At 49.7% G+C, this 57,671-nt stretch carries 44 protein-coding genes and 1 tRNA gene; 29 read left to right on the top strand and 16 right to left on the bottom strand.

Features of this window, described 5'->3' with window-relative positions; all coding sequences use genetic code 11:
• Window positions 1–50 precede the first annotated feature (50 nt).
• From rpoD to JW984_16830, 4 genes are all read right to left on the bottom strand, one after another.
• The gene (gene rpoD / locus JW984_16845; GenBank protein ID MBN1574866.1) at window positions 51–1,850 is read right to left on the bottom strand and encodes an RNA polymerase sigma factor RpoD; all 1,800 of its coding nucleotides are present in this window, start codon (window positions 1,848–1,850) and stop codon (window positions 51–53) included.
• Between the two features lie 4 nt (window positions 1,851–1,854).
• Entirely contained in the window at window positions 1,855–3,657 is a 1,803-nt protein-coding gene (locus JW984_16840) for a DNA primase (GenBank protein ID MBN1574865.1), read from the bottom strand.
• A gap of 563 nt (window positions 3,658–4,220) precedes the next feature.
• Window positions 4,221–6,599 carry an endonuclease MutS2 gene (locus JW984_16835; protein ID MBN1574864.1) on the bottom strand — a complete coding sequence of 793 codons (2,379 nt, stop codon included), beginning with the start codon at window positions 6,597–6,599 and terminating at the stop codon, window positions 4,221–4,223.
• 442 nt (window positions 6,600–7,041) lie between these two features.
• Window positions 7,042–7,491 (bottom strand): GatB/YqeY domain-containing protein, encoded by a 450-nt coding sequence (locus JW984_16830; GenBank protein ID MBN1574863.1) that lies wholly within the window; start codon window positions 7,489–7,491, stop codon window positions 7,042–7,044.
• Between the two features lie 347 nt (window positions 7,492–7,838).
• Here JW984_16830 and JW984_16825 point away from each other — a divergent pair, with 347 nt between their 5' ends.
• The 18 genes from JW984_16825 to JW984_16740 all read left to right on the top strand — a co-directional run bounded on the left by JW984_16825 (window position 7,839) and on the right by JW984_16740 (window position 26,117).
• On the top strand, window positions 7,839–8,807 hold the full coding sequence (locus tag JW984_16825) for a P1 family peptidase (GenBank protein ID MBN1574862.1): 969 nt from the start codon (window positions 7,839–7,841) through the stop codon (window positions 8,805–8,807).
• A 732-nt stretch (window positions 8,808–9,539) separates the two neighbouring features.
• Window positions 9,540–10,835, top strand: a complete 1,296-nt coding sequence (locus JW984_16820) for a DUF1015 domain-containing protein (GenBank protein MBN1574861.1) — start codon at window positions 9,540–9,542, stop codon at window positions 10,833–10,835.
• Window positions 10,836–10,878: 43 nt separating this feature from the next.
• On the top strand, window positions 10,879–11,766 hold the full coding sequence (locus JW984_16815) for a methyltransferase (GenBank protein ID MBN1574860.1): 888 nt from the start codon (window positions 10,879–10,881) through the stop codon (window positions 11,764–11,766).
• Between the two features lie 142 nt (window positions 11,767–11,908).
• On the top strand, window positions 11,909–13,327 hold the full coding sequence (gene rpoN / locus JW984_16810; protein ID MBN1574859.1) for an RNA polymerase factor sigma-54: 1,419 nt from the start codon (window positions 11,909–11,911) through the stop codon (window positions 13,325–13,327).
• Window positions 13,328–13,420: 93 nt separating this feature from the next.
• Complete coding sequence (gene raiA / locus JW984_16805; GenBank protein ID MBN1574858.1) at window positions 13,421–13,969, top strand: ribosome-associated translation inhibitor RaiA; 549 nt, start codon at window positions 13,421–13,423, stop codon at window positions 13,967–13,969.
• Between the two features lie 50 nt (window positions 13,970–14,019).
• On the top strand, window positions 14,020–14,478 hold the full coding sequence (locus JW984_16800) for a PTS sugar transporter subunit IIA (GenBank protein MBN1574857.1): 459 nt from the start codon (window positions 14,020–14,022) through the stop codon (window positions 14,476–14,478).
• A 252-nt stretch (window positions 14,479–14,730) separates the two neighbouring features.
• On the top strand, window positions 14,731–15,312 hold the full coding sequence (locus tag JW984_16795; GenBank protein ID MBN1574856.1) for a hypothetical protein: 582 nt from the start codon (window positions 14,731–14,733) through the stop codon (window positions 15,310–15,312).
• Window positions 15,305–16,180, top strand: a complete 876-nt coding sequence (rapZ, locus tag JW984_16790; GenBank protein MBN1574855.1) for an RNase adapter RapZ — start codon at window positions 15,305–15,307, stop codon at window positions 16,178–16,180. The genes JW984_16795 and rapZ overlap by 8 nt, the downstream gene beginning before the upstream one ends.
• A 20-nt stretch (window positions 16,181–16,200) precedes the next feature.
• Window positions 16,201–16,602 carry a PTS sugar transporter subunit IIA gene (locus JW984_16785; GenBank protein MBN1574854.1) on the top strand — a complete coding sequence of 134 codons (402 nt, stop codon included), beginning with the start codon at window positions 16,201–16,203 and terminating at the stop codon, window positions 16,600–16,602.
• A 2-nt stretch (window positions 16,603–16,604) separates the two neighbouring features.
• On the top strand, window positions 16,605–17,093 hold the full coding sequence (locus tag JW984_16780; GenBank protein MBN1574853.1) for a PTS sugar transporter subunit IIB: 489 nt from the start codon (window positions 16,605–16,607) through the stop codon (window positions 17,091–17,093).
• A 6-nt stretch (window positions 17,094–17,099) separates the two neighbouring features.
• Entirely contained in the window at window positions 17,100–17,825 is a 726-nt protein-coding gene (locus JW984_16775) for a PTS sugar transporter subunit IIC (protein ID MBN1574852.1), read from the top strand.
• 8 nt (window positions 17,826–17,833) lie between these two features.
• Complete coding sequence (locus JW984_16770) at window positions 17,834–18,580, top strand: PTS system mannose/fructose/sorbose family transporter subunit IID (protein ID MBN1574851.1); 747 nt, start codon at window positions 17,834–17,836, stop codon at window positions 18,578–18,580.
• An 82-nt stretch (window positions 18,581–18,662) separates the two neighbouring features.
• A complete protein-coding gene (locus JW984_16765; GenBank protein ID MBN1574850.1) occupies window positions 18,663–18,929 on the top strand; it encodes an HPr family phosphocarrier protein in 267 nt (88 codons plus the stop codon).
• Window position 18,930: 1 nt separating this feature from the next.
• Window positions 18,931–20,718: a phosphoenolpyruvate--protein phosphotransferase gene (ptsP, locus tag JW984_16760; GenBank protein MBN1574849.1), complete on the top strand. Its 1,788-nt coding sequence runs from the start codon at window positions 18,931–18,933 to the stop codon at window positions 20,716–20,718.
• 422 nt (window positions 20,719–21,140) lie between these two features.
• Window positions 21,141–22,310, top strand: coding sequence for a methionine adenosyltransferase (locus JW984_16755; protein MBN1574848.1), 1,170 nt, complete (start codon window positions 21,141–21,143; stop codon window positions 22,308–22,310).
• Between the two features lie 450 nt (window positions 22,311–22,760).
• Window positions 22,761–24,017, top strand: a complete 1,257-nt coding sequence (locus tag JW984_16750; protein ID MBN1574847.1) for an adenosylhomocysteinase — start codon at window positions 22,761–22,763, stop codon at window positions 24,015–24,017.
• Window positions 24,018–24,279: 262 nt separating this feature from the next.
• Entirely contained in the window at window positions 24,280–25,227 is a 948-nt protein-coding gene (locus tag JW984_16745) for a DMT family transporter (GenBank protein ID MBN1574846.1), read from the top strand.
• 80 nt (window positions 25,228–25,307) lie between these two features.
• Window positions 25,308–26,117, top strand: coding sequence for a methyltransferase domain-containing protein (locus JW984_16740; GenBank protein ID MBN1574845.1), 810 nt, complete (start codon window positions 25,308–25,310; stop codon window positions 26,115–26,117).
• 406 nt (window positions 26,118–26,523) lie between these two features.
• Here the strand turns inward: JW984_16740 and JW984_16735 are convergent, their stop codons facing one another.
• The 4 genes from JW984_16735 to JW984_16720 all read right to left on the bottom strand — a co-directional run bounded on the left by JW984_16735 (window position 26,524) and on the right by JW984_16720 (window position 32,100).
• Complete coding sequence (locus JW984_16735) at window positions 26,524–27,549, bottom strand: aldo/keto reductase (protein ID MBN1574844.1); 1,026 nt, start codon at window positions 27,547–27,549, stop codon at window positions 26,524–26,526.
• 228 nt (window positions 27,550–27,777) lie between these two features.
• Window positions 27,778–29,313: a B12-binding domain-containing radical SAM protein gene (locus JW984_16730; protein MBN1574843.1), complete on the bottom strand. Its 1,536-nt coding sequence runs from the start codon at window positions 29,311–29,313 to the stop codon at window positions 27,778–27,780.
• A 310-nt stretch (window positions 29,314–29,623) separates the two neighbouring features.
• Window positions 29,624–30,319 (bottom strand): PIG-L family deacetylase, encoded by a 696-nt coding sequence (locus tag JW984_16725; GenBank protein MBN1574842.1) that lies wholly within the window; start codon window positions 30,317–30,319, stop codon window positions 29,624–29,626.
• Between the two features lie 14 nt (window positions 30,320–30,333).
• A complete protein-coding gene (locus JW984_16720; GenBank protein MBN1574841.1) occupies window positions 30,334–32,100 on the bottom strand; it encodes a nodulation protein in 1,767 nt (588 codons plus the stop codon).
• Between the two features lie 257 nt (window positions 32,101–32,357).
• Here JW984_16720 and JW984_16715 point away from each other — a divergent pair, with 257 nt between their 5' ends.
• The 3 genes from JW984_16715 (at window position 32,358) to JW984_16705 (ending at window position 36,251) form a co-directional block, all read left to right on the top strand.
• Window positions 32,358–33,779, top strand: a complete 1,422-nt coding sequence (locus tag JW984_16715; GenBank protein MBN1574840.1) for a sulfatase — start codon at window positions 32,358–32,360, stop codon at window positions 33,777–33,779.
• 220 nt (window positions 33,780–33,999) lie between these two features.
• Window positions 34,000–34,263 carry a hypothetical protein gene (locus JW984_16710; GenBank protein ID MBN1574839.1) on the top strand — a complete coding sequence of 88 codons (264 nt, stop codon included), beginning with the start codon at window positions 34,000–34,002 and terminating at the stop codon, window positions 34,261–34,263.
• A 119-nt stretch (window positions 34,264–34,382) separates the two neighbouring features.
• The gene (locus JW984_16705) at window positions 34,383–36,251 is read left to right on the top strand and encodes an alkaline phosphatase family protein (GenBank protein MBN1574838.1); all 1,869 of its coding nucleotides are present in this window, start codon (window positions 34,383–34,385) and stop codon (window positions 36,249–36,251) included.
• An 817-nt stretch (window positions 36,252–37,068) separates the two neighbouring features.
• Here the strand turns inward: JW984_16705 and JW984_16700 are convergent.
• The 3 genes from JW984_16700 to JW984_16690 all read right to left on the bottom strand — a co-directional run bounded on the left by JW984_16700 (window position 37,069) and on the right by JW984_16690 (window position 40,189).
• Window positions 37,069–37,758, bottom strand: coding sequence for a hypothetical protein (locus JW984_16700; protein MBN1574837.1), 690 nt, complete (start codon window positions 37,756–37,758; stop codon window positions 37,069–37,071).
• 205 nt (window positions 37,759–37,963) lie between these two features.
• Window positions 37,964–38,281 (bottom strand): hypothetical protein, encoded by a 318-nt coding sequence (locus JW984_16695; GenBank protein ID MBN1574836.1) that lies wholly within the window; start codon window positions 38,279–38,281, stop codon window positions 37,964–37,966.
• 75 nt (window positions 38,282–38,356) lie between these two features.
• A complete protein-coding gene (locus JW984_16690; protein ID MBN1574835.1) occupies window positions 38,357–40,189 on the bottom strand; it encodes an FAD-binding protein in 1,833 nt (610 codons plus the stop codon).
• 328 nt (window positions 40,190–40,517) lie between these two features.
• On the opposite strand from JW984_16690, the gene JW984_16685 reads away from it, so the two are divergent.
• From JW984_16685 to JW984_16670, 4 genes are all read left to right on the top strand, one after another.
• Window positions 40,518–42,497 (top strand): hypothetical protein, encoded by a 1,980-nt coding sequence (locus tag JW984_16685; protein ID MBN1574834.1) that lies wholly within the window; start codon window positions 40,518–40,520, stop codon window positions 42,495–42,497.
• 188 nt (window positions 42,498–42,685) lie between these two features.
• A complete protein-coding gene (locus JW984_16680) occupies window positions 42,686–44,251 on the top strand; it encodes a hypothetical protein (GenBank protein MBN1574833.1) in 1,566 nt (521 codons plus the stop codon).
• A gap of 646 nt (window positions 44,252–44,897) precedes the next feature.
• The gene (locus JW984_16675) at window positions 44,898–45,230 is read left to right on the top strand and encodes a hypothetical protein (GenBank protein ID MBN1574832.1); all 333 of its coding nucleotides are present in this window, start codon (window positions 44,898–44,900) and stop codon (window positions 45,228–45,230) included.
• A 313-nt stretch (window positions 45,231–45,543) separates the two neighbouring features.
• A tRNA-Arg gene (locus JW984_16670) sits at window positions 45,544–45,621 on the top strand.
• Between the two features lie 82 nt (window positions 45,622–45,703).
• Here JW984_16670 and JW984_16665 read toward each other — a convergent pair.
• The 5 genes from JW984_16665 to JW984_16645 all read right to left on the bottom strand — a co-directional run bounded on the left by JW984_16665 (window position 45,704) and on the right by JW984_16645 (window position 49,615).
• Window positions 45,704–46,798, bottom strand: coding sequence for a site-specific integrase (locus JW984_16665; GenBank protein MBN1574831.1), 1,095 nt, complete (start codon window positions 46,796–46,798; stop codon window positions 45,704–45,706).
• A gap of 109 nt (window positions 46,799–46,907) precedes the next feature.
• Window positions 46,908–47,093 (bottom strand): helix-turn-helix domain-containing protein, encoded by a 186-nt coding sequence (locus JW984_16660; protein ID MBN1574830.1) that lies wholly within the window; start codon window positions 47,091–47,093, stop codon window positions 46,908–46,910.
• Between the two features lie 50 nt (window positions 47,094–47,143).
• Window positions 47,144–48,226 (bottom strand): site-specific integrase, encoded by a 1,083-nt coding sequence (locus JW984_16655; protein MBN1574829.1) that lies wholly within the window; start codon window positions 48,224–48,226, stop codon window positions 47,144–47,146.
• A complete protein-coding gene (locus tag JW984_16650) occupies window positions 48,204–48,731 on the bottom strand; it encodes a hypothetical protein (protein MBN1574828.1) in 528 nt (175 codons plus the stop codon). The genes JW984_16655 and JW984_16650 overlap by 23 nt, the downstream gene beginning before the upstream one ends.
• 188 nt (window positions 48,732–48,919) lie before the next feature.
• Window positions 48,920–49,615: a hypothetical protein gene (locus tag JW984_16645; protein ID MBN1574827.1), complete on the bottom strand. Its 696-nt coding sequence runs from the start codon at window positions 49,613–49,615 to the stop codon at window positions 48,920–48,922.
• Window positions 49,616–50,002: 387 nt separating this feature from the next.
• On the opposite strand from JW984_16645, the gene JW984_16640 reads away from it, so the two are divergent.
• The 4 genes from JW984_16640 to JW984_16625 are packed head-to-tail and all read left to right on the top strand — an operon-like array spanning window position 50,003 to window position 57,577.
• Window positions 50,003–52,525, top strand: a complete 2,523-nt coding sequence (locus tag JW984_16640) for a site-specific DNA-methyltransferase (protein ID MBN1574826.1) — start codon at window positions 50,003–50,005, stop codon at window positions 52,523–52,525.
• A gap of 14 nt (window positions 52,526–52,539) precedes the next feature.
• Complete coding sequence (locus JW984_16635; protein ID MBN1574825.1) at window positions 52,540–55,341, top strand: DEAD/DEAH box helicase family protein; 2,802 nt, start codon at window positions 52,540–52,542, stop codon at window positions 55,339–55,341.
• 11 nt (window positions 55,342–55,352) lie between these two features.
• Window positions 55,353–56,462 (top strand): hypothetical protein, encoded by a 1,110-nt coding sequence (locus tag JW984_16630; GenBank protein ID MBN1574824.1) that lies wholly within the window; start codon window positions 55,353–55,355, stop codon window positions 56,460–56,462.
• Entirely contained in the window at window positions 56,459–57,577 is a 1,119-nt protein-coding gene (locus JW984_16625; protein ID MBN1574823.1) for a hypothetical protein, read from the top strand. Before JW984_16630 ends, JW984_16625 begins: the two co-directional genes overlap by 4 nt.
• Window positions 57,578–57,671: the final 94 nt, after the last annotated feature.

The following is a 57,671-nucleotide window of genomic DNA, read 5'->3' as shown; positions in this document are numbered from 1 at the left end:
CGCACTCCCCACATCATCCTCTCGCTGCCTCATCGCCGTTGTATCCATAATTAACTGTCGACGAAGCTCTTGAGCTTTTTACTCCTCGAAGGGTGCCTTAGTTTTCTCAAGGCCTTTGCCTCGATCTGCCTTATCCTCTCTCTGGTCACGTCAAAGTCCTGACCCACCTCTTCGAGGGTGTGGTCAGATTTCTCGCCTATTCCGAAGCGTTTCTTGAGGACTTTTTCCTCTCTTGGTGTGAGGGTGGAGAGAACCTTTCTTGTCTGCTCCGAGAGGTTGACGTTGATGATGGCGTCCGACGGTGAGATGATCTTTTTATCCTCTATAAAGTCTCCGAGGTGGCTGTCCTCCTCTTCGCCTATGGGGGTCTCGAGGGAGATGGGCTCCTTGGCTATTTTCAGTACCTTCCTGACCTTTTCGAGGGGGAGCTCCATCTTCTCGGCTATCTCCTCGGGGGTGGGTTCCCGGCCCATCTCCTGAACGAGGTATCGGGAGGTTCTTATAAGCTTGTTTATCGTTTCTATCATGTGGACGGGGATGCGAATGGTCCTCGCCTGATCGGCTATGGCCCGTGTGATGGCCTGACGGATCCACCACGTGGCGTAGGTTGAAAACTTATATCCCCTCTGGTATTCGAACTTGTCCACGGCCTTCATGAGGCCCACGTTTCCCTCCTGGATCAGATCCAGAAACTGGAGGCCGCGGTTCGTGTATTTCTTGGCTATGCTGACGACGAGCCTGAGGTTTGCCTTGACAAGCTCGTTTTTTGCCTCCGACTCCACCACCTCGCCGCTTTCGATCCTCTTTATCGTGTCTCTGATCTGCCGGGAAGTCATCTCCGCTTCCTGTTCGATCCTTTTTATCTTTCGCTGAGAGTTCCTGAAGGTTTTCTTCATGAGATCGAGTTTTTCCATGGACACCTTCAGTATCTTTGCGGCCTCTTTTGTCTCGTCTTTGCCCTTATCGGATTCTTTAAAGATCTTTTTCAAATCCTTAACGGGTATCTTGGTCCTTTTCTCGATCTCCATTATCTCCGATTCGGCTTTTTCAATCCTTTCCATGTATCCCTTGAGCTTTGCGGCGAGTTTCTGAACAAACTTTTTGTCCATGTCCAGATCGTTGAATATATTGACCATTTTGCTCTGGGACCGCCTAATTCCACTTTTAAACTTTTCCCTGTTTTTTATGGAGATAATCTTCTTTTTATCCTTTTTTATCTTCTCGTCTATCGTCTTAAGCTTATTGACGGATGCGATGAATGAATCCCTTCTGTCCTTTTCGTCCTTCTTCGTGATCAAGTATTCATCGTTGAGCCCCCTGACGACGTCCTTTATCCTGACCTTATCCTTTAACATCTTTTCGGATAAGATAGCAACTTCCCGCAATGCCAGAGGCGTGTTCAGAACCGTTTCCCTTATGATGATGGCTCCCTGCTCGATCCTCTTTGCGATTTCAACTTCTCCTTCTCTGGTCAACAGCGAGATCGATCCCATTTCTCTGAGATACATCCTTACCGGATCGTTGGTTTTCCCGATATTGCCGGGCAGGAATTCAACATCGTCTTTTTCGGATTCGGCTTCGTTATCGTCATCTGTTTCATCGTCTATTTCGCCTGTTTCATCCCCGGAGAAGCTCATTTTCTCCATGCTGCTGAACTTTGAAGACTTGGGCGGATCGACGATGTCTATGTCCAATTCGCCGAAGATGCTCATGATATCATCAAGCTGATCGGGGTAGAGGCCCGAAGGTAGGATCTCGTTCACTTCATCGAAAGTAAGGTAACCCCTCTCCTTTCCCAAATTAATGAGCTGTTTTACCTCAACCTCATCAATTCCGGAGTTTTTAGCCATGAAATCACCTCTTCATATTCTTTTTAATATTTATAATTTCCTTTAGTACTTCCTGTCTGGTCTCATCCTCGTCAATCTCCATAGCCCTTCGTTTCATATCCTCGTATTTTATCTTAGATCCCTTTATATCGAGGCTTTTGATACAGTCCGTGATAATAGCAAGGGCCATATCTTCATCGTCGATTTCGTTATCCTCGACCACTGAAAGGTCGATCAGTTTTTGCCTTATCCCGTCATCGCCCACTCCCGAGATCAGGGATGCAACGTTTATCCCGTTCTCCGGGGATTCCATCTTCAGTATTTTATCGATAAGGCCCCTTAGGGTCTCATCGATAAAGAGGGCCAGGTATTTTTCTTTAAGGCCGGCCTCTCTTAAGAGATTCGGGTAGTTTACCGCCATCTTGAAGAGCCGAGATTCCACCTCCGGGGGTTTAAAGGCTTTTTTTGGCCCCGGTTTTTCCGCCGGGGTCTCTTCTTCGCGCCTCGATTGAACGGCGGCGTATCTCGTTTCCCTCTTTATTTTTTTGCTTATGCTCAGCCTCACCGACTCCTCGCCGACCTTGAGCCTCTCCGCGATCTTCCTGACGTAGAAGTCGATTTCCTGGGGGAGCTTTTTTATCGAGGCCACGTAAGCGGCCTCGTCCAGCGCTTCGGTTATCCCTTTTGCGGTGTTAAGGTCATGGCGGCGGTATATCCTGTCGAGGCAGAAGTCGAAGATGTCCTTTGAGTCCTCGATTACCTTTAAGAATTCCGCGCTCCCTCTCTTGCGGATGAAGGAGTCGGGGTCTTCTCCCTCGGGGAGGACCGCGGCCCTTGCGTACATCTTACCCTCGCCGAAGATGGGGAGGGTCCTCTCGGCCGCCTTTCCGCCCGCCTCGTCCGCGTCGAAGATGAGGACCGCCTCGTTGGCATACCTCTTGAGTATATTAAGGTGTTCCGGGGTCAGCGCCGTGCCGAGGGTCGCCGCAACGTTTTTGATCCCCGCCTGATAAAGGGAGATCGCGTCGAGGTAGCCCTCGACTATTATCGCGTGTCTGACCCTCCTGACCTCGTTCTTTGTGATGTTTAGCCCGTAGAGGATCTCCCCCTTGTGGTAGACCATTGTCTCCGGGGAGTTCAAATACTTGGGCTCGTCGTCTTCGATGGTCCTTCCGCCGAAGCCGGAGAGCCTTCCCCTGTGGTCTTTTATGGGGAAGATGATCCTCCCTCGAAACCGGTCGTAGGGGCCCTTATCTCCCATTATAGCGAGGCCGGCCTCCTCGATCTCCTTTTCTGTTATCCCTTTCTCTTTCAGGTGCTCGGTGAGACCTTCCCACCTTTTAGCGGCGAATCCAAGCGAGAAGTCCCGGGCCGTCCTTCCGTCTATTTCCCTTTCCTTGAAGTATTTGATTGCGTTTTTACCTGCGTCCCCTTTAAGGGTTTCAATGAAATATTTTTCCGCCTCCCTGTTTACAGCGTAAAGCTTTTCCCTCTTGTCGTCCTTCTTCTTGTCCATCTGGGTTGGGGCTACGGTTTCGACCATTACGCCGTAGCGGCTGCCCAGCTCCCTCACGGCCTCCGGAAAGGTCATCCCCTCCATCTCCATCAGGAAGGTCAGGGCCGTGCCCCCCTTTCCGCAGCCGAAGCATTTGAAGAGGCCCTTCTCGGGATTCACGGAGAAGGAGGCGGTCTTTTCCGAGTGAAAGGGACAGAGTCCCATGAAGTTTTTCCCCTTCTTCTTCAAGGGGACATATTTTTCCACTAACTCGAGAATGTCCGCTCTCTCGATCACCTCGCTGATAGTACTTTCGGGGATTTTTCCCGCCAAGGTTTTATCACCTCCGGCTGTGAATCACCACACTATTTTTATTTCACAATTTATTTTCAACGACGCCAAGATCGGCTTTAATGCCTAATCTATTTATAAAAACGATTCCACGACAAACCCCCTATTAAGCCCCGCCCTATCATAATCCCCGCCAGCCCCCCATCATTATTTCTACCGACTCCCAATTAATATCCCTGCCGTCCCTTAGAATATTGCCGTCCTCCAAAATATTGCCAGCCCACTCACAAATAAATACGGCCTATCCCCCCACAAATATTGCCGACCGCCCCTCCAAACTGCAATTATTCCCGCCGACTCCAGATCACTATTTCTAGCAGCCCTCCCATCATTATTTCTACCGACTCCCAATTAATACCTCTGCCGTCCCCAAAAATATTGCTGTCCCCCAGAATATTGCCAGCCCCCAAAATATTGTCAGCCCCCAGAATATTGCCAGCCTCATAAATGAATTCGGCTTACCCTCCGCATAAAAATTGCCGACCCCTCCCTTAAAATTGCCAGTCCCCCAAGATAAATCTGACCGACCCCTCCGGGAGTTGAGATTATCTAATCCCGACGGTGGTCACTCCCATATTTGTGCCCTCCGGTTTTATCTCCGTTACGTGGCGGTGGTCTTTCAGGTGCTCCCTGATACCCTTTTTTAGTCTGCCGGTTCCCCGGCCGTGGATGATGTCGAGCTCCTCGAATCCCCCCAGGACGGCGTTGTCGATCGCCTTGTCCACCACGTCTATCGCCTCGTCGACCCTGAGGCCGATGATATTTATCTCGGTCTTCGGGTCGGAGTAGATCTCCTGCATTACAACGCTTCCCTTTGGGACCACCGGGGTCTCCTTTTTAAGCTCGCTTATATCTATCCAGACCCTTCTTCCCCCCACCTCCACCTCGGCTTTCCCCTCGTCTCCCTCTTGGTGGTGCTGCATCTGTATCAATATCCCCTTTACGGCAAGCCCCTTTATGGATACGGTGTCTCCCGGGGAGGGCGTTTTCTCCGATTCCGCTTTTCCGTTTACTGCTCCCGGGTGATCGCTTACGGTTATTTCATCCAACAATCCCCGCTTTGCGGAGTAAAACTCTTCGTGGAGCTTCCCCTTTTTAATCATGCTGTTGTCCGCCGCGGCGAAGATCTCCTTGAAGCGCTCGTCGTATTTTTTCAGGGTTTCTTTGAGATCCTCCTTGAATGATTCGAGTATTGCGTCCCTCTTTTCGACCATCTTTGATATGAGGAGCTTGAATTTGGTTTCGAGATCGACAAAGCTTTTTCTTAGGTCGCTCAAGGCCCTCCTCTCCACCCTTATCTTTAGACGCTCGCTTTCGAGGTCCATTACGAGCTCGCTCAGACGCCTTCCCTCCTCGGTGAGGTTCGTCTTGGCGTTTTCTATCACCTCTTCCGGGAGGTTTAACGACCTTGCTACCATGAGGGCGTTGCTTCCGCCGGGGGCGCCGTAGTTCAGCTTGTAGAGGGGCCTGTTTGTGGATTCATCGAAAACAACCGAGACGTTGACGGCGTCATCCCGATTCAGGGCATAAGTCTTCAATATGTTTAGATGCGTTGTCACGAGAATGGTTGCATTTTTTTTACTTAAATAATCCAAGATTGCGATGGCCAAGGCACCCCCCTGTTCCGGGTCTGTTCCGGACATGATCTCATCGACGAGGACGAGGGAGCCGCTCTCCGCCTCGGAGAGGATATATTTAAGCCTAGTGACCTTTGCGGAGAAGGTGGAGAGGTTCCCCTCTATGTCCTGCTCGTCTCCGATGTCCGCAAAGACCTCCTTGAATGGCACCGCTCTGCTCCCCTCGGAGGCCGGAATTGGTATGCCGGTCTTGAACATCAGGGTTAATAATCCCAGGGTCTTCAGGGCCGCGGTCTTTCCCCCGGTGTTCGCGCCGGAGAGGACGACTATCCTCTTTTCCCCCCCTATCTCGATATCGATGGGGACGGCTTTGGGATTGTCGAATTTCAATGTTCTTCCCTCCCTGTCCGTTAGTGACAGGAGGGGGTGCACCGAGTTTATGAACGACAGGGAGCCGGAGTCGTCCACCTCCGGGGATATTCCGCCCATAGCGTCGGCCGCCGCCGCCCTTGCGATCAGCGTGTCCAGCTCGACAATGATGCCGTGGTTGCCTTTAACCGCGTCTCTCGAATCGTTTATTTTTGACGAGAGGAGCTTCAATATTCTCACCTCTTCGTCATTCTCCTTTCTTATCAGAAAGGAGAGCTCGTTGTTGATTTCCATCGTCTTTATCGGCTCGATGAAGAGGGTGGCGCCGCTGTTCGACCTGTCATGGATTATCCCGGACACCCGCCCCCTGAAGTCGGCCTTGACGGGCAGGACATAACGCCCGTTCCTCATCGTCACGATCGGCTCCTGAAGGGCGTTGTCGAGCGCGGACGATTCCATCATCGTCATGAGGAGGCGGTTTATGGCATCCCGCTTCTTTCTGATGTCTCCCCTGATATTGTAGAGGCGGTCGCTGGCGCCGTCCAATATCTCCCCCCGGGGACCGAGTGTCCGCTCGATGTCCTTCTCGATTTCGGGGAGGGGGACGATCGGATCTGTCAGGATCGCCGGGAGGGGGTACTTCTTCCTCAGGTTGTTGAGGAAGGACTTTGCCCTTCGGTGCGCCGTTATGTTAGAACCTATCTCCTTTATCTCATGGGGAGTCAGGTAAGTCCCCTCCACCCTTATCCTCTCGAAGAGGTGGGACACGTCGCTGATCCCGGCAAGGGGTATCCTCCCCTCTATGGAATTGAGCTCTCGAAGCTCCGATACGATCTCGTGGATGTGGACTATCTCCCCGGTATCCGTGAGGGGGTTAAGCCTGAGGCAAGCCTCCGTTCCGGGGAGGGTCAGCGCGAAATCGGATACTATCTCCAAAATCTTCGGGTATTCGAGGACCTTGAGGGTGCGATCGTCCATAGCCCCATAGTTACATAGTAATTTTTGGACAGAGCTTTTTGGTCTTAAAGCCGGGGAATCGCCCAAAATGCGATTTTCCCCCGCCATGTGACCGGAGTCTGTCCGGCTGTAAACCGTAAGTTATAATAGCTACTGAACGTTCTAATCTTTTACGGGCAAAGAAGTGACAACGAGTGGAGAACGTCAATGAGTGAAGCTGTTTTAATAATCTGCTAAATGAAAGCGGTTATTTCAATACCCTCGTCTCGAAGAAGGTCCCTTTTCATGTAACTACCCAACAAGGTAACGTTAAATTAATCAAGGAGGCAATCAAGGTGGCATCAAAAGTAATTTGCCGGGCTCCCCCCTTCGCTCGAAACAAAAGTATCTTATCCGGTATCTGCTATGACATTGGATGAAGCTTAAGAAGTCCGTTTTATGAAGCGGACTTTCGGTTTACCAATCAAAGCGAGGAGAGCGCCTCCTTGACCATCCTGCTTACCAGTTTGCCGTCTGCCCTTCCGGTGGTCTTAGGCATCAGGAGCTTCATCACGTTTCCCATATCCTTCGGCCCCGACGCCCCTGCCTCCGAGACGGCGGCATCGATCAACTCCTTGAGCTCCTCTTCGGAGAGCTCTTCCGGGAGGTACTCCTTTAGTATTTCGAGCTCCGCCTCCTCCTTGGCGACGAGGTCATCCCGTCCTGCCTTCTTATACTCCTCGATCGACTCCCTTCTCAATTTGGCCTGGGAGTTCACCGCCTGGAGGAGCTCCTGTTCGTCCAGCTCGTCTCTCTTTTCGACCTCCCTGTTTTTAATCGTACTCTTCAGCATCCGTATGACCGAGAGCCTTAGCGCATCTTTCGCCTTTTGCGCCGATTTCAGATCTGTTTCGAGTTTTTCTTTCAGGGACATGATATTTATCCTCTCCTTATCCTCTCCTCCTCGCCCATTTTTTTGCCGCCCATCTTTGTGTACACTTTGTGTACAATATTTTTCTATTCTTAACCGGATTTTTAATTCAAAAACTATAATTATATCCTTTTTTGGTGTATTGTCAACATTTTCTCGACATGAATTTAGAAAATTTTTTAAGTGGAAGCCTTAAGAGATTTGATTAAAACAAGGCTTTTTATCATCGATTTGAAAATCAAATAAAGACCTGCAGGATAACTTCCTTTGACTTGGAGGTGAAGATGTGATAATAGAATATTGTAAATAAAATATCTGTTTGAAGGGATACTTCTTAAAGGAATAATACTATGGGTCATATAACGCAAATCGATGGAATATCGATAGGGCATGTGACTGACCAAGAGCGCCACACGGGCATAACTGCCGTGATCTTTTCCCGCGAGATGGCGCTGGGGGTGGACGTGAGGGGCGGCGCCCCCGGAACCCGGGAGACCGACGTCTTTAATCCCTTGAACCTCGTCGAGACGGCGGACGCGGTGGTCCTCTGCGGCGGGAGCGCTTACGGCCTTACCGCCGCGTCGGGCGTCATGAAGTACCTCAAGGAGAAGGGGAGGGGGGTTGAGACGGGCTATGGCAAGGTCCCCATAGTCCCGGGGGCGGTCATCTTCGACCTGCCGGTGACCGGCGGATATGTCCCCCCGACGGAGGAGCTGGTCTCCTGGGGATACAGGGCGGCGGAGTCCGCTTCCAATAAAGAGACATCCGTGGGGAACGTGGGCGCGGGGGCGGGGGCCACCGTCGGAAAGATCTACGGCATGGATTACGCCGTGAAGTCGGGGATCGGGTCTGCCCTGGTCGAGGGGGCCGGCGGCCTAAAGGCGGGGGCGATCGCCGCGGTCAATCCACTCGGGGATGTCATCGACCCGAAGGATGGGAAGGTCGCGGCCGGGGTGAGATCCCCGGACAAAAAGGGCTTTGCCGACGCCAGGAAGCTTATAAAGGTAATCTCGTTCCCCTTCGCCCCCCCCATATCCTCGACCATCGTGGCCCTGGTGGCGGTAAACGGGAATTTCTCGAAGGTCGACATGAACCGCATAGCCAGGATGGCCCACGACGGAATAGCGAGGGTCGTCTATCCCTCCCACACGATGCTGGACGGGGATACAATCTTCGCCGTGGCCGCGGGGGACGATCTGGGATACGTGGACGTGACGGTGGCGGGGGCGCTGGCCGCCGAGGCGATGAGCCTGTCTATATTGGATGCGGTAAGGTCGGCCGTGACCATCGAGGGGTATCCCTCAATGGGTGACGTTTAAGGGGATATTGAAGAAACTTAAGACCGTGCCCGCACCTGTTTGCGTAGTGGGGGAAGATATATAAGTATCTTCAAATCTGTTTCAATAAAGAGGGAAAAAAGTAGTTTAAGCCCTCACGTCCTGGACTTCATCGATTTGATGATTCCGAACATGATGGCGATGTATACTATTAATATTGAACATATGACCCAAAAACACCAATTGAAAAACATGTCGAGCTCCTTTCCGGTAAATCCTTTTGACACTTTGCGCCCCGCCGGGGGTTGAGCGAGGTACAATAAGTATTTCGCTTACCGTTTCCTGCGGTTGAAGAAAGCTTGCATCGTTTTTTATATCATTGTCGTTTTTGTTCGCTTTTAAACGGGTGTTTTAAAGTATTTCAGTATGGGTTTTGATTAAAGAGTATTATGTAAACGGCCTTTTTAATTCATTTTTTATGGACTGTAAATCAAATCCAAATTTGGATTATTCTAATTTTCCCTAATTAACATGATATTATTTTGGCGTTTGAAAAATATGACCTATGTCACAAAAGGGTTTTTATCTCTTAAAAAAAAGACTTTACAAAAAAGCTCCGGGGGTTGTTGTTGACAATCCAGTGGATATTCAATAGAATTCAAAATCCATTCCGGTTGAAAAGCGATGGGGATGGTTGGAAAAAAAGTAAAAATATAAAATTATCGAGTTGAAAATGTTTGCTGTATGTTCAAGAATGGACGGGAGGTAAAATAGTTGGCAGTCATAAAACCATTTAGAGCGGTTCGATATAACAACACACTCCTGAAAAACGTGGAGGGCCTCGTGGCTCCGCCCTATGACGTGATCTCCGAGGAGATGAAGGAGCTTTTCTACGACCTCAGCCCCTACAATGTCGTGCGGCTGATTCTCGGGAAGGAATTCGCCGATGACAGCGATGATAACAATCAGTACACCAGGGCGAGAGATTTCATCTCCCTCTGGCTGAAGAAGGGGGTGCTGGTTCCTGACGAGGCGGATTCGATTTACGGTTACTCCCAGACGTTTACCGCCCCCAGCGGTGATTCGGTGACGAGGAGCGGCTTTGTGGCGCTGGTTCGACTCTCCCCCTGGGGGGAGGGGGGAATATTCCCCCACGAAAGGACCAATCCGAAGCCCAAATCGGATCGCCTTACACTAACGAAGACTACCGGCTTTTGGCTGAGCTTTATCTTTTCCCTCTACTCGGACGAGACGGGGGAGACGAGGGACCTTATCAAGAGGGTGTTTGATGACAGGGAGCTTGCAAGATTCAAGGACAAAGAAGGGATAGAGCACGTCTTGACCGTATGTCAGGATGAAGAGCTGCACGGATCGCTCGCCAAGGCGTTTGATGACAAAAAGATATTCGTGGCCGACGGTCACCACAGATACGAGACGGCGCTGGCCCTCAAGGACGAGATGGGATTGGAGGACAAAAAGATCGACACCCTCAACTACGCCATGATGTACTTCTGCCCCATGGAGGGGGAGGGTATAGTCATCCTGCCGAGCCACAGAGTGGTCACCCTTCCCGAAGAGTTCGATCCCGCGGGATTTGTTGAAAAAATCGGCCGCTATTTCAAGGTGGAGAAAGTATCGGGCGGGGGCGGAGGGGGTGAGGGTGTCTCGAAATTTCTCTCTTCGGTCGAGGGGATGGGGAAGGGGAGCTTCGGCTGCTCTCTTAATGGAGAAGAATATTACATCTTTACGCTTTTGGACAAAAGCTTGATAAGCGGGTTCTTCCCGTCTTCTATGAACGACCTGTTGAAAGATATCGACATGGCGATCCTGCGCAACGTTATGATCGAGGGGATAATGGGGATTTCTGATCCCGAGATAGTCTATACGAAGGACGGCGGCGAGGCGATAAGGATGGCCGCGGACGGGAGGAGGGCGGCCTTCTTGATCAATCCCACAGACATGGAGGATGTCAAGACCGTCTCCCTTGCGGGGGAGCGGATGCCCCAGAAGAGCACGTATTTCTATCCAAAGGTCTCCTCGGGGCTCCTCCTCTACAGGCTTTTTGATTAGTGCGGGTCGGGGGAATTGGCCCTTTTGTTTGAGGGCGGCGACGATGAGTATTGGAGCGGAAATTGAGGAGGAGAGGTTGGGGGGATTGGTTCTTGTATGTTTTGAAAAGGAGAAGGTGCGTATTATATCGGAAATTGGGGAGAGGGAGGGGGGGGAATTGGTTCTCGGACATTTTAGGGCGGCGACGATGAGTATTGGATTTGAAATCGGGGAGAGGGGCCGAAGCCCCCTTGTTGTGGATCAGCCGGAAGGGGGGTACCGGTATTCCATGGATCCTTTTTTGCTGGTGTCCTTTGTAAGGCTTAAGAGGGGGGAAAAGGTGATCGATTTCGGCTCCGGCGTCGGGGTCATAGGGATTGTCTTGGCCGCGCTTTATCCGGACGCCAATATTACGGGGATCGAGATTCAGAGGGAGCTTCACGAGGCGTCCCTCAGGAACATCGAGATTAACGACCTGCTTAACAGGGTAAACAGCCGCCTCGGCGATTTCAGGAGAATCGGAGACTATTTTCGGCCGTCGTCGTTTACCGCGGCCGTCTCCAATCCTCCCTATTACCGGGAGGACGACTGCAGGGTAAGCGGGAAAATGGGTGTGGCCGCCGCAAAGCACGGGATAACGGGCGGGATAAAAGAGATAATTGACGAATCTTCGCTTGTTTTGAAGGCGGGGGGGAGCCTGTCGATTATATATCCGGCGGAAAAATATCAATATCTCGAAACCCTCCTTAACGACGGGGGATTTTCAATAAAACGGGTCAGGTTTGTCAAATCAATGGAGCGTCTCGAGGCCAGGACCGTGATGTTGGAGGCTGTCCTCGGGGTGACGGCGCAAACGGAGGTGACGGCTCCCCTGGTTGTACACGATGAGGACGGCGGATATACCAATGAGGTGGGAAAAATCTTTACGAGGATAGGCATAGAGTCGCCTTAGGGTAGTCGGTTTTGCCAGTTTGACGCCGTGGCGTCGGCTTTCCAATTAACTGTTGACATTAAGTGGTTAAAGTGTTTTAATAAAGACAGCAAATTTTTTGACCTAAATGGTGAATGTATAAAACCAGGCTTTAGATTTTTCTATGGCTCAGGAACTGAAACAAGAGCTAAGGCTTGTACAGAAGCTGGTATTGACACCCCAGCTTCAACAGGCCATAAAACTTCTCCAGCTTACCAGATTGGAGCTTTTGGAGCATGTCAATCAGGAGCTGTGTGAAAATCCCGTCCTTGAAGAATATCAGGACGGGCAGGACGGTCGGGAAGGTGAAGGTGAAGACGTTGTTGACAGTCACAAGGAAGACCTGACCATAGACGCGATATTAAAGGGTGCGGGGGGAGACGATTCATGGGGAACCTATACTTCAACGTACTCGGGCTCTTTTGCCGATTCCGATGAAAAACAGCAGTTTATAGAGAACACATGCATCAAGAAGACCTCGCTTTTGGATCACCTGATGTGGCAGCTCAGGATGAACAACTTCAGCGAGGAAGAGATCAAGATCGGCACAATAATAGCCGGCAACCTTAACGATGACGGATACCTTACCTTATCGATCGAAGAGGTGTCGGAGAGGGGGGAATGCGAGCCGTCATTCGCGGAGGATATTCTCAAGAGGATTCAGATGTTCGATCCCGTCGGTGTGGCCTCCCGGGACCTGAAGGAGTGCCTCAGGGTGCAGGCGGAGTACTATGAGGTCTCAAATCCGGTCGTCTTGGCGATAATCGACGAGTATCTTCCGAAGCTGTCAAGCAAGAATTACGACTATATTGCGAAGAAGCTCGGCGTCGATAAAAAATACGTAATGAATGCAATAGACGTAATAACCGCCCTCGAGCCGAAGCCCGGAAGATCCTTTGTAACGGAAGAGCCCAAATATATTACCCCGGATGTGTACGTCTTCAAATTTGATAATGAATACTTAGTTACGCTTAACGACAACGGCCTTCCAAGATTGAGAATAAACAAGTTTTACAGGGATATATTGAGAGATGGAAGCACTGCTTCCGAAGGGGCGAAGGATTTCATCAAGGAGAGGATCAAGTCCGCCACCTGGCTTATAAAAAGCATTCAACAGCGCCAGAGGACGATGTACAAGGTAGCCAAGAGCATCATTACTCACCAGGAAGAATTCTTGGAAAAAGGGGCAAAATATCTCAAGCCCCTGGTATTGAGGGATGTTGCACAGGACGTTGAAGTTCACGAGTCTACGGTCAGCCGCGTTACCAACGGAAAGTACATTCACACCCCCAGGGGGGTATTTGAGTTGAAGTTCTTCTTCACCACGAGGGTCGCGTCCAACAGTGAGGACGGGAGATCTATGGAGAGCGTCAAAAGCAGGATAAAGGAGCTGATTTCGGGCGAAGACCCAAAAAGACCGATAACCGACAAGCAGATCGTCAGGCTTTTGGAGAGCGAGGGCGTTTTTCTCGCCAGGAGGACAATCGCAAAGTATCGTGAGATGATGGGCATCCTCTCTTCCGCGGGGAGGAGGGGGGGTTGATGCAACGAGGGTATGTTTGGTGGACTAAGAAAGGAGCCGCGGGATTGGAGACATACCTGAAAAGATAAAGCTGATACAAGGAGGTTTTATTTAATGCGCATATCTGTTACTTTCAGACACATGGAGCCCACGGAGGAATTCAGAAAGTATGCCGAGGAGAAAATTGGAAGATTAAAAAAATATTTGTACAATCCAGCCGATGTAAAGGTGGTTCTTTCCGTGGAAAAGCACAGAAACATCGCGGAGATCGTGATCAATGCCGACAAGACGACCATTAACGGTAAAGAGACTACCGACGATATGTATAAGGCTATCGATACGGTCATAGAGAAGATAGAAAAGCAGATAAAGAGACACAAGGGGAAGCTTATAAAACACAAGGGAAACAATGTCAAGAATCTGCCCGAAGCCGCCGCGGAGCCGATGATGGGTGGCAATGTTGGGTTGGATGAGGGAGGTATTTCCATCATAACCAAGACCATCGATACGAAACCCATGACGGTGGAAGAGGCCGCCATGCAGCTGGATATGTCAAACTCGGAATTCATGGTTTTTCAAAACGCCGATACAAAGAGTATAAACGTGGTTTATAAGCGGAAGGACAGCAACTACGGTCATATTGTTCCGACGGTTAAAAAATAGCTTACGTATAATATAATACTTAAAAAATTCGCTAATTACCGGGGTGATTGATGAAGCTTTTGGATATTTTAGATCAGGATCATATTAAAGCCGACATTACATCAAAGGGTAAAAGAGAGGTTTTAGAGGAGCTTTCGGAGATCGTTTCTGCTCGGGAAGGCCTCAATTTGAAGGAGCTTGTAAAAGTTCTGGAAGAACGCGAGAAGCTGGGGAGCACGGGTATCGGCAACGGAATAGCCATTCCCCACGGCAAGCTCAAGGGTTTGAAGAAACTGGTAGCCTCGTTCGGAAGATCGGTAAAAGGTGTGGACTTCGATTCGATCGACGGCAAACCCACTCACCTCTTTTTCCTGCTTATCGCCCCGGAGAATACCGCTGGGATACACCTAAAGGCACTGGCGAGGATATCGAGGCTATTAAAGGACAAGAAATTCAGAGACGATCTCTTGCGTGCCAAGACGCCGGAGGAAATCTTTAAGATAATAAAAGAGGAAGACGATAAGTTTTAGACGTTTGAAAAGCCCAATTTGTGGCCGTTAAATGGATGGTCAATTAGCAATTGATGGCCAAAGGCAAGAGCGACCGTTAGTTGGGGGGGTCGCCGTTAGTTTAGGGGGGCGGTTAATTTGAAGGGGTTGGTTAATTGGGGGGGCGGTTTATTTTTAGGGAGGTCGACAGCTTATTTAGGGGGGAGGGTATTTTTGTGGGGGGTGATTGATCATCCGTTAAGCATACATAAGGTGTGTGGATTCCTTTTTTTAGTGGAAAGAACAATTCTTCATGGGACCCTGGTGAGGATAATGACCAGGGGCGTTCTGCTTTTGGGAGACAGCGGATCGGGCAAGAGTCTGTTTGCACTATCTCTCCTGTATGACGGCGGGAGGCTTGTGTCGGACGATGTGGTGGAAGTTTTTCGCCGGGGAGTCGATCTCTTTGGGAGGACGCCCGGGTCGAGGAAGGTGGATGGAAAAGTGGGGCGGTCGTCGGGGGGAGGCGGGCAATTAAAGGATACGAGGGGGCTTTTAGAGGTAAGGGGGGTCGGGATTGTGGATATAGGGAGGGTCCTTGGACCCTCTTTTGTTATTGAAAAATCGAAGATCGATCTCGCCGTAAGACTCGGCGTCCCAAAGGGGGCTTTGGGAGCTGACGGTAATTCCGAGGACACCAGAGGGTGTTTTGGCGTCAATGCGGGTGAGTTTGAGCTCCTAGGCGTCTCGGTGCCCGAGATTTCTTTCAGTGAGACGATCGACCCAAAAAGGCTTGTGACGGCAATAACGGACTTTATACTATGCGGCTCCCAAAACAGCGCGGTTCTCAAAGAGCTTCTCGGAAATAATGGGTAAAAAAAAGGACATTAAGCTGTTGATAATAACGGGGCTCTCCGGATCGGGCAAGAGCACCGTGCTGAAGGCTGTGGAGGACAGCGGTTTCTACTGCATCGACAACCTCCCCGTTGTGCTGCTGCCGGAGGTCTTGGGACTTGTCACAGGCTCCGAGTGGGAGATCGACAAGATAGGACTGGTGATGGACGTCAGGGGGAGGAGCTTCCTCGAAGAGTACCCGAGGATTTTGGAAAAGCTCGAGGGAATGGGACAGGACTACCAGCTGGTTTTTATGGAGGCGAACGATAATGTCCTCTTCAGACGTTACAAGGAGACGCGGAGGGTTCACCCCCTTGACAGCGACGATCCCAGGACGGGAATAGAAAAAGAGCGGGAGATGCTCTCGGGGCTGAGGAAAATATCCCATAAGGTCATAGACACCTCGAGCCTTACCCCTCATGATCTGAGAACCGTTGTTTTAGATCAATTAGTCGATGGAGTCTCAAAGAGGGGGCTGAATCTCAACGTTATTTCTTTCGGCTACCGCTACGGAAATCCGATCGATGCGGATATAGTGATAGACGTGAGATTCCTCCCGAATCCGTACTTCGTAGAGGAGCTTAGGTCCCTTTCCGGCCTCACGAAAGAAGTTAGGGATTATGTCCTCGACAAGGATGTGACTGAGAAATTTCTGTCGAAGCTAAAGGACCTTTTCAGTTTTCTCCTCCCCCATTATGTGGGTGAGGGGAAGGCGCTCCTCACGATAGCGGTGGGATGCACCGGAGGGATGCACAGATCGGTGGTGATAGCCCAGGAGCTTTACATGATGTTCAAGGGGATGGACAGCTACACCGTGAGGGTGAAACACAGGGATATAAAAGAGTCATAATTTTTATCGGGTATAAAAAAATGGTGGGTATAGTCATAGTTTCGCACTTAAATCTTGCCGCCGAAGTATTAAAGACGGCGGAGCTTATTGTAGGGAAGATTGATGAGGCAATACCCCTCTCTCTGGATCCCAAAAAGGATGTGGAGATATTGACTGCGGAGATCAAAGACGCCATAAAAAAGGTGAACAGCGGCGCCGGCGTCATCATTTTAACCGATATGTTTGGGGGCACTCCGTCAAACCTTGCCATGAGCTTCCTCGGGGACGAAGTGGAGGTTGTATCCGGCGTGAACCTCCCGATGATCATAAAGATCGCTATGGAGAGGGAGGGTGTGGATCTCAAGGGCCTGGCATTAAAGGCCAAGGAGGCGGGAAGGGATAATATCAATGTTGCCACCGAATTTTTAAGCAAGAAGAAATAGTTATGGGGATTGTTCTTATAAGGGTCGACAGCAGGTTGATTCACGGGCAGATTCTCGAGGCGTGGATACCCTTTACGGAGGCCGAGTCGATCGTGGTTGTTGACAACGAGGTGGCCGAAAACCTCCAGAGACGCACCATTATGGAGATGGCGATCCCAAGTAAAATAAATGTGGAGTTCGATACCGTGGACGAAGCCGTAAAGGATTTCTTGGAGGGCAGGTTTGAAGAGAAGAGGACCTTGATTCTGTTCTCGAACGTTCAAGACGTTATGGAGGCCTTCGATAAGGGTTTTGTTTTCGATTCGCTGAACCTCGGAAACATGCACTTCTGCAAGGGGAAGGTGCAGGTGAGTTCGAACCTTTGTATGGGCAATCTGGATTGCGAGTGCATATTAAGGCTAAACGAGAAGGGAGTCTCAATAGATTCGAGATCGGTTCCCAACGAGAGGACCCTCGAGGTTGACAAGCTTTTGAGTATTGCCGCTGGTTAAAGAAGTATGACGATAGAATTCATATCCGATATTCTATTGATTGGGCTGATAGGTGGAGGTCTCCACCTTGACAGGACGGCGGCTTTTCAGTTTTTAGTGTCGAGGCCTATAGTCGCATCGGTCATTGCGGGTTCTGTCCTGGGGGAGCCGATGGTCGGATTGGGATCGGGACTCGTCCTGGAGCTCCTATGGCTGGGGATACACCCCCTGGGGACCTCCATCCCACCGGACGATACGGTCGTTTCCGTAGCTGTCCCCGCCGGCGTAATCCTGGCGGATCGTTTGACGGGGCAAATACTCGGGCCGGATCCGGCCGCCGTTTTGGCCCTGGCGATATTGATGGCGCTCCCCTTGGCGGCCGTCGGAAGATGGATGGATATAGGACTGAGGGTTTTGAACGGACGTTTTTTAAAGGCAGCCAGGGAGGGGATTAAAGCTGGGGATCACAGGGTGATCGGAAGGCAGGTCGCAAAGAGCATTTTGGCGATATTTTCCGCGTTTACCGTCTTGACCATTGTTGGAGCCTGTATCCTTTCGGCCCTGATTTCTATCCTGTATCCTTTCCTTGACCAGCGTTTCATCTTGGCCCTCAAGCTTGTTTACTTCACGACACCTTTTTTTGGGGCCGCGGGGATGCTTACAAGGTTGAGGGAGAGCGGAAGGTTTAGATTATCGGCGGCCTTTTTGGCCACGTATGCGATTTTATTTATAGCCGTTCGGTGTGTCCTATGAGGGCGGTTTTGATAAGAACATTCTTCAGGAGCTTTTTTATACAGGGCTGCTGGAATTTTACGGGGATGCAGAACGTTGGATTTGCTTTTGGGATATCTCCGGTGGTGTGTAAAGCCGTGAAGGACAATGAGGGGAGATCCGCCGCGCTCTTGAAGAGCCTCGAGCTTTTCAACACCCATCCATATATGGCCACGGCGATCTTGGGCGCAGCTGCGGGAATGGAACTGACCGGGGGGAAAAATGTCGAAGTCAACGAGGAGCGTATATCCGAGATGAAGAAGATGCTCTCGGGGTCCCTCGCGGGACTCGGAGACTCCTTTTTCTGGGCCACGCTGAAGCCCCTTTTCTCGATCACGGCGATAATCTCCGGTTTTATGGGCGGAATTGTCGCCCCGCTGATATTCCTCTTCCTTTACAACTCGTTTCACATCTGGATGAGGATAAAGGGCTTTCTGGTCGGATTAGAAAGGGGGATAAAACTGGTAGATTTTTTACGCGGTCTCAAACTCCCGGAAGTAACGGAGAGATTGACCGGCCTAATCGCCGTACTGACGGGAACGTTGCTTTCGGGGCTGATCTTTTTTATGCCGCGATTGTTGGGCGCCGGGGACTGGGGTGCGTGGGGGGAGTTGAGGTTCCTTGCAATAATTCCCCTTATTGTTCTGTTCATTCTGACAAGAAGGGGATTCCCCCTCCTGATTATGTTGTATGTTTTTGCGTTTTTTTGTATGGCGGGTTTTTATGCACTGGGCTGATCTATTTTCGGAATTCATTTAAAAAGGTAATAGTTCTTCAATGTCTGAAGTCAAGGGAAAAGAGGAGGGCATCTCTGGAGATCTGTTTTCGGAAGAATTCGTAATAAAGAACAGGCTCGGCCTTCACGCCAGGGCGGCGGTCGTTTTGGTTCAGACGGCCGGTAGATACGGATCTGACATAACCATTTCCAAAGATGATATAGAAGTAAACGGAAAGAGCATTATGGGCATACTTATGCTTGGGGCCACGATGGGAACCACCATCAGGATAACGGCCAAAGGCTCCGACGCCGAAAGGGCCGTCGCGGAGCTCGGCAGACTCATCTCGAGCAAGTTTGGTGAAGAGTGATATGACCATAAAGAGAAAAAAAGCGAAGGACGTAAGGATATCCGGCATCGGCGTCTCTTCCGGAATAGCCATAGGCAAGGTCTATCACCTTGACAGAACGAAGGTAAAGTACACACCGAGGTTCATCAGGGGCGAGAAGGTAAAGGACGAGATTTTACGGTTCAACCAAGCCGTAAAGAAGTCGGAAAATCAGCTTGACGAGGCCAAGGGGAAAATTCCCCCGGAGAAGTTCCAGGAATTCAAACATATCATAGAGGCGCATCTTCTGATACTGAAAGACAGGATGCTCAACGACGAGACCATAAAAACGATAAAGACAAGGCATATAAACTCCGAATGGGCCCTCAAGATAGTCCATGAGAAATTGAACAAATCCTTCGAGGCCATCGACGACGAGTACCTCGCCGGAAGGGCCAGCGACATCGACTATGTCGTTGAGAGAATCATGAGAAACCTCACTGGAAAAGACCAGGAGTGCCTCTCCGGGATCGACGAGGATGTCATAGTCGTCGCCCACGACCTTTCTCCCGCGGATACCGCCCAGATCGACAGGAGCGTCATCAAGGGCTTTGTCACCGATATCGGCGGCAGGACATCCCACACCGCCATCATGGCCAGGTCTCTGGAGATACCGGCGGTCGTGGGGCTCGAGGAGGTGAGCCAGTCCGTCAACAGCGGTGACTGCATCATCGTAAACGGAAGCGGGGGAGAGGTGATCATAAATCCCAGTCCTTCCGTGGTAAAGCAATACGAAAAGAAGCTCGAAAAGTATCTGGACGAGGAGAGGGAGCTTCTATTCCTCAAGGACCTTTCCCCCGTGACCACCGACGGCCATGAGATTAGGCTCATGGCCAACATAGAGATGCCCCACGAGCTGGAGTCGATAGAGGAGCACGGCGCCCAGGGAATAGGTCTTTATCGTACCGAGTTTATATACCTGAACCGCAGGAAGCTCCCCACGGAGGACGAGCATTTCGAAGTGTACAAGACCGTGGTGGAGTGGATGAGGCCGGAGATCACGACCATCCGGACCTTCGACCTGGGCGGGGACCGCTTCCTGTCTCAACTCGAGCTCGCAAAGGAGATGAATCCGGCGATGGGGCTTCGGGCCATAAGGTTTTGCCTCAAGGAGGTCGAGATATTTAAGGACCAGCTGAAGGCGATCCTGAGGGCGAGCAACTTTGGGCCGGTCAGGGTGATGTTCCCGATGATAAGCGGAATGGAGGAGATCCGAAGGACAAAAGAGATCCTCGAGGAGGCCAAGGGGGAGCTTAGATCCAGGGGCGTACCCTTCGATGAAGGTATCAAGATAGGGATGATGATGGAGGTTCCGTCAGCCATGGCCATCGCGGACTTCTTGGCCGAAGAGGTGGATTTCTTCAGCATAGGAACGAACGATCTCATCCAGTATTCGCTGGCCATCGACAGGGTGAACGAGCACGTCAACTACCTCTACGAACCGCTCCACCCCGCCGTGCTCAGGATGATAAAGGGCGTTGTGAAGAGCGCCCACGTGTCAGGAATCACGATCGGCATGTGCGGAGAAATGGCCGGGGAACCCCTCTACCTCCCGATCCTTGTGGGGATGGGACTGGACGAGCTGTCGATGAACGCCCTCTCTATCCTCAGGGTGAAAAAGATACTCAGAAGTGTCTCGTATAAGGATTGCCGAGAGATTGCGAAAAATGTCCTTACCTTTTCGACCGCCAAGGAGATAGATAAATATGTCCTCGAGGAGATGAGAAGGCTGTTTCCCGATGACTTCGGGGAGACGAAGCCATCAGGGTAACCTCAAAAACATCCCCTTGTTTTTTAACCGAAATTATTTTGAAATGCTTTTTTCTATCTTGTTCAGATGGTCTGTTCAAAATCTTTTTCTTGACATATCCACATCAAGATTATAAGATACAAAATTCGCGGCGGTGGGGTGCCGGAAGTTTTTACGGGGGGAGACGGATGGATAGATGGGTAAGGGATGGGGGGGATGGGGAAATCCACTCGATCAACGATGGCCCGCAAAATTGGAAGAGGGGGAAGGGGGAAAGAAGGCGATCATAAACACCTTGTTTTAATCTCGCGGATATATTTCTTTAATTGTCTAAGTTGGGATTGAGGCCGGGAATTTCCGAGAGGTTATCGGCCCTCTAATACTCCCAATTAAAATATTAAAATATCAAAATATCAAAATTCCAAAATCCGGAGGTATCCGTTATGTCAATGACAAACTTCCTTTTCACTTCGGAATCGGTCACCGAAGGCCATCCCGATAAAGTTGCGGACCAGATCTCTGACGCAATCCTCGATGCGATGATCAAGGACGACGTAAAATCGCGGGTCGCCTGCGAGACCCTCGTCTCGACGGGCCTTGCGATAATCGCCGGCGAGATAACCACCCAGACCTGGGTAGACATGCCCGAGATAATCAGAAACACCATAAAGGAGATAGGCTACACCGACGCCAGCATGGGCTTCGACTACGAAACGTGCGCCGTCCTGACCACCATCGACAAGCAGTCCCCAGACATCTCCCAGGGGGTAACGGCGGGAGAGGGCCTCCACAAGGAGCAGGGGGCCGGCGACCAGGGTCTCATGTTCGGATTCGCGACCGACGACACCCCGGAGCTCATGCCGATGCCGATAATCTACGCCCATAAGGTCTGTAGGCAGCTTGCTAATGTCAGGAAGAATAAGACACTCGACTTCCTTCGTCCCGATGGCAAGTCCCAGGTTACGGTGGAGTACGTCGACGACAGGCCGGTCCGAGTGGATGCAGTGGTGGTCGCCGCCCAGCACTCCGAGACCGTAAAGTACGATACGCTTAGGGACGGCATCATCGAGGAGGTGGTAAAGAAAGTGATCCCTGAAAATATGCTCGACAAGAACACCAAATATCACATCAACGCCACCGGACGTTTCGTACTGGGTGGGCCTCAGGCGGACTGCGGTCTGACCGGAAGGAAGATAATCGTCGATACCTACGGCGGCCAGGGAAGCCACGGGGGCGGGGCGTTCTCCGGGAAAGATCCGTCCAAGGTGGACCGCTCCGGCTCATATATGGCGAGGTATGTCGCCAAGAACGTCGTGGCTGCGGGGCTCGCCAGGAAGTGCGAGGTCCAGGTGGCCTACGCCATCGGGGTCGCCGAGCCGGTGTCGCTTATGATTGATACCGGGGGAACAAGCGTGATTCCACCGGATAAGATAGCGGCGATTGTAAGGGAGGTCTTCGATTTCAGACCCGCGGCCATGATCGAAAAGCTCGATCTCTTAAAGCCGATATTCAAAAATACCGCTGCCTACGGCCACTTCGGAAGGGAGGATGAGGGCTTCAAGTGGGAGGAGAGAGACATGGCCGATAAAATAAAGAAAGAGGCCGGTCTGTAATCTTTCTTGTGGGTTACAGTGAATTTGAACTGTCGGGTTGATAGGGGTTGGTTGGGGAAGGTCGATAAGGATATTGGATGGGTTTGACAACATAAAAGAAACAGACGCATTGATTGACGGGGGCGGTTGGTAAGATGGAGGGGAGAGGTCGTTCGGAAAGAGCGGTGGTTGAGGATGGTTGATGAGGTTGCCTGATGGGTCAAATTCACGGGATTGGTTTTCTGGGTTTAGTTGAGAGGCCGGCAGGTGATATTTTCCGTGAGGTTGGTTGATGGGATTGAACGGCGGGTATTGGCGGGGTCGAGCGGCGGGCCGGTTGCCGGTTGCCGATTGCAGGTTGCAGGTTGAAATTACGGCTCCTTAATTGAGGGGGCCGATCTATATATTAAACGGAAGCGATCATCACTTAAGGGAAGGAAAAATATAAACTCTACGCAGGAGCATTAAAAAGTGAAATTTGACATTAAAGACCCGGGACTCAGGGAAAAGGGGGTACTCAGAACCGAGTGGGCGAACATGGCCATGCCGGTTCTCAACTCCATAAAAAAGCGCTTCGAGGCGGAGCGGCCCCTCTCCGGCCTTACGCTGGGGGCGTGCCTCCACGTAACGACCGAGACGGCGAGCCTCGCCATCACCCTAAACGCCGGCGGCGCAAAGGTCTTCGTCTGCGCCTCGAACCCCCTCTCCACACAGGACGACGTGGCGGCGGCATTGGTCACCGAGTACGAGATTCCGGTCTTCGCTATAAAGGGTGAGGACGACAAGACCTACTACGACCACATCAACGCCGTCATCGACGAGAAGCCGCAGATCACCCTGGACGACGGGGCCGACCTCGTCTCCACGCTCCACTCTGGTAGAGTGGAAAACATCACGAATGTCATCGGCGGTACGGAAGAGACGACGACCGGCGTCATAAGGCTGAACAGCATGGCGGCATCAGGGGTCTTGAAGTACCCCATCATCGCCGTCAACGATGCCTCAACGAAACACTTTTTCGACAACCGCTACGGTACGGGGCAGTCCACCATCGACGGCGTGGTGAGGGCCACAAACCGCCTCATCGCCGGCTCCGTCTTCGTTGTATGCGGCTACGGCTGGTGCGGCAAGGGGCTCGCCATGAGAGCGAGCGGCATGGGGGCGAACGTTATAGTCACCGAGGTCGATCCCCTGATGGCGCTGGAGGCGGTCATGGACGGATTTCGGGTAATGCCGGTCCTCGATGCCGCCGAGATAGGCGACTTCTTCGTGACGGTCACCGGAGACATCAATGTAATCAGCGCCGAGTGCTTCGAGAGGATGAAGGATGGCGCAGTCGTGGCAAACTCCGGTCATTTTAACGTGGAGCTCGACCTCAAGGGGTTAGAGGCGCTCACTAAATCGAAGCGCGAGGTCAGGGACTACGTGATGGAGCATACCCTTAAGAACGGCAAGCGCGTATATGTCCTGGGGGAGGGGAGGCTCATAAACCTCGCCTCCGCCGAGGGACACCCCTCCGCGGTTATGGACATGAGCTTTGCGAACCAGGCGCTCTGCGTCGAGTATATCATGAAGAATCACGAGGACTTCGCTAACAAGGTATACCCGGTGCCGGAGATGATAGACAAGGAGATAGCCAGGCTCAAGCTCGACTCGATGGGGATCAAGATCGACACCCTGACGGAAGAGCAGAGAAAGTACCTCGAATCTTGGGAGATGGGGACTTAAGATTTATTGAATATGATTTTTGTTCCTGTGGTCGATTGGGATTTACAATTAGGATTTACAGTTAGGATTTAATATTATGGCAATGAGGAAGAGGAAGCGAAGAAGCGGTGCCGATAGGTGATTAGGGATTTATATGTTCCACTCCTCATGTCAAATGAGATAAATAAACGGGGGCATTTAAAGCCCCCGTTTTTCGTGGTTTGAATCCATTTTATTTATATAGTAAAAAGCACAATATTTTGTGACGGCGGGTTAAAGAGAAATGGGCGGAAAAAAACTGTTGAATACATCTCCGGTGATGGGGTTGAAAAGGGGATATGTCGCCGACTTATCTCTGGTGCTGATCTGCGTATTTTGGGGCATGTCCTTTATACTGGTAAAGCAGGCGATAGAGGAGATCAACCTCTACTACTTCATCTTCCTGAGGTTTATCGTCGCCGCGTCGATCCTCCTCGTCCTCTTTGGCAGAAAACTGAAGCACCTGAATAAAAAGCTCGTCCGGGACGGCATAATCCTCGGGAGCTTTCTCTTCATCGCATTCATTACCCAGACGGTGGGGCTCCAGTACACGTCGGCGTCAAACGCCGGGTTCATAACCGGCCTACACGTGGTCCTCGTTCCATTTGTGCTGGCGATCTTTTTCAAGAAGACGCCCGCCCTTACGGCGACAATGGGCGCCGTCATCGCCGCGGTGGGCCTCTTTTTCCTTTCCGTCTCCGACCAGTTCACGATAAACAGGGGCGACGTCTGGGTGATACTGTGCTCGGTGAGCGTTGCGTTTCAGGTCATCCTGACGGGGTGGTACGCGGTAAGGCACGATGTATATCTGTTGACACTCGTACAGGTAATCACGGTGCTGTTCTTCTCGGGTATCGCCACGGCCCTTGTCGGTGGGGCGGTCGTCCCGTTGAGCATCCTTTCTCCCTTCGTGATCCTCGTCATAATCCTCATGGCGGTATTCGCCACCGCCTTCAACTTCACCGTTCAGGTATGGGCGCAGCAGTACACGACGCCGACGAGGGCCGCCGTCATTTTCACGATGGAGCCGGTATTTGCGGCGCTCTTCGCTTATCTCTGGGGCGGGGAGATATTGAGGGTCAGGGGATATATGGGCGCCGTCCTGATTTTCCTGGGGATAATCTTAAGCGAGTTTCGGGCCAAGAAGTGGGACGGGGAGGCGGAAAATCCCCCAGCCGATGCGGACGGATAGAGGTATATATACAAAAATTTACTGTTCATTTCAAAATAATTTTAACAAAATTCGGCCCGGCCAAAAATTGGAGGTAAGCAATGATAAAGTACGTCCACGGCTACTCGGAGCGCGAGACCGAGCGCCTCTACGACCAGGCGGGGTCGGTGAAGGACCTGATTCACTACGACAGCCTGTTTCCAAAGGGAAGCCTGATTTTGGAGGTGGGCTGCGGCGTGGGGGCCCAGACCGTGACGCTTGCCGCCCAGAACCCGGACTCAAATTTCGTATCAATAGATATAGCCGAAGACTCGCTGAAAAAGGCCGGGGCCTTGATCGAAAGGGAGGGGATAAAAAACGTCGAGTTTAAAATTGCAGATATTTTCTCGCTCCCCTTTGATAATGATAGCTTCGACCACGTCTTTATCTGCTATGTCCTGGAGCACCTCGAAGACCCGGTCGGCGCGGTGTCTAAGATTCTGGATGTGGTGAAGCCCGGCGGCACGGTGACCGCGATAGAGGGGGATCACGGATCGTGCTACTTTCACCCGGAGACCCCCGAGGCGGTAAAGGCATGGAGATGCCTGATAGAGGCCCAGTCGCGCATTAGCGGCGACTCCCTCATTGGGAGGCGGCTCTACCCGCTCCTAACGGAGGGGGGCTTGAAAAACGTCTCCGTATCCCCAAGGATGATCTACGCCGACCGGAGCAGGCCGGACCTGATCGACTCGTTTGTGCTGAAGACCATCATCCCGATGGTCGAGGGGGTTAAGGAGCAGTCGCTTAAGCTTGGGCTGATAGATAAAGAAACCTGGGAGAAGGGGATAGCCGACCTCTACGCGATCACGGAGAGGGACGACGGCACGTTCTGCTACACGTTCTTCAAGGCGGTCGGCGAGAAGGTTGTGTAAGGAAGATTGCGTTCTCGCTATTGTTAAGGTGTCCTATGCCGTCATCGACGAGATGGCCCTGCACATGGATGACGTGCTGTTCCGCCGGACCAACGCGGTGTGCTTCGGGCCGCTGCCGGAGGCGTAGCTGGAGAGGGTCGCGGACATGATGGGAAAGGAGCTGGGGTGGTCCGACGAGGACAAGAAGCGGTAGATCGACTGGGTGAAAACCTACTACGTGCCAATCAAGAAGGACAGCGACGTCCCGTTTAAAAAGACGGTGGTCGTTGACTGAGGGTGCGGTATGATGATAATATGTTGCTATGCCCGGTCCGCCTGCTTTCACAGCGGGTGGCCCAGGTTATTTTATCCGATAAGATTCAATGCATTGTCCTTTTTCGGGGATGGCTCTTTTACATATTTTATTTCAGCCTAACGAGGCCTCGAGTTCTCGGAAGCCCTCTACATGGCGCCTGAGCATCTCAACAATGGGTAAGTTATAAGGGCACTTCTCTTCGCATTCGCCGCATTCGATGCATTCGTCCACCGTGGCAATCACATCTTTCATAAAAACCATGGCCTGTCTGGGCGCCAGGCGATTCATAATGGCCGGAAACATCTGGGCCTCCCTGATCATCACCCCTTGCGGACAGGGCAGACAATAACCGCAACGCCGGCAGAATGAATCTCCCAGTTGTTCACGTAAGTTTTCCATGTCCTGTTGGTCCTGGTCAGTCAGCGGTTGAGGCGTTTCGTACATGGCCATGATCTGATCGAATTCTTCTTTATTGGATACTCCGGGTATGGGTATCACATGCGGGTGTTGCTGGAGAAATTTAAAACACAGGTCGGCCCGTTCGAGCATACCGCCGCCCAAAGGTTTCATGGCTATAATGCCCATGTTTTTTTCCATGGCCGCCGGATGCAAGGCTTCAAGGGCCTGGGTTTCCACAAAGTTGAAAGGGAACTGAACAGTTTCAAACAGCCCGGTTTGAACAACTTTAAGAGCCGTGTCCTTATTATGGGCGCTGAACCCGATATGTCGGATTTGGCCATTAGCTTTTGCCTCCGTTGCCGCCTCCATGGCGCCGCCGGGGGCCAGCACTGTTTCCAGTTCAGATTCCTCGGACAGGTTATGGAATTGAAAAAGGTCTATGTAATCGGTGCGAAGCTGCTTAAGGCTGTTGGCGATATGTTCGGCCGCCTTTTCCTTAGATCTTTCCAACGTCTTGGTGGCGATTACAACCTGGTCACGCACGCCTTCCAATGCCTGCCCGATTTTTCCTTCACTGTCTATATACATGTTTGCCGTATCGAAAAAGTTAACACCGCGATCGAAACAATACCGGACCATTTCAGCGGCATCGTTTGCTTCCAACTGCATAATGGGGATCCCGCCGAAACCGAGTTCCGAAACCATTAGCCCTGTCTTGCCTAAACGATTTTTTTTCATGCTTCTGCTCCTGGCCGACATTTTTTAAAATGAAATAAGAATAACATATCTCGAATTATGCGGCAAGAGCCGCGATTTTCGTGTTTCACGCCTTCCGGCCTCGGATTTTGGCAGTTGAACAGGCTTTGATCCGGTCCGCGAACCGTCAAGTCCCCAATTTTAATTCACTACATCTATTGAAGCAAAGCCCCGACGCCTTCCATCTTTAAAGCAGAATTACCTTCCTCCCTAACCCTTCGGCGTCGTCGGCTTGCTCCCGGCAGGATATTTCATCGAGGCCGCCCTCCTGACCTTAATCGAGGCCCTCTCCAGGGCTTCGGTAATAGCCTCCTTGACGTCGGTCCCCTTCCTTCTTAAGTCGATGCTCAAGATGTACTCGGCGCTGGGTTTAAGGAACTTTATCACCTTAAGGTAGAGTTTGTTTTCCTTGACCCAAGTGCTTGAGAGCCTCTTGGCGTAGGCGGCGATCATGGCGTTGAAGAAGTCGAAGCGGTAAAACCTCCTTATCACCTCGAGTGTGGAGTAGAACCTCCTGTGCCCCCTGATCTGCGCCCTCTGGAGGCAGTAGGGGTCGACCCTCTTGGGGCTGAAGACCACGTGGTGGCCGTCGTAGAAGCTCCAGTCTTTGATGATTATTCGGCCGTCCTCCTCAATTTCCTTGTACACGGGGGTGCCGGGCAGCGGCGTCAGGATGAGAAACTGGACGGAGTCCACAGCGTTTCTCCTGGCGAACCTGACCGTCTCCTTGAACGTCTTTTCCTCGTCCTGGTCGAATCCAAAGACGAACATCCCGTGAACGCTGATGCCGAACTCACGGAAACCGCGAAGTCCCTCCTCCATGTCTTCCAGGGTCTGACTCTTATTCATCTTTTTCAGGCTCTCCGGGGAGACGCTCTCGAGCCCGATGAACACCGTTTTTAGACCGGCGTCCCTCATGAGCCTCATCAGCTCCCTGTCCTTTCCCGCGTCCACCCTGACCTGCGCCGATGAGATGAACTTGAAACCTTCCTCGATAATCCTTCTCAGAAGCTCCTTTGTCCTCTTCGGATTGGCTACGAAGTTGTCGTCATAGAAGAAGATGCTGTTTCTTTTGTCGTCGTATTTTCTCAGCTCCTCGATTATTGCGTCCAGGCTCCTGTAGCGCATCTTGCGCCCGAACATCCTGGTTACGGAGCAGAAGTTGCAGTTGTAGGGGCACCCCCTGGAGGTCTGCATCGGGATGACCCTCTTGGTCCACCCCTTCTTCTTGAAGAAATGTGTGCCTAAAAGCGTAAAGTCCGGCTCCGGGAGCTCGTCCAGACTCAGGGCCTCGCCCTCCATCGGATTTTCCAATATATCACCGTTGAGCTTATACGTCAGGCCCGGGACTTTCGCCATATCCCTCTCGCCGGAGAGAGCCTCGACGAACATGGGAAAAGATTTCTCCGCCTCGCCCCTGATCACGTAGTCGGCGTGGGAGATACCCTCCTCGGCAAGAAACGTGACGTGCGGCCCGCCCAGGATGGTAGGAACACCGATCTCGTTTAGGCTTTCGGCCATCTCGTAGGCCCTGGGGGCGGTGGATGTGATGGTGGAGATGCCGACGAGGTCAGACGAGGCGACCTCGTCCCAGGGGACCTCCCCCATCGACTCCACGACAACGGAGACGTCGTGCCCCCTCTGCTTTAGGATCGTCCCCAGAAGGATTACCCCCAGCCGGGGGAGGGGGTAGAGGGAGAAGATGTGAAAGTCGGGGCTTCTCGGCTCTATCAATGTTATTTTCATTTTTATATCCTTATAATATTTGTCATTATTATTTTGGCCTTTGGTTAAATATGCTCTATCTCTTCTGGCTTATGACTTACGGCTTATGGGTGTTCTTGTTGAGGTGAAATTACTGATGAGATTGTTAAATGTAGCATATTTCTTTTTGCTTTTCAATTAAATTGTTGTGTGTGATTAACAAATTAAGAACAAATTTTTTGGATGTCAGGCTCCAACGGCGATACGCGCAGACGTTGTGAGATTGCGATATTGTTTTGCTCAAACTCCGGTGGATAAAGGAGGTTCTGCCTATGACGGCGGGCCCGGCCCGTCAGACAATTCTCCTCACCATCACAAACGCCTCGGCGGCCTGAGCACTTATCTGGGAGCCGCGCCACGCAGCGAGGGCCCTCACAGCCTCGATGGAGCGGGGGTGTGGGAAATCGATGATCTGGCTCTTGAATCGGGCCATGGCGGAGAGCTTCACCTCGATGTAGCCGCTTATGTCGACGAAGGCGTTCGGGATGAATCCCCCCTCCACGTAGGGGAAGTTGAGGTGCGTCTCGCTCACCGTCTCGTAGGCGTAGACCTCCCTCATCTTTCTTCCAAGGGGGAGGTGCGGCCTCCAGTGGACGGAAAAGGAGTGAAAGAGCTCCCGGTGATCCTTGTGGAGGTCATTGATAAAGGGGATGTAGAGTATATCCGGCTTAATTTCCTCTATTATATCTCCCGTTATCTTGTTCAGCTCGTGGATCTTTTGATCGGCCACCATGACCGCCGGGATCTCCCTGAAGATGTAGTCGGTTACCCCGAGAATCTCCATCGCCTCGCGAAACTCCCCCCGGATCGTCTCCCATAGGGACGACGGCCAGAGGGGGTGGGGGTCAACCTCGCCGTGTCCGGTCATTACAGCGACGGTGACAATGTTGCCCTCGTCGACCAGCCTCGCGATCGTTCCTCCCATCCCTATCGTCTCGTCGTCGGCGTGAGGGGCAACAACGAGAATCCTGTCTTTTGTATTTTTCAATTTATCGATGTCTCCTAACGGATTACCTCTTCCGGCTTGAGCGGCATGGGATTGTCAGGCTTCGTCACGAGGCAGCTCCCGATGGCAAGGGCGTCAATGCCGGTGCTCCAGAAGGTCCGCAAGGCGTCCCTGGGGGAGGCGACGATAGCCTCGCCCTTGATGTTGAACGATGTGTTCAAAACCGCCCCGACGCCGGTCTTCCTTTCGAAGGCGGCGATGAGGTCGTAATACCTTCGGTTGTGCTCTTTTCCCACCGTCTGGGCCCTCAAGGTATTGTCCACGTGGACCACCGCCGGGCACTCCGTCTTTGCCTCGTCCGTGGCGTCAAAGGCGAGAATCATGTATGGCGCCTTGACGGCCCGCTTCATGTAGCGCTCGGCCCTCTCCTCGAGAATGCTGGGGCAGAAGGGCCTCCAGTACTCCCTGAATTTTATGGCGCTGTTCACCCTGTCCCTGCTGGCTGTGTCCCTAGGGTCGGCGAGGATCGATCTGGCCCCCAGCGCCCTCGGCCCTCCCTCCAGCCCCCCTTGGAACCAGGCGACCACCTTGCCGTCGGCGATAAGCCCTGCCGTGTCCTGGGCAATGTCATCGCACCTCTTGTATTTGAGGCCGCACCCCTTTAGCTGAAGCTCGATGTCGTCGTCGTCGAACTCAGGGCCGAAGTAGACGTGTTTGAGCTTTCCTGGGCGCTTTTTGGTGAGGACGTGGTAGGCGCCCAGGGCCGCCCCGATTCCGTTTCCGGAGTCTGACGGGATCGGGAAGATGAAGATGTCGTCAAAGAGGCCGCTTTTGTGTATCCGGCTGTTCATCTTGACGTTTAGGGCGACGCCCCCGCCGATGCAGAGGTTTTTCATCCCTGTCTCATCCCTGAAGTGGGCGAGAAGGGTCAGAACCCGCTCCTCTAAGAGACGCTGCACCTCGAAGGCGAGGTCCTCGTGGATCGGCTCCAGAGGAACCTCTCCCTGTCTGGGTTTAATCCCGAGGATGTCGACGAGGTTGTCGGTGAAGCGGTCGGAGTAGGTGTGGGGGCCGTTGTGGATGTATTTGGAGTCCACCGCATAGTCGTACCCGTTTTTCGCCTGAGGGACGACCTTTTCCAATCCCTTCCTGAACTTTAGGTTTTCCCTCCCGTAGGCGGCAAGCCCCATGACCTTGTATTCGCCGTCGTAGGCCTTGAATCCCAGAAACTCCGTGATCGCGGCGTAGAACCACCCCAGCGAGTGGGGTATGGTTATCTCGTGGATCATGGCCAGCTTGTCCCCCTCGCCCTTCCAGAGGGTGGCGCACTGGGTGTCGCCGGAGCCGTCTATCGTGAAGACGAGCGCCTCGTCGAAGGGGGAGGTGAAATATGCGGATGCCGCGTGGGAGGCGTGGTGGGGGTGGGAGATGAGATTCGGCGCCTCGGCCTTTCCAAAAAACTTTACGAGGTTCAGGCGGAGCCTCTCCCTTGCGCTCTTTTCGTTGAAGAAGTTTATTACCCAGTTCTGCCAAGAGACGGTGCCCGGGCCCGGTGGGTGCTCTTTGTTTACGCCGTCGAAGAAGCTTCGCATCTCACCATTGGTGTATCTCGGGAGGTCCCAACCGTAGGCGAAACGGTCGACGTCTTCGATCTTGATCCCCCCCTTTTTGAGGCAGAAGTCGATCGACCTTATGGGGAATATGTCCCAGGCGTGCTTAAATCGTATAAGCCGCTCCTCCTCGACGTAGGCGACGATCTCGCCGTCTACTACGAGACAAGCGGCGGGGTCAACCCCGTGAAAGTATCCTATTATGTTCATCATATCGGCTGAATTAAAAATATCTTAAAAAACTGGTCAATCGGCGTTGCCGAAATCCGAAATTCGGTATAGATTATCAGAGATTTTGTCGGATTACAAGCCTTAACCTGAATTGCCGAAAAATAAGAGCTGAAATTGAGATATGCAAATGAAGTCCTTGTAATCTCCTTGTAATATCATTGTAAAAGGGCCCCCCGATGTGTTAAACTGATAGCGGATGGAAAAGATTTATTCCGATGGATTTTCAAGGGGGTGTTGTTATGGATAATAAGTTATCGAGAAGAGACCTGATGAGGTATGGGGGTTCCCTTTTGACGGCGGCGGCATTGAGCGGGGGATCGGGCTACCTTCTCTCATCGGGGCTCGCCTTTGGGGAGGAGCAGAAGAACCTTCCCAATATAGTCTTTATCATGACCGACGACATGGGATACGGCGACCTCGGCTGCTACGGCGGCAAGAGCATAAGGACCCCGAATATTGACCGGCTGGCAGCCGAGGGAATGAGGTTCACGGACTTCTACGTATGCTCCCCGGTTTGTTCCCCGTCGAGGTACGGTCTCTTGACTGGACGGTACCCCGCCCGGGTCGACCTGAACCTCGCCCTCATCCCGGACGAGATCCCCTTAAAAACAAAACTTGAGTATGGCTTTTACGAGAAGATAGGCCTTTTAGGGATACTCGACCTGGGGGATCCTGGGAGTTGCGTGGGGATTCCAGCGGACGAGTACACGCTGGCCGAGGGGCTGAAGGATGCGGGCTACGCCACGTGCATTATAGGCAAGTGGCACCTGGGTTATGCGCCGGAATATTCACCCAACCTCAACGGCTTCGACTACTTCTACGGCTCCCCGGGCGTAAACGACATGAAGCCTTTTATCCTTATGAGAAACGACACGGTCCTCGAAGGGCATATAACGGATCAGACAACCCTGACGAAGAGGTATACGGTGGAGGCGGTCGATTTCATCGAGCGCTCGAAGGACGCGCCGTTCTTCCTCTACTTTGCCCACACGTTTCCCCACCATCCGTACCACGCCTCGGACGACTTTTTGGGGAAATCGAAGGGGGGTCTCTACGGGGACACGGTGGAGGAGATCGACTGGAGCGTCGGCGAGGTCTTAAAAAAGCTTGACGAGCTGGGACTTTCCGAAAACACAATTGTGGTCTTTACAAACGACAACGGCCAGCTCTTCGAGGGAAGCCCCGCCGGGATGCGGGGGTGCAAGGGGCTGACCTACGAGGGGGGAGTCCGCGTCCCGATGATAGCCCGCTGGCCGGGGGTGATAAGGCCGGGAACGGTAAACAAGGGTGCCGCCATCAACCTCGATTTCTATCCGACGTTTCTATCCATAGCCGGAGTTCCCCTCCCGGACGACCGCCCTATAGACGGCAGGAACATGATGCACATGTTCAAGGGTGACGAAAGCTCCCCCAACGAGGCGATCTACTATTACCACGCGGAGAAGGTAGAGGCGATCAGGGTCGGCAGGTGGAAGTACATGCGAAAGCACAACGTCTACGTCTGGCCGAGCAACCTCCAGTTCAAGGGTCCCTGGCTCTTCGACATGGAGGTTGACCCGAACGAGCGCTACAACGTGGGCCACACCTACCCTGAAGTGATGAAGGAGCTGGAGGCTATGATCGTCAAGTGGGAAGGCTCCTTTGAGCCGAAGAAGTGGTAGGCGGGGGCCGGATAACAGTAAACGGAATGTTGGATGGGCCGGGATTCGGCTTGCGCTTTCAGGGAAACTCTGGTAATATATAAGGATAAGTGTTGAGGTAATTAATATCCCTCTCTTTGAACCTGATGGCGGAGAGGGGTCTATATTCGGATATTTGAGCTCGGTTCTAAAAACCGTGAAGTTCAGATACATAGACGTAAAGAGATTGGGAGGGAAAGTTATGCGTATTCTGGTTATGGCGGCGGTCTTTATCTTTTTTTCGGCCTTCGGGGCCTATCCGGCGATGGCCTATATCGATCCGGGCACCGGTTCGGTCATATTCGGCGCCATAGGGTACATGATCGCCGCCGGCGCGGCGTTCATAGCCATTGCCATAAAGCCGGTCAAGATGCTCTACAACAGGGTGTTCAAGAAGAATAAGATCGACTCCGAGGTCGAGGCAGAAATAGAAGAGAAGGCCTTGAAAGACAAGACGGAGATTTAACAGTGGATAGAAGGGAGTTTTTAAAGGGTCTGTCCTATTTCGCTTCCGCCCTTACCCTGTCATCATTCCCCGTCTATTCCGGGTGTGACGGGGGACTTAAGTTATCGTGGGGAAAAAAGATGTATGACAGAGTGATTGTTTTGGGCATCGACGGGATCGACCCAAATCTGATGGATAAGTTTATTTCCGAAGGCGACGTGCCCAACTTCAAGGTGCTGGCTCAGACCGGTTCCTATTCACGACTCGGCGCCTCCAACCCGCCCCAGAGCCCCGTTTCCTGGAGCAATATCGGGACTGGGGCGGACTCCGGCGGTCACGGCGTCTTCGATTTTATCGTGAGAAACCCCAAAAACTACATGCCGGACCTCGGGGTTTTGAAGATCAACCGAAAGAACGTCCTTGGCATAAGGGAGAAGATGTTCGACCCCACCTCCCTGGCGAAGTTCTTCTGGGACTACACCTCGGAGGCTGGGATTCCCTCCTTCTCCATCCGATGGCCGATGACCTTCCCGCCGGGTAACGGATCGGGTAAGCTCCTTGCGGGCCTCGGGGTGCCGGACATCAAGGGGGGGCTGGGGAGGTACACCTTCTTCTCCTCCGCGGAGCCTGACAAGTCTAAGGAGGGTTGGGAGAAGATCGTACAGCTCAAGTTCAAGGGGGAGGGCGCCAATCAGGTTGCGGAGACGAAGATCGTAGGGCCTTCGGTCGCAGGCCTCACCGGCGCCAAGGATTCCACGATACCCCTCAAGATTATCAGGGGGGGAGGGGACGGGCTGATCCTCGAGGTTGCCGGAAAGGCGGTGGAGGCGAATGCGGGGAAGTGGACGGAGTGGGTTCCCATGGAGTTTTCGGGCGGAGCTTTGAAAAAGGTCTCCGGAATAGGGCGCTTTTACGTCGTGAGCACAGAGCCGGAGACCGGCATATATCTTACGCCGCTTCAGGTCAACCCCCAAGATCCCTGCTTCATTATATCCCGCACCGACGATTACGCGGGAGAGATAGCAAAGAACATCGGGGGGCTGTATCACACCCTGGGCATCCCAGAGGACACGAAACCTGTGAACGAGGGGGTCCTCGATGACGACGCCTTCATCTCCATGTGCGACGACATCATGGTGGAGCGGGAGAAGATGTTGGATTACGGCCTCGGAAATTTCAAGGAGGGGGTTTTCTCCTTCGTTATCGACACCACCGACAGGATACAACACATGTTCTGGCGGTTTCTGGACAAGGAGCATCCCCTCTACACAAAGGAAGGCGAGGCAAGATACGGGGGCATCATCCGGGACTACTACAAGCGCACGGACAAGATCATAGGCGATATCCTCTCCGGCCACGTGGACGACAAGACCCTCCTTATCGTTTGCTCCGACCACGGCTTTACGAGCTTCAGGAAGGGCTTCCACGTAAACCGTTGGCTTGTCGATAACGAATTGATGACATTAAAAAGCGAGCCGGACCCGAAAGACAGTGACGGGGGGGCGCTTTTCAGGGGTGTCGACTGGAAGAAGACGAAGGCCTACTCCCTCGGCTTTTCGAGCATCTACCTTAACCTGAAGGGGAGGGAGTCGGGGGGTATCGTCGAGGCGGGGGAGGCAAAAAAATTAAGGGACAAGATCAGGGCGGAGCTTGTCAAGGCGGTCGATCCGGAGACGGGCGGGCGGATCTTCAGAAACGTCTACGAGGCGAACGACATATACTCAGAAAAATATATCGAGGATTCACCCGATCTGATAGTCGGCTTCGAGGCCGGGTACAGGATGAGCTGGCAGACGGCGATAGGGGGAACCCCGAGAGGACTTTTGGCCCCCAACAACAAGCAGTGGAGCGGAGACCACATAGTGGACCCGGAGATCGTCCCCGGGATACTCTTTTCCAACGCGAAGACAAAGGGAAAGGCCCCGAGAGGTATGGACGTGGCTCCCACGGTGCTGAAGGCTGTAGGGATAAAGCCGGATCGTTCCATCAAGGGGGATCCCTTTATATAAGCCCTTGATATAAGATATTAGGCCTTGATCCGTCTCTGCCTGCACAAGGAAGGGGAGATTTTTGAGAAAAGGAGGAGGCGGTCAACTTGACGCTCTTGGCGTAAACGATTTGTAAGTAATTTGTCATTATACAAAAACAGCTTTGTTATTTCACACAAAGCTGTTTGTTTTTACAGTGAAAATCAGTTTTCGATTGAAAAGTCCCATTTAAGAGCAAAGGATTGTTTATTCGGCGTTCTTGGATAAACAATTTGGCTCAACTTAGAAGTGATATTGAATTAATTTCACTTCTTTTTTTTTGTTGGATTTTTTATTGTTTCAACAACAGTAGTATTAGGTCTTATCTTTGCTTCTTTAGTAGGGATAAACTTTCCAGTTTTAGCATCTCTACCAATTTTTCTAGTTTTCCTATTAGCCATTATTATCACCTCCTTTAGCAAGATAATTTAGTATTTTATAACTGAGTCGTACAATTCAGCACAATTATATATATTTCTAACACAATATATTGTAGATGTCAAGAATAAATTAGCATATATTGTGGTGAAAAATATAAATTTTATTCTTAATTGAAAGGTTTAATAGTATAGAATTTGAAATGAATAAATTATATTTGAAAGCGCTCTTTATGTTGAAACTGCAATATCCAATTGCGATAGTAATATTTTCAAAGAATGGATCGACAACACGAATCCTATCATATTAGGAATTGTCTGGCCTTAAGGTCCAATTTTCGGGATAGGCTGATTGATACAGGTCTGGTATCGCTATATTGAGGGATCTATATCGAGGGAGGTATTGAGGGAATGAAAGATACTCAGTTCAGCTTTTTGTTGTCCGAGTTTTCGCTCATATCGTCCGCCGGGCCTTCAGGTTTTGTAACATCGTTATCGATCAGAACGTTTATCAATATCTTTGTGGCGATGGCGATCAGGTCGTCGTCCTCTTTGATCGACTGTCTCTCCTTTTTCTCTGAGATGAGCGTGTCCACCAATGTGAGAATGACGGGGGGGGATGTGAGGGTGGCCCGGATATCCTGCAGGAGGTCTGTTTCGTTGTTGTCCATGACCTTTCCCTTTATGACCTGCATGGTGAGGATGTAAAGCGCAAAGATCATCCTGTGCCTCTTGTCCTTCGGGCCGATGTTGTGGGCGTCGATGAAGGGCCTTTCCATCAGCCTTCCGTCGACCACGAATTGGAGCCCCGAGGCCATATATTTTTCGATCGCCTCCTCGGACAGCGTCTCATCGTCATCGATCTTCGCAATCTGCTTCAGGGACTCCCCCCAGCCGTAGTAGGCCTCCGGGAAAAAAACCTTCTTGCCTACGGCTGCCTTAAAGCTCTCACAGGCCTTAACAAAATCCTCCCTTGCGCCTCCCTTATCTCCTCCCGACAACTCATTCAGCGCTTTATCCAAAAGCTCCATTCCCTCATTGTAGTCATCGATGGAGCCGGTCTTGTCTCCTCCTCCCGTCTTTTTATCCCCGCCTTTACCGTTTTTCGCCATTGGTTTCCCTCCCTTCGACAGCGTATATTATTACTGTTTTAGTATACCATAAATCTTGGAAATAGGTGGAGATATTATTACTTCATTTGATGTGGATTTATGACTCCGAGTCGTAAACGTGAGAGCTGTGACGTCTGGGAGTGGTTTGGCCGCCGTACCCGAATAGGTAAACAAGCCACCTGAATCTTCAATGCCGCTGTCTTGCCTAACGCTTCTTGGTGATGAGGTCTTTAAGAACCCTCTCCTTGCTCGCGGGCTCTATGATGACCTCCTCCCCCTCGGGCAGGGGGGTAACGCAGGCGATGGAGTTTTTTCCGTTCACCGAGACCGCGCATCTGGCGCAGAGGCCGTGTCCGCAGCGGCTGTGGCCGTAGAAACTGAGGCTCGGGTCGATGTTGTAGTATATGTAATTCAAGGCGTCAATGACGCTCATGTCTGAGTCATCATCAATCTCGAACTCCTCGTGCCTTCCTTCCTTGTCCGCATCCTTGTCATATCTGAATATCTTGACCTTTCTTGACATGTTGCATTTTCCCCTAAAAAATAATTTGAAACCGACATATTAAGATCAAATCGGGAGATCTAATAGGCCGGCGACCTATTTCCGACACGAGAGGATATACTCCATCACGTTTTCAACGCTTCCCTTTAGCGGCTCGATCTTAGTCGTGGTCGGCTTCTCAAACGATTGTATAAGCTTGCCGTCCTTGAGGAGGTGAAAAATCCTTACGAGGAAGTTGTCGTTATCGACCTTCGGGAAGTCTCTCCTGATGTGGGTCCCCCGGCTCTCCCTTCGCATCTCGGCGGCGCGAAGTCCCGCCTCGAGGCAGAGGGCGAGATTCTCCACCGCCATCGCCTCGATCCACCCGAGGTTGTAGACCCTCGATTTCGACCTTGTGGCCATCTCCGGGAGCATCTCACCCTTGATTTCCTCCACCTCGGCCATCGCCCTTGATATCCCCTCTCCGTGCCTCATAAAGCCGAATCCTCCATCGGCCGTCGATTCGAGGGCTTTCCTTGCCGATGAGGGGCTTACGCCCCTCTTCCGGTCTATGTATTTTGTTATCCTCCCGACATGTTTTTCTATCTCGTTATCGTCGACCTTCGCTTCCCCGACCCCCCTGACGTACGCCGCCGCGTGCTCCCCGGCGGCGTGGCCCTGGACGATCATCTCCACCAGGGCCCGGTTGCCCCTGTAGGCCCCGAAGCACCCGCAGCTCGCCTCCCCCGCCGCGTAGAGGCCGGGTAGAGCTGTCGCCCCGTTTTCATCGACTACGATACCGCCGTTGCTGTATTCGTGGCCGAGGCCAACCTCCCAGTCTCTTCCGCCGACCACCTCGTCTTTGAAGATGGATATATCCTCCCCCTGATAGGTCATGGGTGTTTTGTACCAAAGGGAGAGCATGCCGGACAGCGTCTCGAAACCCTTCTTGAAGTCATCGATATTAGCGTCCTTGAAGGAGAAGTAGACCCCGCCCCCGGGGCCGCCCCTGCCTTCTGCGATCTCCCTCCCCCAGTAGTAGGCGTATATCAGTTTTATCCACCCGGTCGTCTTGGCGATCTCGACCAGCGCCCTGGGGGCTTTATCCAGGAAAGGTTCCCCGCTTCCGTTTACTATCGCCGGAGGGACCATCCCAGGGATGGTTTCCGAGACCATGCTGTAGATCCCGGTAAAAATCGAGCCGCGCATAGCCGCCGGGGTGATGCAGACGCCCGGGATGCAGAGGGGAAACTCCATGTCGGCGACTGGAAGCCCGGCCCTCAGGGCGATTCCTATCCCGTCCCCCGTCATGTCGGAGGCCGTGCACTTGAAGGAGAAGGGCTGAAATCCGCCCGTCCCCAGGATCACCGTCTTTGCCTTAAACAGGATCACCTCCCCCGAATAGACGTCGATCCCTATTGCTCCGGCGCATCCTCCGTTGCCGGTTAAGATGTCCGTTATGATGACGTCCTCGACTATCTCGATCCCGGGGTGCTCCTTGAGCCCCTGCCTCAACGCCGAGCCCACTGCCTTTCCCGAGGTAAAAAAGCAAGCCGGCCTTACGAAGTGGAAGTACTCCCCCGCCCGACCTCCCCAGTCCAAAAGCTCCTTTACCCTCAACGCTGCCGTCTCGACGAAGCGCACGACGATCCTCTGGTCGGAAAGATGAAAGCCTTGCCTCACGATCTCCTCGAACCAGACCTGTTTTGTAAAGGACTCGTCTGCGTCGTATCCGTAGGCCTTTGCGGACTCGCCGTCCATGGAGATCCCCGCGGCGGCTATGAAGGTGTTTCCCGAGCGACCCGGGGGCCCCTTCGTCGCAATGGTCACCTTGCCCTTTCCCTTGAGTAGGCGGAAGGCGGAGATCGCCGCGGTAATTCCCGCCCCGCCGCCCCCCACAGCCAGGACATCGGTTTCTATCTCTCTGTCGTAAATCTTTGTTTTTTCCATAATTTGCTTTATAAACCCTTTTTTTACTGTCTGATATTGGCCCGCCGTCGACGGTCCGTCTCCGGCGTAAAACGTAATCCTATGTTATAGAACTCTGGATTCAAAATAAAGTATTTTGCATCCTTTTGGGCTGCCTTCTGTGTACAAATACAAATGATACAAAGATTAGACGAGCTTAATTTTGTCTTGACTTATTCATATCATGATGATAGTAATTTGAAATCCTCCCCCCAGTGATAAAGGGAGTTTTTCTTGACGGGGGGCGATTTCAATACGATACAACTGATCTTTATCTAAGAAGATTGGTAAACTTCTTTGGAGGTAACTGATGAAGAGATTTTTGATTTTTGTTTTAACGATATCCATCCTTCTTCTACTCCTGCTGCCCTCGATGGCGGCGGAGACGACAATATCGGGCACCTACAGGATTCGCTCGGTGATGGACTACAACTGGGACAAGAAGATGGAAGACGGGGCGGGATTGGGTCCAAGTCACGACAATCCCCTCTACACCGGCTACTTCGACCAGCGTTTCAGGGTCAAGCTCACTCACACGAGGAGCGAGTTTCTAAAGGCCGTGGTGATTGCCGACATCGTGGAGGACACATGGGGACAAGAGCGCAGCCTTCGCTGGAACAATTACACAGGAAGCGCCCTTACTGGCAACTCCGGCTTTATAAACACCGCCTACATCGAGGCGATAACGCCGATTGGCCTTATCAGGGCCGGCGGAAACCTTGAGGACAAGTTCGGCCACGGAACCTGGGTGGACAGCAGTTTTATGGGAACCGGCACCACCGACTACGGCGTGACGTACGGGATGAAGGTCGATAACGTGATCGCGGCGCTGACTTACATCAAGTATGTGGATTTTATCCAGCCGGTGCTGAACAACATCACCGGAGGTGCCCCCCCTGCGAACACCTTTTTCAGGACGTGGCCGGGAAGACCCATCGACGAGATAGGGGGCTCCGGCACATCCAACTACAACGTGGATATGGACACATTCGTCCTGACCGTTCAATACATCACCGATGATGTGAAGGCGGGCCTCCTGTTTCAGATGGTCCTCGATCCGAGGAGCGTTGCGTCGGGACTGTTGGTAAAAACCATTACCGACCAGGCCTCCCTCCCCAACGGCTCCACCTTTGCGGGGGAGGGCGGAGCGGGGGGATTGTTTGCCGTCGCCCCATTGGGGATATCGGCCCCCGGATACGGCGCCCTCGGCCCCACGGCGTCCTTCTTCGATGCCGGTGCCGGGGAACTGTATGTCGTTCCCCTCTGGCCCACCCCGGCGTCGGCCTTTCCCGGCCAGAACTTCGGGCTGGATGCAATAAGCAACGTGGGATATAACCTCGGCCTCGGGACGATGGGGATGTACGGCGTTAAGGCCTACACGGTGGCCACATACGTCGATCTCAAGTTCTTCGACGACAGGCTCCAGTTCAAGGCGGAGTACGACAGGGTCTTCGGCTGGGCCAAGATAAACGCATATGGCAAGGGATACAACGCCTTTTTGAACAATATACAGAATATGGTTCCGGGAATAGGGGTAACACCCGGCCCGACCACAATGGGGAGCGCTGCGACGTGGTTTATGGGGACCACGCTTCTGCCCGGGCAGAGGGTCCCGGACGAGATCGGCATCGACTCGACAAACATCTATCTGGATCTCTCCTACAACACCGATCTCTTCACGGTCGGGGCGGCCTTCCTCTACGGCTCCGGGGAGAAGTGGTGGCACCCCTTCACCCAGTCCCACAAGGCCCTCAACACCACCGGAAACGACGATTTTCACTGGAGCAATATTATCGTCAGCGGGGACTGGAGCTTCTTGAACAGCGGCGCGCCGCTGGGGTTGGGAAACTGCCAGGAGAACGTCACCTCGGCAAAAATCTACTGGTCGGTGACCCCCTTTGAGAGCCTCGACATCCACGGGGCCTTCGTCTGGGCGAAGTACACGGAGCCTGTGGGAAGGTACGCCATGGACGAGAACTTCAACCTCGTCTCCAACTGGAACGCCTTCTACGGCCACCCCATGAACTACGCCTACGGGAACTACGCGACTCTGCCCACTGCGGCAAGCCCCGCGGGAGATTCGATTATCCCGGCGGGAATAGATGACGACCTCGGCTGGGAGATAGACCTCGGGATTACGTGGACGATCATGGAGGGATTGACGCTCAACTCCGAGTTCGGCGTACTATTTACGGGCGACGCCTTCGACTACAGAAACACGGTGACCGGAGAGAGGGAGGAGTGGGGTGAGATTTACCGCTGGGTGAACACCCTTACGTTCGAGTTTTAAAGAGTTTCTCTATATAGTTTGTCGCTAAAAAGCCCCCGGAGTGAGATTCGGGGGCTTTTTTGCTTGATATTATCATTAGAACCATCTAATTATTTTCTTGATATTATTCAAATTTTGATATAAGTATTCAACACAAAAGTACACAAGACATTCAATTTTGTGTCAATACTGGTATTTAGGAGGTCAAAATGAAAAAGAATCTAACAGTAGCGATTCTGACGGTTTTCTTTATTTCGGCGGCGATTTCTGCCCTTGCGGCGGACACAACATTTTCGGGTGAATACAGGGTCCGGGCGTGGAGTGAGTATAACTTTAGCAAAAAGGTGGAGGATATTGGGGCAGGTAATAATGCTGTGCTTCCATCACACGAAAATCCACTCTATACCGGATTTTTCGATCAGCGATTTCGTCTTACAATAACCCATACAAGAAGCGAATATCTAAAGGCGGTTATTCGGATGGATATTGTTGAAGACCTCTGGGGACAGCAAAGGAACTTGTTTATAAATTTCAGCAACTCGAATTTAATTAATCAAGCATATCTTGAATTTACTGTACCACCACTGGGAACCTTTACCGTAGGTTACTTTTTTGATGGATATGGTAAAGGAATTTCCTATGGCATTACCGGAACCGGAATACGCTGGGCAAATAAGTGGGGTCCATTGGCGGCTTCGATATCGTATATGAAGGCTTCCGACAGGGTGAGTGCGGGTTCAAATGACTGGGCGTACAACTGGGATGCCGATATAGTGTCGGCGGATATAAAATATACTCCATTCGAAGGACATATGTTTGAACTATACGGTGGTGTAATTTGGGATGATGACGCCTTGAATAGAAGCGGTACCACCGGAGGCGTTCTAAATAACTCAGTCGGATTCAGAGCTACTTCTTCACCCGCCACCTATGAAGCAACTGTGGGTTTTGTGGGTGCCGGCTATACGGGAAACATCGCCGATATGATAGACATCTACATGGAGGGAAGCTACCTGTTTGGAGATGCTCACGGCAAGTACTACAATAACATAGCCTTTGACCCATTTGCGGGGAATCTCGGCCCTGCAAGTGCAAGGCGTAATCTTGAAATATCGGGATGGGATGTCTATGCGGATGTATCATACTATAATGATCTTTTCCGCGTTGGCGTGGCTTTTTTAATGAGCAGTGGGCAAAAGCACAACTGGGGCATGAATTTCCCGGCAAACAGCTCCCATTGGAATCACGTCAATTTAAATTGTATTTCTGCAGATGTAGATAGTGAACTCAACTTTGCCAATATAATCACCAATGGCTGGAATTCGGGATTGGGATCAACCTGGGGAGGAGGCTTTGGTTTTCAGCAGTGGCTTGAAAACATCACGGCGGTAAAGGGTTACTTCGAGATTCACCCAACAGAGAAGCTGATCATGTCCGGTGCGGTGATCTGGGCAAAGTGGACAGAGCCGGTCGGATGGAATTGGAGAGGGACCCGCAGAAATTTAGGACAATTTGATGCAAAATCGCCGGCATACCTGCATCCGGCTAATTACACCATCGCAAACTACTGGTACAATTCGTGGGAGGTTTCCGACGATCTGGGATGGGAAGTTGATTTTAATCTTTCTTATGAGATCATGGAGGGGCTGACCTACAACTTCAGTCTGGGAGTGCTCTTTACGGGAGACTCATGGGATTACGAGAAGGCTGACGGCACAAGGGGAGACTGGGGGGAAATGTGGTCGATCACCAACTCCCTCGTCTACGAGTTCTAAAGTCTATAAAAAATAGATCGCTGATTAGGCCCCCGGCGTAAAACGTCGGGGGCTTTTTTTGGTGGATTCTGTAACTATTTACTGTGTTAAACGGGTCTTTATGGATAATAGTGAGTAAAATACAAGATTGATATATCGTTGTGTTTAGAAGTGACCTAAAGTGAAATCGAGAAATTCAATAAATGGTTTAAAATATATGAAAATTGTTGAATTAAAGCTTGCAATAATAATATCTGTAAGTTAAAATGGCCATAATCGCAAAGGGGGATATGCGGGGGAACTGAGAAAATATTATAAATATTAAATATTGCCGTATATATAGTGGGAAGTAAGCGGAACGTCAAATAGTTGTTTAAGCTTTTGAGGGGATGAGAGATGTAGATAGCGATACGATCTTACAAGCAGGTCCTACTTAAAAAAGTAGTCGTAGACCAATGTTAGGTAAATTAAGGGTGAAAAAAATATGGAGGAGTGCAACGGATTCGGGATTACGATAAAAATATGTCGCAGCGCTTAAAAATGACATGCATATGGAGAAAGAGAGGCTTTAAGTCATTCGGAGTTGATTCAATAAATAGATATAGAGTGTAAAAGACACCCTACAAATACAAAAAGAATGCGCATATTCTAAATTTGGAGTAAAGAGATGAGAAGTAAGACAGACATAATCACGCTTAATCTAACGGAAAGTCAGATAAAAAAAGTGAAGAGGATTCTCGGCGTTGAATATAAGATATTTGAAATATCGGCTAAAGATATTTCCAAAGCAAGGGGTAGTATTATAGATTCTATGAATCCCAAAAAAATAAGATTGCGCTTGAATAAAGAACAAATTGAAATCCTTAAAAAAATAGACCCGCGGCCGCTGAAATCGATCTCAGTAGATCGGGATGCCGCACACAAAATGTACGGAGTGGAATCCAAAAAAGATTATAAGGAAATATCGGAGGGATTGAAAGAATACCTTGATGATATTTGAAATGCATTAGTCACGATTTGTGTTGACAGTTCGCATTCCTATAAGACGGCTTTACTATACTTCATGCGGGTCATTGTTCTTCCTCTCTTCTCAAAATGCTTTGAATCCAATCCATCTTGACAATAGGCCGTGACTCGCCACCCGCCGACCCATAGCCCGCCGACATTTTTTTATGACAGAGACGAGAGACCCGTGAAGAAATTCTGTTGACAAATCCGGAGTTTAGCTATAGAATTCACACTCTTTTAGAAAAACTCAAATAGACTTATTCAAGATATATAATAGAGTCAAATAAAAGATAGATAAAATATTCGCGCCCGTAGCTCAGTCCGGATAGAGCGCCGGACTACGAATCCGTAGGTCGCAGGTTCGAATCCTGCCGGGCGCGCCAAATTTCCCCAATGATTTCAAGAATATGGCAAAGAATCCGCCCTTTTTTTTACTTCACAAAAAAACTTAAAATCTTTCATGTGTCACTTTTGTGTCACTTTTTTTATCTCGCCATCGAGATAATCAGATAACCTATTGACGGCACCTCTCCCGTCCGATTCATCCACAGTATTGTAACGAAGGAACATGGACATCGTTTTGTGACCCGTCTGTGCCATAATGACCGAATCGTGGATACCAGCCTTCCTCATGTTTGTCGCAAAACAATGGCGCAGGTCATGCATCACGAAGTCTTTAATCCCCGCCCGTCTGCAGGCACCCTCAAAGGCGGTGCGAATACCCTTCACAGGTCTTCCATTTTTACTGATAAAAACAAACTTATGGGTGAGACTTCTTACCCCGTTAATGTGCTTAAAGTTTTTTGAAACACCATCGGTAAGGTATACACGCCTTTTCCGTTTCGTCTTTGTGTCGGCATAATCGAGATCAATATAGCCTTCCTTCATGTTTACCCTGTCCCAGGTCAGGTTGATAATTTCACCAATCCTCATACCAGTCCAGTATGCCACCTGGACAACAGATTTTGCCGGCTCTGAAAGTTCTTCCAGAAGTTTACTGTACTCCTCTCCGGTCAGTACCCTGTCTCTCTCGTTTTCTTCCGGCAACATCGAAACTCCGGTGCAGGGATTATAAGAAAGAATCTCATCCCTGACTGCGAGGTTAAACATGCTCTTCATAAGAGCCAGCTCGCGATTAACAGTCGCGGGCCGAGGAGGTCTTCCAGTTTTTGATGTTTCCTGAAGCCGTTTCTGCTTATACGCCTCGATGTTGGAAGGCTTTATCATCGAACAACTGAGGTGACTGAAATACCTCCTGAGAGTACCTGACCTCTGGACATCGTCTTTAAAAGATTTTTTTGCTTTTACTCCGGGTTGTTCAAGATTCCAGTCTACCAGCTGTGCAAACTTAAGATTTCTGGTATACGGAATTCCGTTTCGCTCCCTCGAATAGAACTCGGCAGTCTTCTCGGCGTAGAGAGCTTTGGCCGCGGTTTTGGTCCCCACCCTTTCCCTTCTGTAGACGATCTTTCCGTTCATATTCCTTTTAATCGGATACCTGGCAAAAAATGGTCCGTATGGTTTGCCGTCTTTATCTCTATATCTTTGAAAAACGCCCATAATTTACTCCTTTCTCATCTGGGTGATGAAGAAAGGTATGGTAGAGCCGGGCGAAAAGAATAATCACCTCCTTTCAGGGAGGAACTATATCACCCTTTCCGCCCACATGTCAATTAACTTCCCTCTTGATCCCATCAATAAAATCATCAACATCCTTTATATCGAACTTCAGAGCGCCACGAAGCTTGATGCGGGGTATGGGGAATATACCCTTGGAGATCTCGTTTCTGATCGTCTGAGGTTTTTTGCCGATATAATCAGAAAGCTCTTTTATGTTTAACAGTCTCTTGTTCACTTTTCTAAATTGAAGTTTTAATTGAAAAATTTAAAAAATGATTTTCAATACTATGAATTAGCAATATTCCTTATTAATTCGAGTTTTTGAGCTTCAGGCATTGAAGGTTTACCTGAAAAATCCATTTTTTTAATAATCCCTGTTAGCCTATTTTGATCATAATTTCCGTAAGAGGAAAAAGTTGTTGCTATATACTCATGACCGAAATTTTGGCTGACGGCCTTTATCTGTTCACCCGTTCTGCAATTTTGAATTGCCAGATCTACGGCCAGGTGTCTGAAAGTGTGGGGCGAGAAATAGGGCAATCCAGCCTCCCGGCTCCTTTTCTTAAATATTTTTCTGATGCTTCCGGTTCCCTGCCAGTAAACCGGCTCAATCTCCAAGGAGTCTTCAAAGGATAACCCATTCTCTTCCTGTCTTATTTTAGACCTGGGAAATAAGGGATCTCGTGATCCGAATCCTCTTGCCTTTATATATGATATCCACCCAGTTACATGCTTGACCAATTTGTCGTCAAAATTAAACAGCACCGAGCGGTTGCATTTCGAAAACTTAGTTTGGACTCCCAATCTGGGATCTTGATTGATTGTTTGTGTCTCCTCGTCGAAACAGCCCAGTGGCAGCGTTGCTATAGACTTAACGCGCATCCCGCTTAGAAGGGTAAAGGATATAAGAGCCCTGTCTCTTGAATCGACTTCGGTGTTTACTGCTATTGAATCAGTTAGTTTAATCACGTAGTCCAGTGACGGGTAATTTATAGGTTTGGTTTGTCTTGCAATCCTCTCCTCTTTATCGGAGATGTTTAAATAATCGACCATGTCGGGCTTTATCTTACTCTTATATCCATCCTGCCATGACAGCCATAAAAAGAATTTCTTGATGTTTTTGAGGTAACCGTGATAGGTTGTAAGTGAGATTGTTTTGCCTCTGTATTTCCGTTCTTTTAGCCGTTTTTTAAACTCTATAGCTGTGTTTGGATTATATGAAGCAAAGTCCGCATATCCGGTAAAATCCTCATATAAAGACAGGGCCTTTTCTACATTGCCGGCAGTGGCTTCACAGCAACCATTCGCCTCTTTCAGCCATCTGAAAAATCTTCTCTTTATCCTTTCATTCTTGATATTTGGCTTCATTGATATTGACCTTTTCTAACTGAATGTTTACGGAGCTGTAGCCACTCCCATATAGATATGTATCATGTTCCTTTACGATCAATCCTGATGCCAGTAATTGTTCAAGTTTTTTATCCGAATAAAATAGATAAAGAGTTTGCCCGCAAACATTGCAGATCCCCTTTAAATAAACCTGCTTGCTTTTTTTACCGAGGCTTCTATCTGTATTTTCAATGGAAATCTTGTTGTTAAGGCTTCTTCTTGGAGCATGGCATTTAGTGCAAAAAAACTCTCCTGGCTTAAGCGTATGTTTTTTAGTCTTACTTTTTTCATCTAAAAACCGCCGGATTTCTTCTCCCCAAAAAAGGTAGGGCCTGTTATTCTCATCAATGGCCTTCAATCCCCGTTTTCTCCAGCTATATGCAGTCCTTATGTCTATACCGTAAATTTGAGTTATTTCTGAAAGATTATAAGAATGCCTTGTCTTGATCAGATTTGGGTTGTATGTTCTTTTCTTTTTAGCCATATTTTGATTTTAAGTCGATCAACACTATTCTTTTGTGGATTCTCTCTCATGAAAAAATCCCACGTAAAGTATCTAGTAAATATAATACACTACGCGGGATGAATGTCTATTGTAAAGTATTGATTTTACGAGTAAATTAGACGCTTATTCTAAGAAGTATAGATAAATGCGTCTAATCTTTTTACCTACTATTTCACCTTTTTATAATGCTTATGTTTTCTACAATATTCAGAACAACTTTTTGCTTTGTTGGTGATATCAAAGAAGAGATTATTGCAATCTTCATTCTCACATTTATTTATCAGCATTAAGTCTTTAGTGGAGATAAATTCGAGAAATAAAAAATACATTTTTCTCTTGTGATCGGATGGTTCTGTTGATTCAAAAACATAATATGATTTTGGATGATCGCCAGGTTGTATTGATCTTACCAACTTTGGTTTTCTTTGAAGTTCCCCAGCACTATCATTAACTATTTTTTCTATTTCTTTTAGCTTTGTTAAAAGATTCGGATCAAATATGTTTTTGTTTTCTAAAGAGTTGAAATATTCGTTTGCTTCGGAAATCTTATATAAAATGTCAAAGATTTTCCTTTTAGACCCATCATCTTGAGCGCTGTTCATTTTTGCTATGAAATACTGTGTTTCAGGTTTTAGTTCTCTATTTGTTGTTTTGTTTTTAACTATGATTCGACGTTTTTTGGAGCTTAATATTTCTTCTCTTCTCTCATCCGTAAGCTCTCTACTCTTACTTATATAATTCATGATTTTATTTTTTATTTGATCAGGCGCATTATGAAAATATTCCATGAATTTTTTCCCTTCCGGACCGGGATTTTCAAGCACCATATACTTTTCAAGGAATTCTTTTTCTTCTTTTGTCAACTTTGCCATGCTTTTATTTTATCAATAAAGAAGTTTACGGTAAAGGATAAAAATAGACGGTTCAAACTCTTGTATTACTTCTATTTAAAGCGCAATAAGACACAAATTTCATAAAATAGAAGAAATGTTAAAAATAACAGTTTGATTGTAGTTTGCTTTTCTGGTATCATGACGCATGAAAATAAATAGATTCTTATAAATGTAAATAAATTTTCATTATTGAAATCCTAAGGTTCTACCATGAGCAAGAAGAAGAGAATAGACCACTACGACCATAAAGACAAGGATCGTTTGAATAATCCCCCCATCGGGTTGGTTACCGCAGAGACGGACAAGGACGAGGGGAAGCAAAGATACGCCTACGATCCTCATATCGACCCGGAGCTGATGTTCGATTCGGGGAGGAGCGAGATCGAGAATATCATCGATGACGGGCTTTCAGCGGAAAATCTTGACGAGGCCAAAAGCGCCCTTCAGGAGTTGAAGCGGAGGCAGGAGCCGTATCTCAACTGGGCGGGGAAGGCGGAGAGGACGACCTTTGAACTGCCGACCGTATCGCTCCACGTTCACGAGAGGATTGACCCGCACACCATCATCGATAATGTAAGGAAGAGAAACGGCAACGGGCAGCCCCAGCTTTCCCTCTTTGAGCTGCCCGAGGAAAACCCGCCGGTGAGAACGGCGATAGAGTTTTACAAGCACAGACACAACTGGTCTAATCGGCTGGTTGCCAGCGACAGCCTGCTCGTTATGAACTCGCTACTGGAGAAAGAGGGGATGGCGGGAAAGGTTCAGATGATCTATATCGACCCGCCTTACGGAATCAAATACGGGTCGAATTTTCAGCCCTTTGTGAATAAGCGGGATGTCAGGGATGGGAGGGATGAAGACCTTACTGCTGAGCCGGAACAGATCCGTGCATTTCGTGATACTTGGGAACTTGGTATCCACTCTTATTTGACTTACTTACGTGACCGGCTTCTGCTCTCACGTGAACTACTCAACGAATCGGGTAGTGTCTTTATCCAGATTAGCGATGAGAACGTACATCATGTGCGGGAGTTAATGGACGAGGTGTTTGGTGAAGGAAACTTTGTTGTCTTAATTTGTTATCGGCGACTTGGTGTAATGATAGGATCAGAACTCAAGTCGTCTGCTCACTACTTGATATTTTATGCAAAAGACAGAAATAAATACAAATTCCATAAGGTTTTTGAGGAGCAGATTGCGGGTGTTGGGAGTGGTGATCATTTCACACAGATTGAAAACATTAATACACAAGAAATTCGTCCCATGACGCGAGAAGAGCGCGATAAACCAAATCTTATACCTTCTAACTGGAATCCTTTTCAACTAGTTAGCCTTCAGACACACGGTGTCGCCTCTGCTAATAAATTTCCTATCGAAATCAAAGGACGTTCATACACACCTGGTGTCAATAAGGCTTGGCGGACAACAGAAACCGGTATCAAGAATCTCATTGCTCAGAATAGAATTCAACAAGCCGGTAATACTATACGCTATAAACAGTTTCTTAATGATTTCCCGTTCACAGAAGTTGGTAGTATTTGGACTAATGCTGCACGCGATCCAGAGAACTATTATGTTGTTCAATCGCCTACAAATATAATTGCTCGCTGCATTTTAATGAGCACTGACCCTGGTGATCTCGTATTTGACCCGACGTGCGGAAGCGGGACAACGGCATTCGTAGCAGAGAAGTGGGGAAGGCGCTGGATTACCTGCGACACCTCACGTATTGCAATAACTCTCGCAAAACAGAGGCTCATGACCGCAAACTACGATTACTACGAAATGGCCCATCCCGACCAGGGTGTCGGGAGCGGATTTAAATACGAGACCGTTCCCCACATCACCTTAAAATCCATCGCAAACAACGAGCCGCCGGCACAGGAGACCCTTTACGATAAGCCTTATAGAGATACATCGAAGGTGAGGGTGACCGGCCCCTTCACCGTTGAGGCGGTTCCGGCGCCTACGGTTAGGCCGCTCTCGGAAATAGAAGATACCCCGGTATCCGATGAGTCCATCTCCCGGAGCGGAGAGACACTTCGCCACGCCGAGTGGAAGGACGAGCTCCTCCGCACGGGAATAAGGGGAAAGAACGGGCAGTATATCATGTTCTCCCGCATTGAAACCCTCCCCGGGACAAGATACTTGCACGCCGAGGGAGAGACCAAGCCCAGCGACCGGGGAGCCGACCACGTCCGCGAGGAGAGCGCTCCTTACGGAGGGCCCCAGAGGGTGGTCATCTCCTTTGGCCCCGAGCACGCCCCTCTCGAACAGCGCCAGGTGGAGATGGCGATAAACGAGGCCCAGACGCTCGTGCCAAAACCGAACATCATCGTATTCGCGTCGTTTCAATTCGATCCCGAGGCCGCAAAAGACATCGACGAGACAAAATGGCCGGGAGTCACACTCCTCAAGGCGCAGATGAACGCCGACCTCCTCACCGAAGACCTGAAGAAGAAGCGCGCATCCAACGATTCTTTCTGGCTGATGGGCCAGCCGGATGTCAGGGTAATCAAAATCAGCGAGGGTGAGCACAGCGGAAAATACCGGGTCGAGGTCCACGGATTCGATTACTACAACACCAAGACCGGAAACGTCGAATCCGGCAGCAAGGAAAAGATAGCCCTCTGGATGCTCGACAGCGATTACGACGGGAGAAGCCTCTTCCCGAAACAGGTCTTCTTCCCCATGGCCGGGAAGAAGGACGGGTGGTCGAGGCTGAAAAGGACTCTCAGGGCGGAGATCGATGAAGACCTGATCGAAGCCTATCACGGAACGGTGTCCCTCCCGTTTGAGCCGGGCGAGCATAAGAAGATCGCGGTAAAAATCGTTGACGACAGGGGTATCGAGAGCCTTAAGATAATAGACATCGAATAGATGATTGAGGCGGGATGATGCAGAGCACAATCGATAAGCTCATTAAAAATTCACCCTACGAGGAACCGGGAAAGTACTGGAGGTACGACCGAAATACGCGGATGTTTGATCTGGTTGAGGGGAGGCGTCCGGCGGGATATGTGGTGGCCTCTGAGAGTTCCAAGTCATTTGACGACCCCGGGAGATTTATCGAGATAAAACTCGTCAATGATATCCGTCCGCGGGTCAAGGAATGGAGGGAGCGGGGCTACCCCGGCGTGACGGGGATCACGAAGCGACTCTTGGAGCACTGGAACGATAAAAGCCAGCGGGAATACCCGTTTTTCTTCTGCCAGCTTGAAGCGATGGAGACCCTTATTTGGCTCGCCGAAGCGGATCCTTCAATACGGGTCGGCATTGATATCCCCCCCGACGGCGGGATGTTTCAACGCTACTGCTCGAAGATGGGGACGGGCACTGGAAAGACAGTCGTCATGGCGATGCTCATCGCCTGGCAGGTAATCAACAAGACAACCTATCCCCAGGATCCCCGCTTCTCAAAAAACGTTTTTGTCGTCGCCCCGGGCCTTACCGTCAAGCAACGGCTTCAGGTTCTGGATCATTCCGAAACAAACAACTACTACGAGGAATTTGCGGTCATTCCCCTTGGGATGATGGATAAGCTCAGACAGGGAAAGATTCTCATCCGCAACTGGCACACTCTGAAATGGGATACCGAGGAGCATATCAAAAAGAAGCGGAGCGTCGATAAGCGGGGGGTGATGAGCGATGAAGCCTATATCCGAATGGTCCTGGGCGACATGGCTAACAACCGCAACATCGTTGTCATTAACGACGAGGCGCACCACGCATGGCGCATACCCGCCGAATCGAAGGTAAAAGGGGTGAAAAAGGAGGATATCGAGGAGGCGACCATTTGGGTAAGCGGACTCGATAGGATTCACAGGACACGGGGAATATTGACTTGCTACGATTTTTCCGCAACACCCTTTGCCCCCACGGGGAAACAGACCACCGAAGAATCCCTTTATGATTGGATAGTGAGCGACTTCGGTTTGAATGACGCAATTGAATCGGGACTCGTTAAGACGCCGCGAGTCGTTGTAAGAGATGACAGCATACAACCTAAATACAAATCCCGTCTATATCATATTTATAATGACCCTGAAGTTAAGGATGATCTTAACCTCAAGGCGGATGAGACCGTGCCGTTGCCTGACCTCGTGACGAACGCGTACTATCTCCTGGGCCAGGATTGGCGTGAGACAAAAATCACATGGGAAAAGGCGAAATATGACACGCCCCCCGTTATGATTACCGTTGCAAACAGGACGGAGACCGCGGCCCGTGTAAATTTTTCCTTCGTCCATAAAAGGATAAAAATCGACGAGCTCTGCGATCCCGACAAGCTCCTCCATATCGATTCCAAGGTGCTTGAAAAAGCGGAGATGCAAGAGGAGCCTTCTGTTGATTTGGAAGAAGTGCTTGATTCAGAGATGGATGATGAAGAAGAGACAACAACCAAGAAGCTCTCAAAGAAAGACTACGGGGAACAATTGAGGGAAACGGTTGATACGGTTGGCAAGAAGGGGAAGCGTGGAGAGAAGGTACAAAACGTTATTTCCGTTGGTATGCTCTCTGAGGGATGGGATGCTAAGACCGTTACCCACATTATGGGATTGCGGGCCTTCTCAAGCCAGTTACTCTGCGAGCAGGTTGTGGGGAGAGGTCTTAGAAGGACCTCCTATGATGTGAATCCAGAAACCGGTTTATTTGAGGCCGATTACGTTAATATCTTCGGCATTCCATTTACCTTTCTACCACATGAGTCGGTTGATGGACCCCCAAAAAAAATAAAGGTAAAACAAAGAATAGAACCAGTCGATAAGAAAAAGGAATTTGAGATTACCTTCCCAAATATTATTCGCATCGACTATACCTATAAGCCTAAACTTACTCTTGATCTAAATAAGGTCGAACCGCTAACGCTGAATGCCTATGAAACGGTTAAACTGGCTGAATTGGCGCCAGTAATAGATGGGAAGCCCGATTTTTCAAAGCTATCCGAGATTGACCTTGAAGGTCTCGTAAAAGAATTTCGTTTTCAAAAGATTGTTTTTGAGACTTCAAGAGACGTTTACGAGGATATGAAAACAAAATGGCAGGGGAATAAAGAATATCTTCTCGCCCAGATAATAAAAATTGTTGAGCAGTTCATAGAGTCGGACAAAATTCAATTTGAACCGCAATTATTCTACAGAGACGAGCTAAAGAGACGCCTGCTCCTGACTCTCAATATGAGTAAAATAGTCCACCATATATGGTCATCGATTAAGTTCGAAAACTCCGAAACGATCGTTCCGATATTTGATAGTAACAGGCCAATTCGTTCAACAGAAGATATGCAGACATGGTATACGGGTAAGCCATGTGAGTATCCCATGAAGTCTCACATCAATTTATGCGTCTTAGATAGTACTTGGGAGGCGAGCGAGGCATTTGAATTGGACAGGAATAAAAACGTGGCGGCCTGGGTAAAAAACGACCATCTTGGTTTCCAGATATATTACATCTTTAAAGGTGTTGTGAGGAAGTATTTCCCCGACTTTATTATTAAGCTCAATGACGATTCCTTTCTTGTGTTAGAAGTCAAAGGCGAAGAAAAACAAGAGGATGTTACCAAAAGACAGTTTCTCGAAGAATGGGTAAAGGCCGTAAATCAACAAGGTGGTTTTGGAAAGTGGAGGAGCGCTGTTTCACGGAATCCCGCGGATGTGGCGGGGATTATTGATGAAATAGTTGGGAAAAATAAATAAAGGGTTTACCGATGCCCCGTCACCGAAGTCTAAATCTCCAAAAATTTGTAGATTCAATTCCTGACACCCTAATCGAGGAATATTTTAAACAAATATTTGGTTCTTCCTTTCCTTTGTTTTTTAACTCCTTTGATTACGACTCAATTATTAAGTCACTGGATGCGCTCCATGACGAAGAACAGAAAAACAACATTCTCGAAGATTTTACCCATATTAACGACATCTGCGAAAATGTGATGAATTTTTTAGTAAAGGCCATTAAAGAATACAACATTGAAACTACTGGTGAGGAAAAAAGACAAGAGCTTGCCATGAATATGTTTCTTCATCACAAAGAAGCATTCAACTATGCTTATGATTACTATTGCCTTTTCAATGCTTCCAGTAAGATGAGCCACCATAACATTACTGCAGATAATTTCGAAATTACACCTGAAAAAATAAATAAGTTTAAAAACAAGGTACAGAAGTTCTATTCCGATTTGGCAAAGGGGAAAGAATGCATAATACGACACTATGATGAAGAAGACCAGACTGTTATCGTATTCATCCACGGCTCTTACAATCAGTCAAAAGTGATATGGCAAGGTAAAGAAGTAAAGACCGTATTTTACAGACCTGCTTATGAAGACATTCTTCAGTTCAATAAAAATACATCTATTCTTTCTATAAAAGCTTCTTACCAAAAGGACAAACTGAATTATATCAGCACCTTTACTGAAGAGATCCTGGGAGATAAAAGACAGGCAGATCGTCCCGACAGGGATGTGACTTATACTCTTGAGCCTCTCCAAAACGGGACATTCAGTTTTGTAGGAAATGATGTTATTACATCCATAACACTTTTAGAGGTCAAACTTGCGATTAGGGGTATCACTAATCCGGCGATTGTTATTAAATCCTCTAATATAATAAAGACACTCGAAGAGGACCTTAGCGGAGTAACCTTAAGTTCTGGAGATTTGGTACACGCTAAGTTCAGGTTCATACTAGAAGTTAATGGAAAGCAAAGAAAGATTACGTTTGAAATTACACCTCCCAATGTTACAGACCTTACTAAAAAGAAGTATGCCGATATAGTAGGAGATTACCTAAAAGAAAACGGAGTAAAATTGGCATGATTAAGTATCTCCTGCAAGAAATGGAAAAGAGCCCTAACCCTCTTTTTACTAAAAGAGAACTTCTCGCTATATCTATTGAAGGCTTTAAAGATTTTACTGAAAGAAAAATCTTGAACTACTGCAGACCGTCCGAAACTGAAATGGAAAATTTAAGATTACCACGTTGTCAGCACGGCTGTCAGTTGACAGTAATCCAACATGATGGTGCTTTTGAAGCCGTATGTCTTGACCACCCGGAAGAGGACCCGATTCTCATTGAAAGAGAAAATCTCAACAGATACATTTTATCCACGGATATGTTGCTGACTCAACTGCGTTCTGCAAACATGATCAATGGAGACCTCCACAGAATTAGCGGGGGATTTTTTAATATCGGCCACAAGTTCTACAACGAAAGCCGTGTTGGTTTTATCTTTATCCCTAATATAGGCAATGGAGAGCTTGTAAAACTTAAAGGTTTAAAACATCTCTGTGATGAAGATGACGTGATTATTGTATTTACACCAGCTTCAGGGATTGAAGATGTATCCCTGAAAAATATTCTTCGACATGAAAAGATTGTTCAAGTATCTCTGTATGAATATATCAATACAAAGACGTTTGAACTTCCTATTGAGAAATTTGTATCAGGACTTCTTAAGCCAAAAGCGAAAGAAGAGAGATTAATTGTGGAGCTTTCTGGGGAACAAAGATTGGACTACGAAAAATTTGACTATCTATGTTATGACAAGGTCCATATTCTCGGCACGATTCCGATGAAGTGGAATAATCTAATTACCATAAACGAAAACAAGATAAACATTGGAGACTATCTTTTCATCCTTTTCTTGAGATTTGTGGTCGAGTTAAAAAAAGGAAACGGAGGCTGGTTAAATATCTACGATTTGGAGTCTGAAGGAATAATTACAGATTCAATGAGATATCAAATATACAGCAACCTAAGAACAACCGTTCAAGGTAGTCTTATTGAAAGGAATGGGCAGAAGTTTATTCAGAGTGATGGATCAAAGCATTACCGTATCTCCACTCATCCTGATCTGATCACCTACAACAAGAAAAAACTTCTCTTACATCAGGATAAAAAAATAAAGGATATTATCATGGAATTATTGTAATAATAGTAATGCGGGTTCAACTCTTTAGTGCAACAGGTTGATTAAAGAATACTTCTATAGGCGTCTTAAAATCAAGACACTTTCTTGGCCTGTT

Origin of the sequence: Candidatus Zymogenus saltonus, from assembly GCA_016929395.1 — a bacterium.
Classification (GTDB): domain Bacteria; phylum Desulfobacterota; class Zymogenia; order Zymogenales; family Zymogenaceae; genus Zymogenus; species Zymogenus saltonus.
The sequence above is the reverse complement of the archived record's forward strand: the minus strand, read 5'-3'. Positions and strand labels throughout refer to the sequence as shown.

Coding starts and splice junctions, on each gene's coding strand:
- JW984_16630 (MBN1574824.1), top strand. CDS start 55,353: ATGCCCCGTCACCGAAGTCTAAATCTCCAAAAATTTGTAGATTCAATT.
- JW984_16680 (MBN1574833.1), top strand. CDS start 42,686: ATGAAAAAGAATCTAACAGTAGCGATTCTGACGGTTTTCTTTATTTCG.
- JW984_16685 (MBN1574834.1), top strand. CDS start 40,518: ATGAAGAGATTTTTGATTTTTGTTTTAACGATATCCATCCTTCTTCTA.
- JW984_16745 (MBN1574846.1), top strand. CDS start 24,280: ATGGGCGGAAAAAAACTGTTGAATACATCTCCGGTGATGGGGTTGAAA.
- JW984_16730 (MBN1574843.1), bottom strand. CDS start 29,313: ATGAAAATAACATTGATAGAGCCGAGAAGCCCCGACTTTCACATCTTC.
- JW984_16700 (MBN1574837.1), bottom strand. CDS start 37,758: ATGGCGAAAAACGGTAAAGGCGGGGATAAAAAGACGGGAGGAGGAGAC.
- JW984_16640 (MBN1574826.1), top strand. CDS start 50,003: ATGTTCGATTCGGGGAGGAGCGAGATCGAGAATATCATCGATGACGGG.
- JW984_16830 (MBN1574863.1), bottom strand. CDS start 7,491: ATGTCCCTGAAAGAAAAACTCGAAACAGATCTGAAATCGGCGCAAAAG.
- JW984_16815 (MBN1574860.1), top strand. CDS start 10,879: ATGAGTATTGGAGCGGAAATTGAGGAGGAGAGGTTGGGGGGATTGGTT.
- JW984_16735 (MBN1574844.1), bottom strand. CDS start 27,549: ATGAAAAAAAATCGTTTAGGCAAGACAGGGCTAATGGTTTCGGAACTC.
- ptsP (MBN1574849.1), top strand. CDS start 18,931: ATGACCATAAAGAGAAAAAAAGCGAAGGACGTAAGGATATCCGGCATC.
- JW984_16650 (MBN1574828.1), bottom strand. CDS start 48,731: ATGGCTAAAAAGAAAAGAACATACAACCCAAATCTGATCAAGACAAGG.
- rapZ (MBN1574855.1), top strand. CDS start 15,305: ATGGGTAAAAAAAAGGACATTAAGCTGTTGATAATAACGGGGCTCTCC.
- JW984_16695 (MBN1574836.1), bottom strand. CDS start 38,281: ATGTCAAGAAAGGTCAAGATATTCAGATATGACAAGGATGCGGACAAG.
- JW984_16710 (MBN1574839.1), top strand. CDS start 34,000: ATGCGTATTCTGGTTATGGCGGCGGTCTTTATCTTTTTTTCGGCCTTC.
- JW984_16780 (MBN1574853.1), top strand. CDS start 16,605: ATGGGGATTGTTCTTATAAGGGTCGACAGCAGGTTGATTCACGGGCAG.
- JW984_16800 (MBN1574857.1), top strand. CDS start 14,020: ATGAAGCTTTTGGATATTTTAGATCAGGATCATATTAAAGCCGACATT.
- JW984_16690 (MBN1574835.1), bottom strand. CDS start 40,189: ATGGAAAAAACAAAGATTTACGACAGAGAGATAGAAACCGATGTCCTG.
- JW984_16665 (MBN1574831.1), bottom strand. CDS start 46,798: ATGGGCGTTTTTCAAAGATATAGAGATAAAGACGGCAAACCATACGGA.
- rpoD (MBN1574866.1), bottom strand. CDS start 1,850: ATGGCTAAAAACTCCGGAATTGATGAGGTTGAGGTAAAACAGCTCATT.
- JW984_16825 (MBN1574862.1), top strand. CDS start 7,839: ATGGGTCATATAACGCAAATCGATGGAATATCGATAGGGCATGTGACT.
- raiA (MBN1574858.1), top strand. CDS start 13,421: ATGCGCATATCTGTTACTTTCAGACACATGGAGCCCACGGAGGAATTC.
- rpoN (MBN1574859.1), top strand. CDS start 11,909: ATGGCTCAGGAACTGAAACAAGAGCTAAGGCTTGTACAGAAGCTGGTA.
- JW984_16740 (MBN1574845.1), top strand. CDS start 25,308: ATGATAAAGTACGTCCACGGCTACTCGGAGCGCGAGACCGAGCGCCTC.
- JW984_16635 (MBN1574825.1), top strand. CDS start 52,540: ATGATGCAGAGCACAATCGATAAGCTCATTAAAAATTCACCCTACGAG.
- JW984_16785 (MBN1574854.1), top strand. CDS start 16,201: ATGGTGGGTATAGTCATAGTTTCGCACTTAAATCTTGCCGCCGAAGTA.
- JW984_16705 (MBN1574838.1), top strand. CDS start 34,383: ATGTATGACAGAGTGATTGTTTTGGGCATCGACGGGATCGACCCAAAT.
- JW984_16675 (MBN1574832.1), top strand. CDS start 44,898: ATGAGAAGTAAGACAGACATAATCACGCTTAATCTAACGGAAAGTCAG.
- JW984_16625 (MBN1574823.1), top strand. CDS start 56,459: ATGATTAAGTATCTCCTGCAAGAAATGGAAAAGAGCCCTAACCCTCTT.
- JW984_16775 (MBN1574852.1), top strand. CDS start 17,100: ATGACGATAGAATTCATATCCGATATTCTATTGATTGGGCTGATAGGT.
- JW984_16655 (MBN1574829.1), bottom strand. CDS start 48,226: ATGAAGCCAAATATCAAGAATGAAAGGATAAAGAGAAGATTTTTCAGA.
- JW984_16835 (MBN1574864.1), bottom strand. CDS start 6,599: ATGGACGATCGCACCCTCAAGGTCCTCGAATACCCGAAGATTTTGGAG.
- JW984_16755 (MBN1574848.1), top strand. CDS start 21,141: ATGTCAATGACAAACTTCCTTTTCACTTCGGAATCGGTCACCGAAGGC.
- JW984_16720 (MBN1574841.1), bottom strand. CDS start 32,100: ATGATGAACATAATAGGATACTTTCACGGGGTTGACCCCGCCGCTTGT.
- JW984_16715 (MBN1574840.1), top strand. CDS start 32,358: ATGGATAATAAGTTATCGAGAAGAGACCTGATGAGGTATGGGGGTTCC.